The sequence below is a fragment of the Vogesella aquatica genome, from assembly GCF_028548455.1.
GTDB lineage: Bacteria > Pseudomonadota > Gammaproteobacteria > Burkholderiales > Chromobacteriaceae > Vogesella > Vogesella aquatica.
The window spans coordinates 170,498-226,561 of sequence record NZ_JAQQLF010000005.1 but is presented as its reverse complement, the minus strand read 5'-3'; the positions used below and the strand labels follow the sequence as shown (position 1 = coordinate 226,561).

Annotated in this window: 52 protein-coding genes, 5 tRNA genes, 4 pseudogenes and 1 riboswitch (2 of these 62 only partly in view); of the genes and pseudogenes, 37 read left to right on the top strand and 24 right to left on the bottom strand. The window is 58.5% G+C overall.

Annotation, left to right across the window (positions count from 1 at the left end):
- The 3 genes from PQU95_RS05205 to PQU95_RS18515 all read right to left on the bottom strand — a co-directional run.
- Positions 1 to 647, bottom strand: partial view of a TnsA endonuclease N-terminal domain-containing protein gene (locus tag PQU95_RS05205; RefSeq protein ID WP_272751006.1) — the 5' portion only. Its footprint begins 250 nt before the window's first position; the window shows 647 of its 897 coding nt (coding positions 1-647); its start codon is at positions 645 to 647; its stop codon lies off the left edge, out of view.
- Positions 648 to 975: 328 nt separating this feature from the next.
- Complete coding sequence (locus PQU95_RS05200) at positions 976 to 1,395, bottom strand: TnsA endonuclease N-terminal domain-containing protein (protein WP_272751004.1); 420 nt, start codon at positions 1,393 to 1,395, stop codon at positions 976 to 978.
- 395 nt (positions 1,396 to 1,790) lie between these two features.
- Positions 1,791 to 1,976, bottom strand: a complete 186-nt coding sequence (locus PQU95_RS18515) for an Arc family DNA-binding protein (protein WP_373321375.1) — start codon at positions 1,974 to 1,976, stop codon at positions 1,791 to 1,793.
- Positions 1,977 to 2,108: 132 nt separating this feature from the next.
- On the opposite strand from PQU95_RS18515, the gene PQU95_RS05195 reads away from it, so the two are divergent.
- Both PQU95_RS05195 and PQU95_RS05190 read left to right on the top strand, forming a co-directional pair.
- Positions 2,109 to 2,873, top strand: a complete 765-nt coding sequence (locus PQU95_RS05195; RefSeq protein WP_272751003.1) for an Arc family DNA-binding protein — start codon at positions 2,109 to 2,111, stop codon at positions 2,871 to 2,873.
- Between the two features lie 298 nt (positions 2,874 to 3,171).
- Positions 3,172 to 4,428, top strand: coding sequence for a Fic family protein (locus tag PQU95_RS05190; protein ID WP_272751002.1), 1,257 nt, complete (start codon positions 3,172 to 3,174; stop codon positions 4,426 to 4,428).
- A 68-nt stretch (positions 4,429 to 4,496) separates the two neighbouring features.
- Here PQU95_RS05190 and PQU95_RS05185 read toward each other — a convergent pair.
- A protein-coding gene (locus PQU95_RS05185; protein ID WP_272751000.1) for an IS3 family transposase occupies positions 4,497 to 5,632 on the bottom strand; the annotation gives its coding sequence in 2 pieces (ribosomal slippage) (positions 4,497 to 5,380 and positions 5,380 to 5,632; 1,137 coding nt in all).
- Positions 5,633 to 5,914: 282 nt separating this feature from the next.
- Positions 5,915 to 7,522: a methyl-accepting chemotaxis protein gene (locus tag PQU95_RS05180; RefSeq protein WP_272750998.1), complete on the bottom strand. Its 1,608-nt coding sequence runs from the start codon at positions 7,520 to 7,522 to the stop codon at positions 5,915 to 5,917.
- Positions 7,523 to 7,805: 283 nt separating this feature from the next.
- On the opposite strand from PQU95_RS05180, the gene PQU95_RS05175 reads away from it, so the two are divergent.
- The 8 genes from PQU95_RS05175 to PQU95_RS05140 all read left to right on the top strand — a co-directional run bounded on the left by PQU95_RS05175 (position 7,806) and on the right by PQU95_RS05140 (position 12,046).
- On the top strand, positions 7,806 to 8,231 hold the full coding sequence (locus tag PQU95_RS05175) for a LexA family protein (protein WP_272750996.1): 426 nt from the start codon (positions 7,806 to 7,808) through the stop codon (positions 8,229 to 8,231).
- Positions 8,232 to 8,233: 2 nt separating this feature from the next.
- Positions 8,234 to 9,496, top strand: a complete 1,263-nt coding sequence (locus PQU95_RS05170) for a Y-family DNA polymerase (protein ID WP_272750995.1) — start codon at positions 8,234 to 8,236, stop codon at positions 9,494 to 9,496.
- Between the two features lie 123 nt (positions 9,497 to 9,619).
- On the top strand, positions 9,620 to 9,898 hold the full coding sequence (locus PQU95_RS05165) for a transposase (RefSeq protein ID WP_272751010.1): 279 nt from the start codon (positions 9,620 to 9,622) through the stop codon (positions 9,896 to 9,898).
- A 74-nt stretch (positions 9,899 to 9,972) separates the two neighbouring features.
- A complete protein-coding gene (locus tag PQU95_RS05160) occupies positions 9,973 to 10,194 on the top strand; it encodes a hypothetical protein (protein WP_272750993.1) in 222 nt (73 codons plus the stop codon).
- Between the two features lie 12 nt (positions 10,195 to 10,206).
- Positions 10,207 to 10,659 (top strand): integrase core domain-containing protein, encoded by a 453-nt coding sequence (locus PQU95_RS05155; RefSeq protein ID WP_272750992.1) that lies wholly within the window; start codon positions 10,207 to 10,209, stop codon positions 10,657 to 10,659.
- 75 nt (positions 10,660 to 10,734) lie between these two features.
- Positions 10,735 to 10,857 (top strand): hypothetical protein, encoded by a 123-nt coding sequence (locus PQU95_RS05150; RefSeq protein ID WP_272750991.1) that lies wholly within the window; start codon positions 10,735 to 10,737, stop codon positions 10,855 to 10,857.
- Positions 10,858 to 10,875: 18 nt separating this feature from the next.
- On the top strand, positions 10,876 to 11,139 hold the full coding sequence (locus PQU95_RS05145; protein ID WP_308446605.1) for an AraC family transcriptional regulator: 264 nt from the start codon (positions 10,876 to 10,878) through the stop codon (positions 11,137 to 11,139).
- Positions 11,140 to 11,314: 175 nt separating this feature from the next.
- A complete protein-coding gene (locus PQU95_RS05140; protein ID WP_272750990.1) occupies positions 11,315 to 12,046 on the top strand; it encodes a substrate-binding periplasmic protein in 732 nt (243 codons plus the stop codon).
- Between the two features lie 213 nt (positions 12,047 to 12,259).
- Here the strand turns inward: PQU95_RS05140 and PQU95_RS05135 are convergent, their stop codons facing one another.
- Positions 12,260 to 13,192, bottom strand: coding sequence for an IS5 family transposase (locus PQU95_RS05135; RefSeq protein ID WP_272750989.1), 933 nt, complete (start codon positions 13,190 to 13,192; stop codon positions 12,260 to 12,262).
- 291 nt (positions 13,193 to 13,483) lie between these two features.
- Entirely contained in the window at positions 13,484 to 17,374 is a 3,891-nt protein-coding gene (locus PQU95_RS05130; RefSeq protein ID WP_272750988.1) for an nSTAND3 domain-containing NTPase, read from the bottom strand.
- 62 nt (positions 17,375 to 17,436) lie between these two features.
- Between PQU95_RS05130 and PQU95_RS05125 the strand changes: the two genes are divergently transcribed.
- The 5 genes from PQU95_RS05125 (at position 17,437) to PQU95_RS05105 (ending at position 20,220) form a co-directional block, all read left to right on the top strand.
- Complete coding sequence (locus PQU95_RS05125; protein WP_272750987.1) at positions 17,437 to 17,802, top strand: hypothetical protein; 366 nt, start codon at positions 17,437 to 17,439, stop codon at positions 17,800 to 17,802.
- Positions 17,803 to 17,889: 87 nt separating this feature from the next.
- Positions 17,890 to 18,270 (top strand): hypothetical protein, encoded by a 381-nt coding sequence (locus PQU95_RS05120; protein WP_272750986.1) that lies wholly within the window; start codon positions 17,890 to 17,892, stop codon positions 18,268 to 18,270.
- Positions 18,267 to 18,518 carry a hypothetical protein gene (locus tag PQU95_RS05115; protein ID WP_272750985.1) on the top strand — a complete coding sequence of 84 codons (252 nt, stop codon included), beginning with the start codon at positions 18,267 to 18,269 and terminating at the stop codon, positions 18,516 to 18,518. The genes PQU95_RS05120 and PQU95_RS05115 overlap by 4 nt, the downstream gene beginning before the upstream one ends.
- 480 nt (positions 18,519 to 18,998) lie before the next feature.
- On the top strand, positions 18,999 to 19,760 hold the full coding sequence (locus tag PQU95_RS05110; protein WP_272750984.1) for a hypothetical protein: 762 nt from the start codon (positions 18,999 to 19,001) through the stop codon (positions 19,758 to 19,760).
- Positions 19,761 to 19,872: 112 nt separating this feature from the next.
- A complete protein-coding gene (locus PQU95_RS05105) occupies positions 19,873 to 20,220 on the top strand; it encodes a hypothetical protein (RefSeq protein ID WP_272750983.1) in 348 nt (115 codons plus the stop codon).
- 112 nt (positions 20,221 to 20,332) lie between these two features.
- Here the strand turns inward: PQU95_RS05105 and PQU95_RS05100 are convergent.
- Both PQU95_RS05100 and PQU95_RS05095 read right to left on the bottom strand, forming a co-directional pair.
- A protein-coding gene (locus tag PQU95_RS05100) for an IS3 family transposase (RefSeq protein WP_272750982.1) occupies positions 20,333 to 21,483 on the bottom strand; the annotation gives its coding sequence in 2 pieces (ribosomal slippage) (positions 20,333 to 21,237 and positions 21,237 to 21,483; 1,152 coding nt in all).
- A gap of 60 nt (positions 21,484 to 21,543) precedes the next feature.
- A complete protein-coding gene (locus PQU95_RS05095) occupies positions 21,544 to 22,191 on the bottom strand; it encodes a hypothetical protein (RefSeq protein WP_272750981.1) in 648 nt (215 codons plus the stop codon).
- A gap of 38 nt (positions 22,192 to 22,229) precedes the next feature.
- On the opposite strand from PQU95_RS05095, the gene PQU95_RS05090 reads away from it, so the two are divergent.
- The 7 genes and pseudogenes from PQU95_RS05090 to PQU95_RS18570 form a co-directional block, all read left to right on the top strand.
- Positions 22,230 to 22,418, top strand: a complete 189-nt coding sequence (locus tag PQU95_RS05090) for a hypothetical protein (RefSeq protein ID WP_272750980.1) — start codon at positions 22,230 to 22,232, stop codon at positions 22,416 to 22,418.
- 1,153 nt (positions 22,419 to 23,571) lie between these two features.
- Positions 23,572 to 23,706: pseudogene (locus PQU95_RS05085) on the top strand (IS5/IS1182 family transposase); the annotation flags it as partial.
- Positions 23,707 to 24,220: 514 nt separating this feature from the next.
- Entirely contained in the window at positions 24,221 to 24,403 is a 183-nt protein-coding gene (locus tag PQU95_RS05080) for a hypothetical protein (protein WP_272750979.1), read from the top strand.
- A gap of 230 nt (positions 24,404 to 24,633) precedes the next feature.
- Entirely contained in the window at positions 24,634 to 25,881 is a 1,248-nt protein-coding gene (locus PQU95_RS05075) for an ATP-grasp domain-containing protein (RefSeq protein WP_272750978.1), read from the top strand.
- Complete coding sequence (locus tag PQU95_RS05070) at positions 25,871 to 27,004, top strand: MFS transporter (protein ID WP_272750977.1); 1,134 nt, start codon at positions 25,871 to 25,873, stop codon at positions 27,002 to 27,004. Before PQU95_RS05075 ends, PQU95_RS05070 begins: the two co-directional genes overlap by 11 nt.
- A gap of 122 nt (positions 27,005 to 27,126) precedes the next feature.
- Positions 27,127 to 27,359, top strand: a pseudogene (locus tag PQU95_RS05065) (transposase); the annotation flags it as partial.
- A gap of 114 nt (positions 27,360 to 27,473) precedes the next feature.
- A pseudogene (locus tag PQU95_RS18570) lies at positions 27,474 to 27,601 on the top strand (IS5/IS1182 family transposase); the annotation flags it as partial.
- A 435-nt stretch (positions 27,602 to 28,036) separates the two neighbouring features.
- Here the strand turns inward: PQU95_RS18570 and PQU95_RS05060 are convergent.
- Genes PQU95_RS05060 through PQU95_RS05050 form a run of 3 tightly spaced genes read right to left on the bottom strand, consistent with a single transcriptional unit; the run spans position 28,037 to position 31,128 of the window.
- Positions 28,037 to 29,050, bottom strand: coding sequence for a hypothetical protein (locus tag PQU95_RS05060; RefSeq protein WP_272750976.1), 1,014 nt, complete (start codon positions 29,048 to 29,050; stop codon positions 28,037 to 28,039).
- Between the two features lie 18 nt (positions 29,051 to 29,068).
- Positions 29,069 to 30,064, bottom strand: coding sequence for a 4-hydroxythreonine-4-phosphate dehydrogenase PdxA (pdxA, locus tag PQU95_RS05055; protein WP_272750975.1), 996 nt, complete (start codon positions 30,062 to 30,064; stop codon positions 29,069 to 29,071).
- Entirely contained in the window at positions 30,061 to 31,128 is a 1,068-nt protein-coding gene (locus PQU95_RS05050) for a four-carbon acid sugar kinase family protein (protein WP_272750974.1), read from the bottom strand. The genes pdxA and PQU95_RS05050 overlap by 4 nt, the downstream gene beginning before the upstream one ends.
- Positions 31,129 to 31,203: 75 nt before the next feature.
- Here PQU95_RS05050 and PQU95_RS05045 point away from each other — a divergent pair, with 75 nt between their 5' ends.
- A complete protein-coding gene (locus PQU95_RS05045; RefSeq protein WP_272750973.1) occupies positions 31,204 to 32,088 on the top strand; it encodes a LysR family transcriptional regulator in 885 nt (294 codons plus the stop codon).
- 223 nt (positions 32,089 to 32,311) lie between these two features.
- Here the strand turns inward: PQU95_RS05045 and gntR are convergent, their stop codons facing one another.
- The gene (gntR, locus tag PQU95_RS05040) at positions 32,312 to 33,331 is read right to left on the bottom strand and encodes an HTH-type transcriptional regulator GntR (protein ID WP_272750972.1); all 1,020 of its coding nucleotides are present in this window, start codon (positions 33,329 to 33,331) and stop codon (positions 32,312 to 32,314) included.
- 187 nt (positions 33,332 to 33,518) lie between these two features.
- Here gntR and PQU95_RS05035 point away from each other — a divergent pair, with 187 nt between their 5' ends.
- Genes PQU95_RS05035 through PQU95_RS05020 form a run of 4 tightly spaced genes read left to right on the top strand, consistent with a single transcriptional unit; the run spans position 33,519 to position 36,905 of the window.
- Entirely contained in the window at positions 33,519 to 34,046 is a 528-nt protein-coding gene (locus PQU95_RS05035; RefSeq protein ID WP_272750971.1) for a gluconokinase, read from the top strand.
- The gene (locus tag PQU95_RS05030) at positions 34,039 to 34,554 is read left to right on the top strand and encodes a TRAP transporter small permease (RefSeq protein WP_144372443.1); all 516 of its coding nucleotides are present in this window, start codon (positions 34,039 to 34,041) and stop codon (positions 34,552 to 34,554) included. The genes PQU95_RS05035 and PQU95_RS05030 overlap by 8 nt, the downstream gene beginning before the upstream one ends.
- A 10-nt stretch (positions 34,555 to 34,564) precedes the next feature.
- Positions 34,565 to 35,842 carry a TRAP transporter large permease subunit gene (locus tag PQU95_RS05025; RefSeq protein ID WP_272750970.1) on the top strand — a complete coding sequence of 426 codons (1,278 nt, stop codon included), beginning with the start codon at positions 34,565 to 34,567 and terminating at the stop codon, positions 35,840 to 35,842.
- 49 nt (positions 35,843 to 35,891) lie between these two features.
- Positions 35,892 to 36,905, top strand: coding sequence for a TRAP transporter substrate-binding protein (locus PQU95_RS05020; protein ID WP_272750969.1), 1,014 nt, complete (start codon positions 35,892 to 35,894; stop codon positions 36,903 to 36,905).
- A 264-nt stretch (positions 36,906 to 37,169) separates the two neighbouring features.
- Here the strand turns inward: PQU95_RS05020 and PQU95_RS05015 are convergent, their stop codons facing one another.
- Positions 37,170 to 37,610, bottom strand: coding sequence for a hypothetical protein (locus PQU95_RS05015; RefSeq protein WP_272750968.1), 441 nt, complete (start codon positions 37,608 to 37,610; stop codon positions 37,170 to 37,172).
- A gap of 486 nt (positions 37,611 to 38,096) precedes the next feature.
- Positions 38,097 to 38,615, bottom strand: a complete 519-nt coding sequence (locus PQU95_RS05010; RefSeq protein ID WP_272750967.1) for a hypothetical protein — start codon at positions 38,613 to 38,615, stop codon at positions 38,097 to 38,099.
- A 174-nt stretch (positions 38,616 to 38,789) separates the two neighbouring features.
- Here PQU95_RS05010 and PQU95_RS05005 point away from each other — a divergent pair, with 174 nt between their 5' ends.
- On the top strand, positions 38,790 to 40,379 hold the full coding sequence (locus PQU95_RS05005) for an EAL domain-containing protein (protein ID WP_272750966.1): 1,590 nt from the start codon (positions 38,790 to 38,792) through the stop codon (positions 40,377 to 40,379).
- A gap of 58 nt (positions 40,380 to 40,437) precedes the next feature.
- Positions 40,438 to 41,436, top strand: coding sequence for a 2-hydroxyacid dehydrogenase (locus PQU95_RS05000; RefSeq protein ID WP_272750965.1), 999 nt, complete (start codon positions 40,438 to 40,440; stop codon positions 41,434 to 41,436).
- Between the two features lie 227 nt (positions 41,437 to 41,663).
- On the opposite strand, the gene yaaA is transcribed toward PQU95_RS05000, so the two are convergent.
- Positions 41,664 to 42,443, bottom strand: a complete 780-nt coding sequence (yaaA, locus tag PQU95_RS04995; protein WP_272750964.1) for a peroxide stress protein YaaA — start codon at positions 42,441 to 42,443, stop codon at positions 41,664 to 41,666.
- 83 nt (positions 42,444 to 42,526) lie between these two features.
- Here yaaA and dtd point away from each other — a divergent pair, with 83 nt between their 5' ends.
- Positions 42,527 to 42,979, top strand: a complete 453-nt coding sequence (gene dtd, locus PQU95_RS04990) for a D-aminoacyl-tRNA deacylase (RefSeq protein WP_272750963.1) — start codon at positions 42,527 to 42,529, stop codon at positions 42,977 to 42,979.
- 93 nt (positions 42,980 to 43,072) lie between these two features.
- Here dtd and PQU95_RS04985 read toward each other — a convergent pair.
- From PQU95_RS04985 to PQU95_RS04965, 5 genes are all read right to left on the bottom strand, one after another.
- Positions 43,073 to 43,159 (bottom strand) — tRNA-Leu (locus tag PQU95_RS04985).
- 44 nt (positions 43,160 to 43,203) lie between these two features.
- Positions 43,204 to 43,290, bottom strand: a tRNA-Leu gene (locus PQU95_RS04980).
- A gap of 46 nt (positions 43,291 to 43,336) precedes the next feature.
- Positions 43,337 to 43,423 (bottom strand) — tRNA-Leu (locus tag PQU95_RS04975).
- Between the two features lie 39 nt (positions 43,424 to 43,462).
- Positions 43,463 to 43,549: transfer RNA gene (locus PQU95_RS04970), tRNA-Leu, on the bottom strand.
- Between the two features lie 37 nt (positions 43,550 to 43,586).
- Positions 43,587 to 43,673, bottom strand: a tRNA-Leu gene (locus tag PQU95_RS04965).
- Positions 43,674 to 43,761: 88 nt separating this feature from the next.
- Between PQU95_RS04965 and rnr the strand changes: the two are divergent.
- Together rnr and PQU95_RS04955 are read left to right on the top strand one after the other, a co-directional pair.
- Positions 43,762 to 45,918: pseudogene (gene rnr / locus PQU95_RS04960) on the top strand (ribonuclease R); the annotation flags it as partial.
- An 891-nt stretch (positions 45,919 to 46,809) separates the two neighbouring features.
- Positions 46,810 to 48,660, top strand: coding sequence for a DUF3857 domain-containing protein (locus PQU95_RS04955; RefSeq protein ID WP_272750962.1), 1,851 nt, complete (start codon positions 46,810 to 46,812; stop codon positions 48,658 to 48,660).
- A gap of 112 nt (positions 48,661 to 48,772) precedes the next feature.
- Here the strand turns inward: PQU95_RS04955 and PQU95_RS04950 are convergent, their stop codons facing one another.
- The 3 genes from PQU95_RS04950 to earP form a co-directional block, all read right to left on the bottom strand.
- Positions 48,773 to 49,333 carry a TMEM165/GDT1 family protein gene (locus tag PQU95_RS04950; RefSeq protein ID WP_272750961.1) on the bottom strand — a complete coding sequence of 187 codons (561 nt, stop codon included), beginning with the start codon at positions 49,331 to 49,333 and terminating at the stop codon, positions 48,773 to 48,775.
- Between the two features lie 2 nt (positions 49,334 to 49,335).
- Positions 49,336 to 49,501: riboswitch (yybP-ykoY riboswitch) on the bottom strand.
- A 117-nt stretch (positions 49,502 to 49,618) separates the two neighbouring features.
- Complete coding sequence (efp, locus tag PQU95_RS04945) at positions 49,619 to 50,182, bottom strand: elongation factor P (RefSeq protein ID WP_147692769.1); 564 nt, start codon at positions 50,180 to 50,182, stop codon at positions 49,619 to 49,621.
- 56 nt (positions 50,183 to 50,238) lie between these two features.
- Positions 50,239 to 51,381, bottom strand: a complete 1,143-nt coding sequence (gene earP, locus PQU95_RS04940) for an elongation factor P maturation arginine rhamnosyltransferase EarP (RefSeq protein ID WP_272750960.1) — start codon at positions 51,379 to 51,381, stop codon at positions 50,239 to 50,241.
- A gap of 96 nt (positions 51,382 to 51,477) precedes the next feature.
- Here earP and PQU95_RS04935 point away from each other — a divergent pair, with 96 nt between their 5' ends.
- The 5 genes from PQU95_RS04935 to PQU95_RS04915 form a co-directional block, all read left to right on the top strand.
- Positions 51,478 to 52,860, top strand: coding sequence for an ATP-binding protein (locus PQU95_RS04935; protein ID WP_272750959.1), 1,383 nt, complete (start codon positions 51,478 to 51,480; stop codon positions 52,858 to 52,860).
- Positions 52,857 to 53,501 carry a response regulator transcription factor gene (locus PQU95_RS04930; protein WP_272750958.1) on the top strand — a complete coding sequence of 215 codons (645 nt, stop codon included), beginning with the start codon at positions 52,857 to 52,859 and terminating at the stop codon, positions 53,499 to 53,501. The genes PQU95_RS04935 and PQU95_RS04930 overlap by 4 nt, the downstream gene beginning before the upstream one ends.
- A complete protein-coding gene (locus PQU95_RS04925) occupies positions 53,498 to 54,271 on the top strand; it encodes a DUF2861 family protein (protein ID WP_272750957.1) in 774 nt (257 codons plus the stop codon). Before PQU95_RS04930 ends, PQU95_RS04925 begins: the two co-directional genes overlap by 4 nt.
- Before the next feature lie 132 nt (positions 54,272 to 54,403).
- Positions 54,404 to 55,384 (top strand): transporter, encoded by a 981-nt coding sequence (locus PQU95_RS04920; RefSeq protein ID WP_272750956.1) that lies wholly within the window; start codon positions 54,404 to 54,406, stop codon positions 55,382 to 55,384.
- Positions 55,385 to 55,450: 66 nt separating this feature from the next.
- Positions 55,451 to 56,064: the 5' portion of a glycoside hydrolase family 5 protein gene (locus PQU95_RS04915; protein ID WP_272750955.1), read on the top strand. 574 nt of this gene lie beyond the right edge of the window; 614 of the gene's 1,188 nt are visible here — the first part of the coding sequence; it begins with the start codon at positions 55,451 to 55,453; the stop codon falls past the right edge of the window.

Here is a 56,064-nt window from a genome sequence, read left to right as displayed (position 1 = left end):
ATATTGACGGGTACGGGAGTGCCGAGAGCCCAGGGAGCAACTCTTCGTAGAGTCAAACCGACCCGTTTATCGAATTGTTTTGGGGTGATCAGCAGCCACTGAACATTCCGTGCCTGCCAGTAGGCCTGTTCAATCTCGAGCAGTTGTTTTGTCCGGCGCTTTTTGATCTCTTCGGCCGTCTTGTAAGCGACGGCCAGTAGTTCCTGTCTGCCATTGGCTCGCTTCAAGACCACTAGCAGATCAGTGGACATGATCCACGGGGTGACTTTGCCTTTCCCCGTGGTCATTGGGTGCTTGTACCCCAATTTAGCAGCGATATCTTGGGTGCCAGGAAAACGCTGTGGAATTGAGTTCGGGGCGTAGTCGCACATTTCGTGCGGTGCAACTGTTGGCGACAACGGAAACTGCTCACGTAGGTCGTCAATCCCCGGTAGCATGGTGACAAACAGGGTCATGACTAACTCGCCATCACTGAGCAGCTCTCGTTGACGCCCTTGCCAGTTGAGCAGATGTGAGCGTCCTAGGCTGGCTGGATCTCCCCGAGTGACTTGGTGCCAGGGAATGTACTCCGTATAGATACCAGTACCGCGTCCCTCTCTCAGGAACCGTTCTAAAACATCAGGGGTAAAGCGTTTGGTTGTGCGCATGTAACACCTCCGTTTTCTGAGGGCAGGCGTGGTCCTCGCCCGTCCTCAGACGTTCGAAAAAACGATAACGGGGGGATTGACGGCACACGAATGCGTACCTAGACTGAAGTTGTCGATACCTCAGTGCTGGGTCTCCCCCCCCCCCCAGTGCAAAAAGAGCGTCCGGTTCCCGCCGGGCGCTTTTTTTATGCATTTTTGCCGCGCTAAGTTCTCATTTTTTCCTCACTTTCTTCATCGGGCGTCAGTCGCCGTGGTCTGGTTTAGCATTCGCTGCGTTGCTAACCTCACTGCGACTTCAATCATCAGGGCATACGATCTGCGCCGGCCTTCAATTTCGAAAACCTTCGCGTCCCCCCAGCTTTGCTGCAACCTCTTTGGCTGACGGTAAGTTCTCGGGAGCGTGGCTGTACCAATACAGCAATTGCCTAAGATTGCTGAACTGAGGCTCTTGGCGTATTTCTCGATCGGTCAGAATCAGGAAGTTTTCCCCTTGCTCCTGCAGGTGTTGCGCGATCTGCCGATACTTAGCCTTTACTACAGGACGTTCAAACTCTGGTGATGGCTTCACTTCAACAAGCACTGAAGTCTCGTTGCACAGGCTAACGCGCAGGTCTGGGACATAAGCGCAAATGGCCTGCCCCTCCCAGTAGGAAATTTCTTCAGGCTGTTCTTGATAAGAAAGCACTCCCGGAGAGATCTCCATCAAGAGTAGGGCATCTTGTTCCAGTAGTGACTCCCAGGCCACCATTCGGTTGAGCTTCTTAGAAAGGAAATAGCCCAGGATATGCCTACCCCTACGGGCACGACTTTTGGTACTCGCATCGTATTCTCCTGGTAGCGCAGGCAAGAATTCCCCCTGCGCTACCACGCATCTGTTTGGAAAAAGCCAATCGCAGGACGAGCGAAGCCGCAGTTCAGCTGCTTGCTGACCGTTTTGGGCTTGAAATGGTGAATGTGGCTTGACCGCTAGGATGCGCGAGACGATACTGAGCTTGTTGACGGCAAAGGTTTCGGCTTTTGCATTAAAAGGCTAGCCACCGTGCTAGCTTTTTTACATTTCAGCCTCCTCGTTCTGAGTGGATGAAGAGCCCTCGTATTGAGGGCTTGTCTGTTTTGAGTTTCCGAGCTGGGTGTTACACACCCCTATGCTAGATGTTCTGTGTCGGTGGTGACTTTGCTAGGGGAACGGCGCTGCATGGTCTCATGCAGAATTGCGATCAGTTCGGCGTTTACGCTGCGGAAGTTCGCGGTCGCTTCCATTTTCAGCCAGTTTGCTATAGGTATCGGTAGCCGATATTGCGACCGATAAAATTCGGTTTGGGAGTTCATCAGCTCGGTGCTCCACATGTTTGGCACATGTTTGATATTTGCACGCTTCTATCGCAATGCCAAGTTGACATTTTGTGCACTACTGCTAGTGTCATAGTGACATCAACAGGGCGCCTCTATCGGGTACAACTCATGTCAGACGCTATTTACCGTACACAGCTACGCCTCCCAACTGATACTTACGAGAGGTTAAAGGGCGAATCCGAAATGGCTGGTAGGTCGCTCAATGCTGAAATCGCATTTCGACTAGAGATGTCTCTGTTGTCTCAGGCCCCTGCTACTGTTGCAAAACAGCCAACAGAGCGGCAAAAAGCTGAACTGTTACTGGAGTTTGAGGCTTGGACGAGGAGCGTGGGGACATTGTCTGGGGAGATTGAGGCCTATCGCGAGTTTTGCCGTGTTTACAATGGGGCTGATCCGGATTCAGACTTGGTCGAGCCTGTTTATGGCATCGAGGAGGTTCGCCCACGATTCCTGCGTGATCTGGCATTGGCGTGGCGTCGTTATGCCAGAGAGTCCGCGCATGTACACCAGTTCACTGACCCAACACGCTCACAGCGCCTGGTACCTGAACGTCGCAAACGCCATCTGATCATGTCGTACCTAAGATGGTGCAACGTACCTGAGATGAATCCGTTAGATCCAGCGTCATTGGTTGGATTTTGTGAGTACTACAGTAGTGCTGAGGACAATCAGGTTCTCGACGTGCCGGCGATTTCACCCAGCTACCTCGAAGAACTCGTCAATGAGTGGGTCTACGAGCTACCTGCTCAGTTGGCCGTACATCCGGAAGGCCAGAATTTTCTATTCGTCGCACTGCAGGCTATGCAGAAACAACAGCAGGACAGGCTCAAGGCGATAGAAGTAGCAATGAGCCGTTTTGGTGCTGCGAAGTAGATGATCAGTTTTCTCTCAGAATGGTCTATCGAAAAGGGGAGGGCTAGCCAATTCTGGACACTTCGTTCAGCAAGCACAGTGCCTGTTACCTCATAGCTACCAGTTGGTCGTTTGATACATGTGTGACCGCTACACATGTGCTCGTGCTACCGGAGAGGTGTAGGGCCGCGTTCATTTAAAGAAGAGAATGATCGGCAGAAGGATCGGCAAATTTTCCTAGGTCAATACAGTCTAAAAATTTTAAGTCATTGGTTTTGCTGTATTTGCATCGATGAGATATCGGCAGAAAGATCGGCAAATGGCTGAGAAAAATCTTGAGTCCTATGACCATCCGTCTCAGATAGAACCCTTCCTGATTGAAGAGTCACGGCCAGTGCTCATCGATCTGATGGGATTGGCGCATGAACTGTGCTTAGAGTCAGCTCGTCTTGATGCAAAATTCCATAAGCACACAGCCCAGGGATTGGAGGCGCTGGTTGCTGGGGTGAATTGCTATTACAGCAATCTGATTGAAGGCTATAGAATTTTGCCGATCGATATCGACAAAACGATGCAGGATACCGCACGTTTCGATGCAGACAATGATTACCAGAGCTTAGCAAGCGCCCATATCTTTGCAGATCGCTGGGCGAAAACCCAGCAACTGACACAAGCCAATTTGCCAATCTTCCCGCAAGAGATTCATAGGTTATTTTATCAGCACCTTCCTGTACGAATGCTCACTCTGAAAGATGGCTCGGTGATGACGCCAGGTGCGTTTCGTCAACGGGAAGTCTGCATGGGGGGGGGGCTATCGCCTAAGAGTGAATACCTCCCCATTCTCATGAGCCGTTATGCCGAGGTATATGGCTGGAGGCTTGAGTGTGCAGGAAAGGGGGGTATCTTCCGGTTAACCAGCATTGTTGCTGCCTTTGCGGCACATCATCGTCTCGTTTGGATTCACCCTTTTGCTGATGGTAATGGCCGCGTTGCTCGTATTACGTTGGATGCCATGCTCAGGGCCTGTGGTGTAAGCGGCACTGCACTGTGGTCAATGTCGCGCGGTTTGGCGAAGAGGGCTGATAGTTATAGATCCCTGCTGGTTCAAGCAGACCAACCACGTCCTGGGCATTTGCATGATAGTGGTCGCCTGACCGAGCGCGCATTGGCTGAGTTCTGTCGCTTTGGCCTGCAGGTAGGCATTGATCAAGCTAGACTCATGGCCAATATGTTCGACTTGAGTAGCTTCGGGGAACGGGTACACAACTACTTTCGGCATGTTCGCAAATCCATGCTCCGGCCAGAGTCGGCCTACTTATACATGTACGCCTTGACCATGGGTGAGTTTGAACGTGGTGAGGCTGCGCGACTTACAGGCTTGGGCGAGCGTACAGCACGCACTATTCTTAGCAAGTTGTTGGCAGAGGGGTTTCTTGTTTCAGAGACACCCAAAGGCAAGGTTCGAGTCGGATTTCCAGTCCATGCCATGCCATTTTTGCTACCAGATCTATACCCGCATGGTGACATCGATATTACGGAACAAGCCTTGCGAGCATTGCATACCAGTAACAGTTGAACTAGGGCAGTCTTTTGATTCGAGAGAGGGTGTTGGACTGTCCCGGGTGCAGTAGACAAACTCCCGCCTCACGCCGAGGCCCGCTCAAAGGCCTCGGGACTGATGCCGCCCAGGTGACTGTGGCGGCGGGTTCGATTGTAAAAAGCTTCGATGTAATCGAATACATCTGACTTGGCCAAGTCTCGGGTTTTGTAAATCCGTTTGCGGATACGCTCCTTCTTCAGGCTGCTGAAGAAGGACTCTGCCACGGCGTTATCCCAGCAATTGCCACGGCGACTCATGCTGGGCTCAAGATTGTGGGAGAGACAGAAACGGCGCCAGTCATCACTGCCATATTGCGAGCCCTGATCCGAATGCACCAATACGCGACCAGTAGGTTTGCGCCGCCACAGCGCCATCAGCAGCGCGTTCAACGCCAATTCGCGGCTCAATGTTGGTTTCATTGACCAGCCCACCACCCTGAGTGAGAACAAGTCGATCACCACCGCCAGATAAAGCCAGCCCTGCCAGGTACGGATATAAGTAATGTCCGTCACCCAGGTCTGGTCAGGCTGTGACGTCGTGAACTCGCGATTCAGATGGTTGGGGGCCAACAAGTAAGGGCGCCCCGCAATGGGGCGCAGTGCCTTATAACCGCGCTGGGCCTTGATACTGTGCTGCCGCATGATTCGGGCGACACGGTGTTTGCCGCACACCTCACCAATCTCGCGCAGGTCGCCCAGCACCCGGCGCGACCCATACACGCCGCCACTGGCTCGCCAGGAGTCGCGAATCAGCACCAGCAATCTGGCATCTTCCTTGGCGTGATCAGACTCGGGGCGGTGTAGCCATTGATAGAAGCCGGCACGGGCAACTTGCAGCAAACGGCACATAGTCGTCAGCGGCCAGGTATGTCGATGCTCATTCATGAAGCGGTACCTTACTCGGACTCCCTGGCAAAGTACCGCGCGGCTTTTTTAAGAATATCTCGCTCTTCTTCTGTGCGACGCAGTTGCGCCTTCAGGCGAAGGATTTCGCTCTTGGCCTCGATCAGCTCGGCAGCCTGTTTCTCCGAGTTATCTGGGGTGACGGCTTTCACCCATTTGTACAGGCTATGGCTGGAAACCCCAAGCCGGGCAGAAACCTCGGCCACAGAGTAGCCGCGTTCAGTGACCTGCTGGACGGCTTCTTCTTTGAATTCAGGGGTGAAACGCTGTGTGCTCATGGACATCCTCCTATGCTCAAATCATAGGGCCGGATTGCCTACAGGAGTCGGGTCAGTCTACCCAGCCAAGTGAGTGTCCACAGCTTGCGGGTCGGTTACTGCACTCAAGCAGCCATCGCCGGCTTGCAGCCGTGGCAGATACGAGAGCAGACCGGGCATACCAGCGACCTGATGCTTGCGAGATACATCAGGCCGGTGGCCAAGGGAAAGATACCGAGTTTGTTGTAAGGGACAGACCTCCATGCAAAAAGCGGTACCTGGCTGCCTCTTCTACTCGGAATATCAGGCTTTGTAGGTCTCTAGCTCGCTCTGCATTTGCTTTGCAATCACAAACAAATTTTTGGCGAGATCTGACACGTTGCTTGCTGCAGCAACATTCTGCTCACTCATTTGCGCTACTGCTTCTACTTGCTGAGAAATACTGGTGGCTGCATTGCTTTGCTCCCTCATGGCATTGGCAATTTCGCCAACTAGCTCTTGATTTTGCGAAGCCGTACTGGAGATAGCCTTGATCGTTTCCATTGCTGATTCAGCAGCGGTAACGCCTGCTTTGACACTATCAACTGCCAAAACAACCCCAGACGTCGCCTGGGTTGAGCTCGACTGTATTGCACTGACCATCGTGTTAATTTCGGTAGTGGACTGTGCTGTTCGTTCTGCGAGTTTTCTTACTTCGTCCGCAACCACTGCAAATCCTCGACCTTGCTCCCCAGCTCGAGCCGCTTCAATGGCAGCATTGAGTGCCAGCAGGTTGGTTTGATCAGCAACATCCTTGATGACATTCACGACGGTACTGATGGCAGAGGCTTGGCTGGAGAGGGAGCCCATGTTGCTTGAAACCTTTTCAACCGAGCCGGAAATTTCATTGATGGTTTCGGTGGCTTTTTCGATGACAGTTTGTCCGGTGCTAGCCTCTTCTTCTGTTTGTCTAGCCAAGCGATCGGCATCTGCCGTTCGGCTAGCAACATGGCTCATGCTCACAGTTATTTGCTCTAACGCCGCAGCCATAGAATTAGCTGATTCGCTTTGAGTAACCGAGCTTCTGGAGACACTTGCTGCAGAGTCTGACAGCTCTTCCGATGCACTAATCAAAGCTGCTGAGGACTTTCTAATACTAATAATGCTGCCTTGGAGTTTTTCGGCAAAAAGATTGAACTTCTGTAGCATACTGCCAATTTCATCATTGTGCTTAACTTTGCATCTGATAGATAGATCCATGCTGTCAGTCAAGTGCGTAAAGTCATCGCTTGCTTGTTTAATACTCCCCGCCACTTGGCGGTAAGTATTAAACATTACTGTTCCCATAATGAGCATGCCAATGACAGCAACTGCTAGCAAAAGTGTTGTGGTAGTTTCTGATACTTGTTTAAGATCTTGCTTATTCTGATGTTCCAGGTCTTTGTTGTATTGAATATGTGCCTTTGCAGATTTCTGAACTGCAATGAAATATGGCCTAGCGGTTGTTATTATTTTTTCTGCTTCTTCTTTGTTTTTATCGGAGGTCAATATGGCAGATTCATAGATGGTGGACATCTTCGCCATGCCATTTTTAACAGTGTCCAATAATTCTTTATCTTTGCTATCTGAAACGTACTGTCCATAGTCATTCAATGCTTTTTGTGATGCGCTCTTGGCCTGCTCGTAAGCCGATTTTATATTTGTAGAATTGTTTGCGTCTGTATTGATGAGATACATGAGCGTTGCTGTGCGCTGGCTCAAAAACTCACTGTAAGCATCATTGATCAGCTCGATGCTTGGCACAATGTTGTCTGATGTGTCGTAAGCACTTTTGATGAGCTTGTCTATCTGGATTAAGCTCAGTGCCGCCATCGCAAGGAAGATAATGCAAGTGAAAACGGCTTGCAGTTTCATTCGGGTAGATATCAACATCGTGTGCTCCTCTCACATGCTTCGTTTGTAGAATATAGATGCTGCGAAGTAAATATATCTATCAAGTGGATAGGGTTATTTTTCAGGACTGCAATTTTTGCAAAGAAGAATCGTTTTCATGCATTTAATGCAAAATGAAGGGATGCGTGTGAGACTAGCGTTCTGGATGATCACGTTTGCATGCTACAGCAATCTTTCCTCTCACTTTCAATAAATTTCAATTGGCTACTTGGTGCGCTTTTTGATTTTGTACATAATCAAATCCCCAGCAAGGAGTGCCGTCATGATCCCCATCCCGTACCAGGCCGCCAGTCGGCCGCAGCTGTTGCTGCCCCTGTTCTGTAGCCGCGTGCCGGCCGGTTTCCCGTCGCCGGCCGATGACTATCTGGAAGCCAAGCTCGACCTGGTGGAGCTACTGGTGTCCGACCCGGCCGCCACCTTCATGGTGCGGGTGCGCGGCGACAGCATGAGCGGGGCGGGCATCGGTACCGGCGACATCCTGATCGTGGACCGCAGCATCAACCCGGCGCACGGCATGATCGTGCTGGCCATCGTGGACGGCGAGTTCACCGTCAAACGCCTGTACCGGCGCGGTACCCGCGTGGCGCTGATCCCGGAAAACCCCCATTACCAGCCCATCGAGCTGCACGACGGCCAGGAGCTGCAGATCTGGGGCGTGATCAAGTCCTGCATCAAGCAGTTCTGCTAGCCATGCCGCTGTTTGCCCTGGTGGACGGCAACAGCTTTTACGCCAGCTGCGAGGGCGTGTTCCGCCCCGACCTGATCGGCAAGCCCATCGTGGTGCTCAGCAACAACGATGGCTGCGTGGTGGCGCGCAGCGCCGAGGCCAAGGCGCTGGGCATCAAGGGCTTTGTGCCGTTCTTCGAAATCCGCCACCTGTGCCAAAAACACGACGTGGCGGTGTTCAGCTCCAACTACGCGCTGTACGGCGACATGAGCCAGCGCATGATGCAGGTGATCGGCCGCTGGGGTATCGACCAGGAGGTGTACAGCGTGGACGAGTCCTTCATCACGCTGGACGGCATCCCCGACCTGCGCGAGCACGCTACCCGGCTGCGCGCCGACGTACTGCAACGGGTAGGCATCCCCACCTGTGTCGGTATCGGCCCCAGCAAGACGCTGGCCAAGCTGGCCAACCACGTGGGCAAGGTCTACCCGCGCGCGCAAGGTGTGTTCGCCTGGCACTGGCTGACGCCGGAATGGCAAGATAAGCTGATGGCGCGCATCGCGGTGGGCGAGGTATGGGGAATAGGGCGCCGCATCGCGGAAAGGTTGGCCGCCATGGGCATTCACAGCGCGCTGGACCTGAAGCACGCCGACCCGCGCGACATCAAACGCCAGTTCAACGTGGTAGTCGAGCGCACCGTGGCCGAGCTGAACGGCATCAGCTGCCTGGCGCTGGAAGATGTGGCGCCAGCCAAGCAGCAGATCATCGCCAGCCGCAGCTTTGCCGAGCTGGTGCACGACTTCGACACCCTGGCCAGCGCCATCAGCCACCACGCCTGCCGCGCCGCCGAAAAGCTGCGCCGCCAGCACAGCCACGCCCGGCTGGTGGCGGTCAGCATCCGCACCAACCGCTTTCGCCAACAGGATGCCCAGTACGCCGGCTGGGAAGTCTACCCGCTGATCCACCCCTCATCCGACAGCGCCACCATCACCGCTGCTGCGTTAGCCGGCCTGCGCCGCGTCTACCGCCCAGGCTACAGCTACAAGAAAGCCGGCGTGGTGCTAATGGAAATCGGCCCCGCCGACCGTGTGCAGCCCGACCTGTTCGCCCCCACGCCCGACCCGCGCCGGGGCAGGGTGATGGCGGTAATGGACCACATCAACCGCGAATACGGCCGCGGCACGCTACGCCTGGCCAGCGAGAAGCTGCATAGCGGCTGGGCGATGCGGCAAGAAAAAAGGTCGCCACGATGGACGACCTGTTGGAGGGAGTTGCCAGTGGTGTAGACATGGGCCGGTTGTGGTCTTGTCCGGCGTTATTTGTAAACCTGCCTGTAATGACCCACTCAAAACCTGCACAGGTCATAATTCACACAGGAGCATGTGATTTGTATGACTATGGAATAAGACATCAAACGCTGTACCGCCAAGCGCAAAGCCGCGCTGGTGATGGAGATCATTCAAGGCAAGAGCACGGTGGCCGAAGCCTCCCGCGCCTTCGACCTGGCCCCCTCCGAGATCGAAACCTGGGTCGATGAGGCCAAGCGCGATATGGAAAACGCCCTGCGTGCCAAGCCGATGGACATCCGCGAGCAGTACGAAAAACAGCTCAAAGAACTGCAGGAAGCCATGCTGGAGCTGCGCACCCGAAAAAAGCTGCAGTCTCTGCTGGGCGAGGATGACAAGTAGTTCACCTCGTCCGGCAGGGACTGGCAGACGACGGCATCCAGGTGCCCATCAGCAAGCTGTGCCGCTAGTTCGGTGTGCCACGTCGCACGCTGTACTACCGCCCGCAAAAGACCGCGCCCAAGATGCAGCATCAGCTGGTCGAGCTCATCAAAGAGATGATTGAAGAGAACTCTTCCTTCGGCTACTGCACCGTGTCAGGCCTGTTGGGCATGAACAAAAACACCGTGCAGAGCATCTTCCAGCTCAAAGGCTGGCAGGTGAAGAAGCGGCCAGTCGGCTTCCGCCCGAGCGTGTAAGCCCAGCCATCGGTGGCGGCCGAGCCTAACCAACGCTGGGCCACCGATCTATGCCGCATCTGGGCGGGGAAGGATGGCTGGTGCCATTTGGCCTTGGTGATTGACTGCTGCACCCGCGAGCTACTGGGCTGGCATCTGTCGCGCAGTGGCAAGTCCAAAACGGTCGTATCGGCTCTGGAGCACGCGCTGATCAGCCACTCTGGCTGCTTGGACCGGGTGCCGCAACGCGTCCTTCTGCGCAGTTTGGTATTTATAAACCGCAGCTACACCGCGCTGGTGAAGAGCTACTGTCTGCAGCAGGAGTTCATCACACCGTACACGCCGGAGCAGAACGAGATGGTGGAACGGGTGATCAGCATCTTGAAAAAGCAATGCGCGCATCGGCACCGCTTTGAAAGCCTGGCGCACGCCAGCCGGGTAATTGCAGACTGGATCGGGTTCTACAACCACCGACGCCCGCACTAGGCTTTGGGGATGAAGACGCCGGCGATGGCGTATCAATTAGTAAGCTGACCTGCAGAGAGGGCTGGGTCATTACACATGCGCGTGGGCACGGCCTATGCCCAGGCCTACATGGCCATGCAGACCCAAGGCCTGATGCGGGCAGACACACGCTGGATAGCGGTGTACTACGACGACCCCTATGCCTTGCCCGAAGCGTAACTCCACTGCCGCGCCGGGCTGAACCTGCCGCCGAGCCACCGTGGCCCACAGGCCCCGCCGCTGGAGCCCTTTACGCTGGGTGGCGGCCTGTGCGCGGTGATGCGCTACCGTGGGCCCTATGCCGCCATGTGCGCGACCTACCGTTGGCTCTATGGTCAGTGGCTGGTGCAGTTGGGCCACGAGGCGGCCAACCCGCAGGTGTTTGAGGACTACCTGCACAACCCGCGCGATACGGCGTCGGCTGATTGGCTGCTGGACATCTACCTGCCGCTGGTGGGCTAGCGGTGTCTGGCTGACGTGGGCGCCTATTGACGCCTGCGCTATTGTATCCATACTAGTAGTGAGCAAGCCTACCAATACCCAACGATACCCAACAATGAGATATCTTGCATTCCTGCCATTGCTGTTTGCGCTTGCGGCTGCTGCCCCGGCCTGGGGGCAACAGAAGCTGCGGCTGATGTATTCCGACATTGAGGTCGCGCCCTACCAGATGGGCAATGGGCCCGAGGTGCCGGAGGCGCCCGGCGCCATGGTGGAGATGCTGCAGCAGGCCGGGCGCGATATGGGCTTGGAGGTGGTGCTGCAGCGCGCGCCGCAGCTACGGGGCTTCAAGAGCATGCAAGCGGGCGAGGTGGACGGCGCCTTCATGTTTTCATTTGTGCCAGAGCGGCAGGAGTTCGGCAGCTACCCCTTCAAGGACGGAAAACCCGATGAGTCAGCCCGGCTGCTGAGCTTGTCGTATGTGTTCTACAAGCGCAAGGGCTCGCCGTTTCAGTGGGATGGCAGCACCATGCGCGGGCTGGAGGGGCGGGCCATTGGTTACAACACCACCTTCTCGGTGGGCGCCATGCTGACCAAGGCAGGCCTGCCCACAGAACACGCCAAAACCATGGAGCAGAACTTCCAAAAGCTGCTGCTCGGCCGCATTGCCGCGTTTGCCATGCAGGAAGACGTGGCCGATGGCTACATCGAGCACATGCGTTTGCAAGGCGTGGAAAAAGTGCCAATCCCTTGGCAGAGAAAGCCTTACTACCTGATGCTGAGCCACCAGTTTGTGGAGCGCAACCCGGCTCTGGCCGAAAAGCTGTGGGCACACATCGGCAAGCTGCGCAAGGAGCGCCTGCCCGAGCTGGTGCGCAAATACGCGTCCCAACCCTGGGGGCTTCTCACAGGCCCAACTGCCCCTTAACCACGGCCAGCACCGTGCCACCGGCGGACTTGGCGGCGTCTTTGGCAAAGTCTATGGCAATGCCCTTGAATAGCTGTTTGGTCTGTCCCGCTCCCCATGGACAGCGGGTTAAGCACTAAGCACTGAACGACGGCGTTCGAATTCAACCGGGGTCAAATAGGCTTTGTTGCACAAATCAGCTGCAGGTCGAGCTACCCCAATCCCCGGACAGATCTATCCCATGCGGACCGTTTGCGGCGTGCCCAGTGCTGTGAAGCGATTCAAAATCGCGGCACAGATTTGAAGCTCCGCCACCTGTCGGTCAAAGTCTTGTGACTTGACGTGGTCCGCCAGCAACTTGAAGCAGTGCATCTTCGTTTCGGCCAGGCTACGCCGATGGTAGCCACTCCACTTTTTCCAGAGCGTGCGTCCCAGATACTTCACCGAACGTAGCGACTCGTTGCGAGCCTGATTCCCCGGTGCATTCCCTTTCCAGAACTGGCCGTTTCGACGTGGAGGAATGATGGCCGCAGCACCACGATCCGCAATCGCGGCATGACACAAGCGCGTGTCGTATGCGCCATCCGTGGTCACCGTCATCAACTTCTCGGTCGGTGGTATTTGCGACAGCAGCTCCGGCAGCATCGTGGCATCGCCCGTACGATTGTCGGTCACTTCTATTGCCCGGATTTCCAGCGTTTGTGCATCAATTCCTAGATGCAGTTTGCGCCATTGGCGGCGGTAGTCGGCACCATGCTTCTTCACCTTCCACTCGCCTTCACCCATCATCTTGATACCGGTGCTATCCACCAGCAGATGCAGACAGCCCTGTTTCCTCTGCACCGGAATGCGCACCTGCAGGTCTTTCTGGCGGCGGGAAAGCGTGCTGAAGTCAGGAACGGCCCAGTCAAGTCCAGCCAAACGCAACATGCTTTCGACCATGCCTGTGGCCTGGCGTAATGCCAGACCAAAGAGGCATTTGATGGTGAGACAGAACTGGATGGCAGCATCAGAGAAAGTGGGCTGCCGTCCGCGCTTACCAGTGGACGGAGCCTGCCAGTTCATATCCTTGTCGAGCCAGAGAAGGAACTGCCCTCGCTGCTTGAGGGCGTGGTTGTAGGTCTGCCAGTTGATAGTTTGGTACTTGGGAGGGAGGGGCTTGCTCATGCGGTCATTCTACCGGACAGGCGCAAGCCCTGATTTGTGCAACAAAGCCTGTCCACGGGGAACGGGACAGATCAGAATCGCCCCGCGTCTACATAAGACAAGCGGCCATTTTTTGGGAGGAGGTCACATGGGCCAGGTTGTGGGAACGGATCGAGTGCCTACTTGAAAGTAGAGGTTACAGCGGTGCTATCGCGGGCCGAAGTAACCCAGTTCCCGTTCCATACAGCGAGCTTGCGAAGGTCCGCCACACGCAGCGCGGGTATTGATGCTAGTGGCGCCTTCAGGGTCGATTCAGGAGCGCCCCTCCCAGTTCGTCGGGGTCTGCCATCGCCTTGCTGGACGATCCCACGCCAGCTCGATACCATGTGAGCGAAGCTCCTGCACCTTCTTCTTGAAGACGTCATCGGAGAGCTTGCCCAAGCGCATGAGCTTGAGAACAATATCATATGATTGCCAGTGCTTCGGGGGGTGTCTGTCAATCATGATTTCGATTAGCTTCAGCATTTGGGATTGCACCAACAGGCTTGAGGTGACTGACTTTTCGTCTTCCAGCCCCTCCAGCTCAGCGGAGTCATCTCCGTCTTGAATGGCGTCCAGCACCCGCAGAATGGCCACAGCTAGCTTACGCAGTGTACCGTCGCTTTCGAAGTGCGACAGGAATTCTTTGCGATGCGACTCAGGAATCCAACTCTCGTGCTCCTCTAAGGAACTCAGAGCATTGGGTGCGAGTGCCGCCATCCGGGCAAGCCAATCTGACTTCACGTCTTGGCTCACGGGAAGTCCGAAGAGCGCGTTCCAGACGTCCGCCATGAACTCGCCGGACGTGTGCTGCTTGCGCTCAAGCAACAGGCCGGCCAGGCGCTCTGCATGGGCGACGCCCAGCGCATGCGCTACTTCCGCCAGTACCTCTTCCTCGCCCATGAATGACAGCCATTCCCATGCCACCTCGAACATGCTGTGATCTGGCATGCGTACGATTCTACGAAGCACCGAGTTCCACGCTGTGTTTCTAGATCCGTGGACACCAACGTAGTAGATGACGGGATGGTGGCCAGTGAAGACATGCACACACGCTTCGAGAATCGAGGCCGGCAGCCTAGAGATAATTTCTTCAGGTACCGAAGCTAATGTGAGTCCCGCTGGAAGCAACGCGTTCTGGAGTTCCGATGGAACGTCACGGCGAGTCAGCGCAGCTGCTTGCAGCCATACAACATCAAGGTCTGCTGTCGTCAAATGCTGTAGTATGCGCGCTCGTTCAACGTCTTTCAGGTTATCCCAATTATCAACTAGGTCCGAGACCACACGGATCCGACTTGCTGTGCCAGGAACTGCAAGCAGGCGTTCGATCCGTACTCCCCTCTCGCTGGTCTCGCTCGATACACCCGCGATGAGGATGTTCGTGACGCCGAGCATGTAGTCGCTCGGGACTCTAGAAAGCGCGTACTGGTGGACCAAAGCTATCCAATGGTCAATGATTTCCATCAGGCTCTCGTGAGACATGTTCCCTATGGCATCATTCATCACGTAGTACAGCCGCTCGTCCCTGAATGAGGCACCTAGCGGCAGCTGACGGAGAACCAATGGCATCAGGGCTTCAAGCACTGGCCAAGGGGTCTCACTGCCTCCGTACTCTTTGCGAGTAATCGCCACCAGGCTGTCGATAAGAACAGCTGCCGAGATCGGGGAATCAGCCATCATCTGTAGACCGCTAATGAGGGCGGCGCGGCGCGGCTCACTGCAGACTGGCCACGCTTTCAGCACGCCTTTGTATGCGGCCTTGGTGACGGCAGGGTGCTGCTCATTGAAGATGCGCTGCAACAGGAGTTGGTCGCCGTCTCGAGGGGAGCTGAGCCAGAGGCGAGCAACAGGCGCACGGATCATGGAGATGTCAAAGCTTAGAAGTCGAGATGCCATCTGGAGCGTCAGCCGCCCGGGGGACTCCTGAAGGAACATCACAGCTCTTGCCGCATCCTGTGCGGAAAGGGTTTCCGGCCGTTCACTGTCCAAGAGGACCAACGCATCCTCGACCTCTGCCAGAGGAACAGATGCTGGGAACGGGTCGACTTCCAGGTAGTCCTCGAACGTGGCCGACGGGATGCGTGGCTGACCATCCTCTGTCCACTCTACGTATGAAAGCTCCATGATGGTTACGCAGCGTACCCAGTCAGGCATCTTTGCCTGATGTTCAACAGACAGTGTTTGCAGCCTGCGCACAACAAACTCGAAACACAAGTCACGGACTGCGGGAAAGATCGAATGCAGTCCTCGAACCGCTAGGCTAAAGACACCTTGCCGACCATCCTCAGTGTTTAGATTACGGTACACCCAGCCGAGATTGGTGGCCGCCGCACGGGATACATCAGCATCGAGCGTGAACAGCGCCCGTTCCAAAGTGGATAGCGCCGACTCCATTGATCGGGTGGTCGCGGCATCCACAAGCGACTCGGCACTGGCCCGGTAGAATGGGTGGCTGAAGGTGTAGCGCTTGGATGCTCGGCTTACCATTCTTCGAAGCTCAAGGCGATCCAAGTCATCGCGCTGCTGTGCAGACAAAGCCGGGAGTGGTACGTAGCTTGGCGGCGGTGCCGGCGGCGTGGTCGAAACTTCGCTAGGCCATGAGGACATGGTTCCCTTGACGTTGGACTCACCGGGGCAGTCGCTTCGCTTGTCGTCCAGCACGAATGCTAGCTCCAGCTCAGCGCTTCGCAGGGAAGGTGTCGATGCAATCGCGAGCGCGCTCATTAGAGGTGCGAGTTGCTCCTCGCGTAGCGCGTCGCCCAGAGATCTCGAGTCTTGACGCGCGTGGCTAATAACGTCGGCGAGTTGAGGGTCCGCACCGATACGATCGTGGTTGGCTGCAAGGTAGACGAGGCAGCCAGGTTCCAAGTCAAGTTGCCCAGCCTCGATGGCCTCTGCAACCAACGTTCCTAGAGACGGAGGGACGGAATAGTCGGTGCTCAGTTTATTCCAGAGGTTGCCTAGGAAACCGTTGGTACCAATGCTCATCTCCACCCAGAACAAGTTTCCTGTACGGATGGCGGAGACTGACTGACATCGAGAGATCTGCAGGAGGCGGTCCTGCGCTTGAGAGACGATGAGCCGCCTGCCGTTGGCAAGTTTGGGGATCAGGGTGCCCAGTAGCATCAGCTCGCGTGCCGCGTTGTCCGCCGCATGCGCGCCTCCAAGTGGGTCGTCGACGAGAGCGGCTCGGTTGCCTACCACAGGCTCGGTCAGATAGCGTTCTGCTTCTGAAATGTCGGTACAGATTCGAACGCTGTAGCCTTGCTTTTGTAGCGAGTACGCTAGGTTGCGAGCGCAGAAAGTCTTTCCCACGCGAGGAGGCCCAGTGAGGAGGAGCGCAGAGTCGAGCGACAGGCGGTCCAGTAAGGTCTGCTCCTCCCCTCTGGAAACGTAGGATACCGCTACCAACGGGTCTACCGCCGAGCCCCACGAGATGACTTTGTCCACCTGTGGCAGTATGTTCACGTCGGTCTTTTTTTCACTCAAGACGATGTCTGTGATACGCCTTATCACCTCCTCAACCCGATCTGGAACCACGCGGTGAACAGTTTCAAGGGTGACTCGAATGTGTCTTAGAACCGTGGACTCGTCAATCCGCTCAGCGATGAGGACCCTCTGAAGTGCTGTCTTCAGTGAAGCAGCAGGTGTGACCGCAAGCAGTGCCCCGATGTTCGCTCGACGTCGTTTGACCAAGTTCGAGTCAGTTGATGATGTGCCTGTCGCGTAGTTGTGCAAGCCCTCCCGCATTCCGTGCTCTACGGCGTTTGTTACGCACCCCTTTGGCACTTGCGTTGTGTGGACCGACAGGGGCACTGTATGGGGGGCGACGGCATCGTTGCAACGGCCGCTGGCAACAAACAACACGGATCTGCTGGAATCATTCGAAATCCGCTCTAGCAGCGATCCGCTGTCACTGTGGGCCGGATAGTGAGCAAGCCAGTCCGCCAATACATCATGTGTAATGGCGGTGGTTGCGCCCTTCACCTGCACTTCCACCGTTCTGGTAACGCCATTTTCTGTGGCATGCAGAAGGGCATCTTCGCCGTCTTTGGGCTCGATCTGCAGCGAGGCCCTCGGATTCCCGGACGCAAGTACAGCTAGAAGTACGCATACGTGATCCTGAAAGCGGTACTTTTGTTGGCCGATAATCTCAATTGACATACATCTTCTTCGAAACGAAGTCTCCCTCTTTGCTATCTAGAATAGCGCTGCTCGGCCAAAAAATGGACACCGTTATCATGCCGCTGGGCAGTTCTATATGCCAGTCCACACCCGCCGACTTCGATTTGATGGGCGGTCCCGGCGATGGAGCCATCGCCAGAGTTGTCTGTCTTCGTGGGCGCATTGGCGTCACCGCCTTGGGCCAGCTTGCACCTACGATGAACGACGTTGGCATTAGTGCCATTTGCTATGGCGAACTCGGCGCTCTGCTCCACCACCTGCACCCTCGTCATCGTGTTGTACCGCAGCATCCCCGCCTTCTCGCTTGTCATTGTATCCAGCTGAAACTCGATGCCGTTACTTTGATGACCAAACCAACAGACCTGACCCCAGAACGGTCCATACAGCAAGATCGCTATGAGCTTTGACATCGCGGGAAAGCTACATCTTTTCTGCTACTTTTACATCAGCCGCGCTTAAGTCATAATATATCTTTGTCATTATTTGGCGGTGTGATGATGGGCAGAAGCACAGCAATCCGGCAAGTAGGGGGCATGGTGGCTGCTATGGTAATTTGCGCTATTCAGCTGGCAGGCGCAGCCTCGCTGCTGGGTGGTCCAACCGACAATTCCGTGTGTGATCTCGGCACAGCGCCGCAGAACAGCAGGAAGATTTACCAGGCCAGTGACTTTATCCGCTCACAGTGCAAAAAAGGCCAAGTGTTGGTGGGGAGCGGCATCGTGCCTGCAGGGGGATCTGACGCGGATGTGGTGCGTCTGGCGCGTAGCTTCTGCCGGGTGGCAGACATTCAGATCCGACGCACGCAGGCAGATATGGGCGGCCTCATCATGGAAATCGACGAGGTACGCTGCACCATCGGGAAGCTACCAAAATGAGAAAAACGTTCTTCGCGGGTTTACTGGCCGTTGTGGCAACTAATGCGATGGCCGCTGATGGCGGGACGTTGCGTGGTGGCGTGTGTATTGGTTCGTTCCAGGGCGCTGACTCGCTGATGAGTTGCGAACACCTCGGTAGAGTGACCATCCGCCAGATTTACGAAAAGGGCTTCCGGGTCGTTCACATGCAGGACGACAAGAATACCGCCACTTATGTGATGGTGGTCATCGAGGAACAGAAGCGATGAAGGGAACGATAGTCAAAAAGCTATTTACTGGCCGACGTTGGATGCTCTGGCTTCCCGTGCCAGCATCGGTATGGCTGGCACTGCCCGAATGGCAGCACATTCCCGCCATGTTGATCGGCGGCCTGATCATGTGGATTCCGTTCTGGCTAGCCTGGTGGCTCAGTGATGGCTTCGCCGGTATGTCCAGGTGGCCCGGTGCGGGGGCGCGTGGCCCTTCGGTAGTTGCCGGTGTGAACCCGCGCACAGGAAAGCCATGCACGGTGTTGCGTCATACTTGGGGTGACACTTACTCGGGTGGTGATTAGTTCTGTCAAAGATACTCAGCTGGATAGTGTTCTAGTTTGGTTGATAGCATGAGCGACGAATGGCGTCTGAATGACATAATCACAGGGACAATGCATCACCCGACTGCTACACTCGTAAGTCATATTTCTCAATAAGGCATTGGCTGGTTTTCCCGCCAATTTTTCAGGAGATAGCATGAATTCAGCTGCAAGAATCCTTGCGATCTATGAACAAGTCATAGGCTATCCCGATCGCAGTGGTACCCAGTTTATTCAGCTTTGGATTCATGTTTTCAAGCTAAGTGAAAACGATGAAGATGGAGCTACCGCTGCTCTAATGGCTTTTCGCGCTGAAATCGAGCTTGCAAAGACAAAACTGATCGAGCAGGGGGTCCCTGAACCGCTATTTTATGAGAGCTTTGCTCGTATCAAGGGAATCGCCTCGGCCACGCTCTTAAATCAAGAGTGGGCCTCACACAAACGTAGCTTACCGTCTGATGTTCTCCTTGGTCTCCAATGGGCAGCTTGGGCACTTCCGAAGGAAGAAGACGAGCTCAGTGCCGAGGAATTGGCATCTCTTATCTCTGATCTGGAGTCACTGCAAGAATCCATCGAAGCCAGCAATCTGTCGATGTATGTCAAAGATTTTGTTCTCCGTCAGATTGATCTGATCCGCATGGCCCTACGTCAATATCGTATTAGTGGTATTTCTCCAGTTGAGACTGCGCTTGAAACTACTTATGGTGCCATTCGTCGAAATAGCCCGGCACTGACGAAGCAGGTTGAGAATGCTTCCACCGAAGACAAGATGCTACTCAAACGGTTCGAGACAGTTTTGACAAAGACAGCTGAGACTGCTGAAAAGATTGATAAGGTGCGCAAAGGCGGTGAAGTGCTGGCAAAAATTAGCCACGTGGTTGGAGAGGCCATAGGCGACGTCATAAATTTTCTCACCTAGCATGTAAATATTGTGGAGGTCGGGGATAGTCAGCCTTCCATCAATGAGCGCTGAGGTGACGACTCGGAATGCCAAAGAAGCTGTTCTAGCTTCGTGACCAAAGGAACGTAGTATGGGGCAAGCCAAAAAGCGAGGTTCACGAGAACAGCGCATTGCTGATGCGCTCGGATTAAATCAGCGTACCCTCGTTGACATTAAGAAAGAATATGGTCTGCCAGCAACTGCCGAGTTTCTCGGTTATGGAGTCCATCTACCTGTGCCAGACGAGTTTCTAGCGATGTTCGAAGACACCGCGGTTGCTACAAAAAAAGCATGGTGCAAAAATCCGCAAGCGGCCTTGACGATGGATAGCTTTGCAGACGCTTATGAGACCTCACGTAAATGCCGAGACTCCACTGTTGTTGGTATTTTTGATCTTGGGGATCAAATCTACGTAGCACAAATCGGCGGCGAGAAATGATCAACGTAGGCGAACAGCTCGTTGCTTCTTATTTCCGGTACATCCGTGGTTGCGAGTTCATTCAGACCAACGTGTACACCGTTGATGCGCAGGGTGAATCGCCCCAACTTCTCTAGACACTCTTGAGCCGTTGGAAATATTGCTTCTCAAACTCTACCGGCGATAGCCCGTTTGCGGAACCATGCCGGCGCTTCGGGTTGTAGAACATCTCGATGTAATCGAAGATGTCTCGTCGGGCTTCCTCCCGGTCGTGATAGGTTTTTCGCTTGATGCGCTCCCGCTTCAGCAACTGGAAGAAACTCTCCGCCACGGCATTGTCGTGGCAGTTCCCGCGTCGACTCATGCTGGGCACCAAGCGATGGGCCTTCAGGAAGTCCTGCCAGTCGTAACTACTGAACTGACTCCCCTGATCGGAATGCACCAGCACCTCCTGCTTTGGCTGACGTCGCCATACCGCCATCAACAGGGCATTCAGCACCAGCTCTCTATCGATACGTGACTGCATCGACCAACCAATGACCTGCCGCGAGAACAGGTCGAGCACCACCGCCAGGTACAACCACCCCTCATGTGTGCGGATATACGTGATGTCGGTCACCCAGGATTTATTCGGTGCATCCACGGTGAACTGGCGCTGCAGGTGGTTCGGCGCCACCACTGCGGGCCGGCCACGGTAATGCCCCGGACGTCGGTGGTAGCCCGTCTGCGAACGTAGTCCCTCCTGCTTCATCAGCCGGGCCACTCGGTGTTTGCTGCAACACTCGCCCAGAGCCCGCAGGTCGTCATACACCTTGCGGTAGCCATAGACACCACCACTCTCTAGCCAAGCCTGCTTGATGTGTCCCAGCAAACGCTGGTCTTCGCGAGCGCGGCGTGAATGCGGGGAAGCTTTCCAGGCGTAGTAGCCACTGGGGTGCACAGCCATGACACGACACAAACGTCGAACAGGAAACTGCTGCTCATGAGTCCGGATGAAGGCATACCTTACCCGGACTCCTTGGCAAAGTATGCGGCGGCCTTTTTTAGGATGTCGCGCTCCTCGGTCATCCGTTTCAGCTCTGCCTTGAGACGGCGGATTTCAGCTTGCTGGTCAGCAGATTCGGCCGGTTTCGCGCGCTTGGGGTCGTAGCGTTTCAGCCATTGATACAGGCTGTGTGCCGAAACACCGAGACGGCTGGCGACTTCGGCCACCGGATAGCCACGTTCGGTTACCTGTTTGACGGCTTCAATCTTGAATTCTTCGGGGAAACGCTGCCTGCTCATGACACCTCCTTGTAGGGCCTAGTGTGAGGCTCACGAGGTATCTAGGAAAGGAGGGGCGATTCAGTGATTTGATAACAGGCCGGAGACTAAAATATGACCATGCGAACGTATGTTCACTTTATCTGCCCAAACGGGCATCTTGGGGAGGAGAGAACTTCTGAGAATGATCAGCCCTTCTCCGACATGTGGGAGTCGGTAACGCTCACTGGCATGAGGGCGGTCAAGGTTGGCCAGGAAGACCACTATACCTGTGAAAAATGCGGAGAGCTGATGTCGCAGACGCAACGTCCGAAATAACTCGGGAAATTGGAAATGAGTGATTTCTGCGACGAGTGTCATGACGGCGATGGCGGGACGGTTTACCCGTACCACGGTGTAGGTCCGCACATTTGTTGGCCATTCGGTCGGCGTGTCAGTGTCGAAGTGGCCGCAGAATTTCCAGCCTGACCCTGATTTTGGCAACAAAGACGACGGGCTGCCGCCAGGTGGCATTTGGACGCATTGCGTCGAATGTGGCGCTGCTAAACAGGCAGCGGATAAACCCACGGAATTTAATAGGGAAAAATAGCCATGAAGCGGGAAGTAAAAAATTTTAGTGTGCAGGTTGTTGGAACGGATGTGATTGTAGAGGCGTCGGGGGGACGTCGGGTCAGCCCTATTAGTGTTCGTGGGCGAGTTTGAAGGCGCGCCGTGCTTGAGACTTTTCATTAATCATCTTTGGGATAACAACGGTGAGGGGGTACACCATGCACAATGATAGCTTTGACTTGGAAATTGCCTTGCGCAGGCTACAGCAGCATGCGAATGAAGAGGGGGACTTGGGATATGCCTACTGGAGCAAGGTGCGCGATCTGCTCATTGACGCGGAAAGCATGAAGAGCGAGATAGCTCGGCTGAAACGTGAGCTCGAAGCTTGCCGTTCTGGTAAGGATTGATCCTCCTGCGTTTGCTAGATGCATTGATGGCTGCTTCTAAGTCCATGGCGGCCATTTTTGCTTGTTGTCTGCGTCAATCCTGTCAGAAGGCTAGGCAAGGAGGCCCTGCTGGACGGGTACTCCCTGCTTTGTGCAGTCATCACAATCATCGGTACAGAGATCGGCAAAATTTTCTCAGTTCAATCGACATGGTTTTTATAAGTAATTGTTCTTAATTGGTAATTTACATAATCATATCGGCAGAAAGATCGGCAAATAAATAAGCGGATGCTTGAGTGCGATGACCGGTTATCACAAATGGAACCCATCTATAAGTAGGAGATCGCCCCAAAGCTGTGTGTCTACAGAGTCCAAGCTGTTGCCTGGACGGACTTTTACATGACTGCCCAGGTAAGAGCCTGGACGGGGGCGTGTATGGTGATAAGATCAAAAGTCGGTTGTTTTCGACTTTTATTGATAGTGTGAGGCTCAATTGCTTCATCGCAGACTATTTGTTTTCGACTTTAAAGGAAACACGAACTTAAGCAGCCGCTCTGCAAGCCTTGCTGGGGCGTGTGTTGTGTTTTCGACTCTATTTAGCCGGAACACTGTCTGTTCCGGCTAAATAAAGTCGAAAGCAAACCCAAAGTCTTAGCAAACGTTACATCTATATTGCGGAATTTTTTTATGTTTAATAGAAAACTGGTGTTTTGCTGGCTTATGGATGTTGTGCATGACGCAGAGATACAGGTTGCATCGTCCCCACTTTTACTAGATACGTTTACTGCTGCTTCCTAATTGGAAGGGGCCATCTTTTATCTGAGATATGAAAGTCCGCTATGGCCGACGACCAACCGCTGTCTGGTCTGACCAGGCAGCTGATCGGCCAAAGCGCTCAGTCACAGCCAGGCTCACGACGTCCGCTTCCGTATTGATTGCAGCCGTTCAATTATCTACAGAAGCAAGGGCGATTCAAGCAGCTATGCACAGCACCAGCCAAATACTCCCCCTGGCTTCTGATTCAGTGATGTGTAGTTGGTCTCTTGTTGTTTTTCGATGTAATAATTCAAAAAATACCCCATTGCCATTTATCAATATTTCATAAATTATTGATGTCAGCATGTGGGCATGATTTCATCATCATATGTATTTGGGTTGGGTGCTGCTCAATACAGGGTCGATTCGTCAAGTGGTGGTTTGGGGTTTGGCCAAGGTTGATCAGTTGCTGACACTGGCAATGGTGGCCTACGACTTAATGCGGCTGCGGACGTTGGCCGCATTGCATCCAGCGTTGGAATGGTGGAGGTGAAAAAAGCTGCAAACGAGCCTTGCTAGGCCGGGTTCGTGCTGATTCAGGGTGTTCACCGGGTTGTGATTATGGCACCGCAGAGGATGGCGTATGCCCAGCTGGTGCGTATTTCAACAGCCAGCAAGTAGAAGTTTCGATGGCGAAAATAGCATGTCATCATCACGTAATTTCTCCTTCCGGCGAGCAGGTTTAACTCAGACCAAACGAAGCGCGTAAATTGATAATTCAGTATTAAAACTCTACAAAAGCTTTACATTTTTTGCAGAAATTTTCTGCGCGCAATTTTAGTTGCCAAATAAAACTATGATGCCCTTGTATTACTTTCCCGGCTGGGATGAATTCCTGATTTTATGCACCCACTTGAAAGTGATATAGCCATGGATTGTGATAGTATGTCGATGTGATATTTGGCTAGATGCTTTCAATTTGGTGATTTTGAAAGAATAAGTGAATCAATTATTAGCGCTTTTATATTGGCAACGTGTATGGGATCAGCTTGTTGGGTGAGGCTTTAATGAATAATTTGCTTAATAACGGTTCTGCAATTGGAAAAATTCGTCAACTAGCTAAGCATTTAATTGGTTACTTATATTTTTTGCAATTTGATTACGTGCGTTTGGTTTTGGATGAAAAAAGCTCACCTTGTATTTTGTCTTTGGCATTTTCAGGCGCGTCGATCGGCATTGATGATGAGTGACCTAATACATCGGGTTTCTATATATCGCAGGGCTCTGCTTGCAGCAGCCATGGCATGATGCCTTTGCGAATAATAAGTACAATGCGTTTACCTAATAAGCTAATTAAATCTACCATACGTATTTTATTTTCTTGTAAAAATACATTGGCGCAAATCGAATAACTTGCTGATCACCTTGTTATTTTCAGCAAGGTTGAGGCTGAAATATAAAATGCCAAAGAGAGGTACTTATGAAAGTCTTGGTGATTGAACCTTGCTATTTTGGTTTGGGCTACCTTCGAGCGTTAAAGGAAATGTCAATTTCCTGTATTGTAGCCACAAGCGATATAAATTTTCCTGATATGCATGGCTATCGCGATTTAGTTGAGCACGTGGTTGTCTGTGATGTGAGTAATCCAAATAAAATTCAATCTGCTATAAAAGAGATTAATCAGCTGGATTTTATTTCGGCAGTTGTGCCTGGCAATCAGTTTGTTACAGAGTCTGCAGCCGGATTCGCAGTCAAGCATGATTTGCTCGGTCTGACGGTATCTTCTGCAAACCTTGGGGTGCACAAGGATAAGGCGCGTGTTGCATACCAGCGTAGCGCGGCCCCGTCTTTACAATTTTTATTGGTAAAGTCTGTCCAGCAAGCCTTACTAGAGTCAGAACGTATCGGTTATCCACTAATTGTAAAGCCGACAAGCTCCGCCTCGAGTAAAGGCGTTTCCCTGGTCTACGATGATGCTGAACTACGAGCCGCCTTTGCTGTGCTTTCTGAAATGAGTTTTGGTGTCTTTGGTTTTCAACATCGAAACGAAGTATTATTGGAAGAATTTGCAGATGGAAATGAATTTAGTGTTGAACTTGCATTGGAGAAGAAACAACTTCGTTTTGCTGGTGTTACAGAAAAATGGGTCACTGCGCCACCATATTTTGTAGAGTTGGGCCATGTGCATCCTGCTCGCATTTCAAACGCACAAGCTGATGCACTCATCAGTGCCGCATACCAAGCTGCCGAGGCGCTTGAATTGGAGACCGGCGTATTCCATGTCGAACTCAAATTGGGCAAAGATGGTCCTAAGATCATAGAGTGCAATCCGAGACCCGGAGGCGATCACATTACGACGGATCTGGTCCCGCTTGCGACAGGCGTTAATCTCTTTGAGATGCATCTCGATATTCTTCTTATGAAGCCAGTTAAGTCCAGTGCAAAAAATATTCGTGGTGCTGCAGTTGGATTTGTTGTGGCTACTGAGGCTGGTGAGTTTCAAGAGCTAATAGGCATGGAAGAGCTTTCTTTACTGCCTTTTTTAGTACGTTGTGTTGTGGAAAAGAAATCAGGTGCTAAGATTCGACCACCGCAAAGCTCTGTAGATCGTGTTGCCTATATTATTGTGACCGGTGATGACAATGAGCAGGCCGTGCAAAATCTAAAAACAGCAATGTCCATGGTGAAGATTCATTCTATTCCTTTGAAAGCATCGAATGAATTCTAAGTTGCTGCCATTGTTATTTTTTCATGGTTTGGATAAGTTAATTTTCTTTTCTATCACACCCAATGCACCATATTCCGCATTGAGAGACAGATGGCTTAGCGAATCGGATCTCGCTTTGTATTTTGTTATTCAAATATTTTGTTACAGGCTATTCCCCTTGGTAGGTGGTTTTTTGGCTGATCGGTTTGATAAGTATTGCGTTATATTATTTGGCTCTGTGTTGCAAGCAATAGGTTTTGCCTTGCTCTGCGTCACGACATCGTCAATTCAACTATTAATTGCGGGTGGTATAGTTGGCATTGGCGGTGGCATTCTCAATCCCGCTATTTATGCAAGTATCAGTCAGTTTGCAGGCACGAAGAGTGAGTATGCATTTTCTATTCACTATTTGCTGATAAATTTGGGTGCAATGTTAGGGCCGATGGTTATTTGGCCTCTCTTTGCTAGTCAATCTTTATACCTATTGATTTTCCTGACTGTTGCTTTTGGCTGGATGGCCGTGACTACATCTTCGGAATTCCATGCCGTAAAACTAACAGGCACTAGCGGTTTGATGGAACCTTTGCGTGACCATGTGTTTCTTCAGGTGCTACTTGTATTTTCTGGTATTTGGGCTTGCTATACAATGATCTTTTCTAGCGTACCATTGATATCATCCCAATTGGGCACCCAGTTTGAAGGCAATGTCTGGCTAGGTCTAAACTCCTTTACTGTGCTTTGTGCATTCATTTGGGGTGCTTTGCGCAGTAAGAGTCCACAAAGAAATATCAATGCTTGGAATAAAATATTCATCGGTCTATGGCTTACAATTATTGGCATTTTATGCGCTGGTGCTGCTACTCATATATCAACTGTTGTGTTGGGTGTTGTCTTGCTTAGTATTGGTGAATTGATGGCCATTCCGTTGCTGTATAGCTTTGTCTCTAATTATGCACCTGCTAATTTTAAAAGTCGCTATTTTGGTTTTGTATGGGTAGCTGGCGCGGTTGGAGAGGCGGGGGCGCAATATATATTATGGGTTGTCGCTAATCCTCGCATTGTGTGTTTTGTTTCGGCCATGTTTTTAATTCTCTTAACACTGAGTAATCGATCTTTGCGACGGCAAGTACAAGCCATGGTCTGATTAATCAAGCTCGCATTAACCCCGTCGCTGAGATGCATCGGCTAGCAGGCTGTTGAAATACTGGCATCTAGCGCACCGATCAGCGACGATGCGGACAAGTGCTCAAGATGGAAGGATGTGCGATGCGTGGAGCGGACGGTTATAACGAAGCGTTGTTCACCACCATTCGGCTTGAGGAATTCGTTCCGGCCAACCTCCCGCTGCGTCCCATCCGTTCCTGGCTCAACGAAGCCCTCATCAAAATGGATGCCCGCTTCTCGGCAATGTACGAAGCCGATGACAAAGGAGGACGACCGAGCTTGCGCCGGCGAGACTGGTGCTGGCAATGTTGCTTCCGGTGTTGTACCGCCGACGTCCCCCAGAAAACTGGCATGGAGAGAAGCACAGTAATGCCAGTCATGCTTCGGTCACTGATCCAGACGGCAAGCTGTACCGCAAAAGTAGAGTCGCACCGGCGCAGCTGAGCTAGCGTCGGCGCAAATGCATCGGGCAGTGTTTCGGCTGGGGCAAAACCACGGTCCGAGCCGTCAGGTGATGGTGCGGGGTTTGGCCAAGGTGGATCAGTTACAGACATTGACGATGGCGGCTTACACATGACACTGCTACGTTCATGGGTGGCATTGTGTCCAGAAGTGACGTGATAGGAAGCGTATCGGGGAAATTCTCGCCCCAGGCACTGTCCGATTACCGATTCTGGCTAGAGTTGGCAGGATATGGGGCTGCTGGAGGTAATCCAAAGCTGCGTCATGCGCAAGAAAAGACAGGACTGCGCTAGGCTGACGGGTATTTCAACAGCCTGCTAGTGGGTCATTACATGCACAAACGCTACCCGCTGCGCTGACAAAAGTTGTGGCCGCCCTATATTAAGGAGCGGCCACGTTTAGCTGCCAATTGAAGGTTGTTTTGCCGATAAGTGCTCGGTCATCACGATGGCCAGCAAGAGGCTGCCCGCTATATGCAACAGAAAAGGCCTGTTTTCACAGAGGTAGCAGCCCCCATTACGGTTTTGGCGGAGATTTCGCCTGGGACGATTCAAGCAGCTTGGTTCATAACGGAGTCAATCTTCAGCACCTCGCATCGAGCGCCATCCAGTGCGACAGGGCAATACTCTACCCCGTGCGGCACCATGATGAATTCACTCTCTTCCACCACTTCTTCCCTGTCGCGCAATTTCATCAGCAAGCGGCCACGATGGACGAAGAACAATTCATCCACACTCTTGCGGAATGACCAGCTTGCCTGATTTTCGATCGTATTCAACGAAACTTTCATCTGGCTGATCTGGCCTTTCACTTTGTCGGGCTGCTCTTGCGGCATGCTGTCTTCTGTGTGTGGCAGCTTGTTTTTGTGCAGCGGCGACAGGTGCTGATTGAGTGCCGCGACATCACGAATGATGGCCGCCAGTTGGCTGGCTTCATCTTTACCGTCTGCGGGATACTGTCCATCCAGCGCAGCAGTGCCGATGGTGAAGCCTGCCGCTCCGGCAGCCTTGACGATGGCAATCCTGTCCGGGCTGCTGATCGACCCTGCAACATAAACCGGCTTGCTAACGGCAGAGCAAACAGCAGCCATCAAGGCAGGTACATTTTCTTTGGATCGATAGGCCAGCAGATCCAGCCCATGTACACCATCATGCGCACAGATCTCCCTTGCACTGGCTACGATTTCATCGATACTGCCTTCCAGCACGCTGGGATGTCCGGTAATCCTGCCCGGAAAGGGAAAATACTGGATGTGGCTGCCCGCGATGATAGGCAGAACATCGTCTACCCGAGTGCCGCCCAGCAGCATGTCTACGCCGATGCTAACGGCAGCTCGAGCTGAAGTGATTTCACTTTCCCTGTCCAGTGATACTACTTCCAGATAGGAAGTAGCGCCCCCGGCCTTTATGGCGGCATTCAGACGCTGCAGTTGCTCAAGTGGCAAGCCGATATCCTTGAAGCCGATGTGGCGGATTCCCAGGCTAAGTGCAGTTTGCAGCTGCTGTTCTGCGTCGGCCACTGTGCGGTCATTGCGAGTCAGCATAAAAATGAAGCGGAGTCCCATGGTATTACCCTTTCACAATTATTCGGATTTGGTTTGTACAGCGACCAGCTGCTTTGCATAATCCAGCGCCGTCACCAGGCTGGCGTGGTCAGCAATGCCTTTCCCTGCGATATCGAATGCTGTGCCATGGTCGGGGCTGGTGCGGACAAAGGGCAGCCCCAGCGTGATGTTTACCCCCCTGTCCAGCCCCAGGTATTTCACCGGAATCAGACCCTGATCGTGGTACTGGGCGACGACGATATCGAACTTCCCCTGGCGGGCATGCATATAGACCGTGTCGCCGGCATAGGGCCCGCTGACATTGATTCCTTCCGCACACGCTGCCGCAATAGCCGGGCGGATGATGCGAATTTCTTCATCACCGAACAGGCCTCCTTCACCAGCATGCGGATTCAGCCCAGCCACGGCGATACGTGGTTTGGCGATACCTAATGCCTTGCATCCCTCACATGCGAGGCGGATTGCAGCAAGCTGGGCATTGAAATCGGCTTGCTCGATGGCTTTGCGTAAAGACATGTGAATTGTTACTAGCACCGTACGAATGTCATCGTTGGCCAGCATCATCGCGACACGCTTGGCTCCGCTGTAATCCGCCAGGATTTCTGTATGTCCGGGATAGCGGATATTTGCGAGGCTCATTGCCTCCTTATTGATGGGTGCCGTAACAATGCCACTGACGGCACCACGTTTTGCCGCTGCAATGGCTGCAATCAGTGCATCAAAAGCAGCTTGTCCCGCCGCAGCATGGATCTGGCCAATAGGCAGAACTGGCAGACGCTGCGAGGTTTCGATGACTTCGATGGTGTTTTCATGAAAGCGGGCCTCCTCCGGTGTACTGATTTCCTGTATCGAGTTATCAATGCCCAGGCGCTGAACGATATTTCGCATGACAGCGACGCTGCCGTAAACGATGGCCCGCTCTTGCCGCTGGGTTAGCGTCTTGGCCACGATTTCCGGGCCAATGCCGCAGGGGTCACCCATGGTTAAAGCTAATGGAGCGGTCTGTGTGCTCATGAATGGTCCTTTCGGGAGCTGGATGTAAGGCATTGCAGTTGCTTAAGTGCGTGTTCCAGAGCGTCGTCACCACCAAAACCACCTGCTTTCATGGCTAGTAGCAGCGTCCTTCCTTGCGGCAGCATGGCGTGACCAAGCGGGAAGCCCGGCGCTAGCTCCTGCAAGACTTCGAACTCCTGTATGTCGAGGTGGTCCAGAATCGCCGCCATGGTGTCGCCACCAGAGACCATCAGTGCACCGAAGCGCGGGTCGCTCAGTGTTTGTGCCGCAGCCTGCGCAAGGTGCTGTAGAACCTCGATGGGATTACTCAAGCGAAGTCCTGGTGCGCGTAGTAGTGCTACCCCGGTACGCTGCTGTAAATAATCTGCCTGTTGCTGACTGCGAGGGTTGGCACTCCCTATGACCACCAGCGGGTCACCCGGTATGAAAGGCGTTACCTGAGGCGTGGCTTGTTTCGGCGCAAAGCGCTTTGCCAGGGCGATGGCCATGCCAGGCGAGCCTACCCACAGTACCGACTCGGGGTCTGCCACGGCAGCGACTTGTGCGTCCAGCTCGTCCTGTGTGCAGGCATCAAGCAAAATGGCATGAGGGATACAGTCAGGAAGTAGTGCGGCAAGAGCAGAATGCTGTGCCGGGTGTACCGGATCGCAGCCATAAACACTTTCGGCTACCGGTACGCCGTCCACGTACTGTATGCCACCGATTGTTGTCCTGCCGGCAGCGGGAAATGCCGGTGCAAAAACCACGGTTTTGCGGCCACTGGCTTTGAAACAGGCTTCCAGTTCTACTGTCACATGACCGCGTAGCGTGGAATCTACCGTTTTGTACAGTAGGGGGCGTGGAGCCAGTTGTCGGGTAAGGTGGGCAACCATCGCGGCAGCATCCTGCGGGCTGGCCGAGCGTGCGCCGCTATCTACGGTAACCACGCTGGCAAGTCTGGAGGGTAGTTGTCCGCGGCCCAAAGTGGCGCGAAACCCGGCCTCGACAAATGGCGCAGCACCGTCTGCTGCACTGGTGAGGTCATCGGCCAGAACCGATATCTGAAGATTTTGTTTGGTGTCCATGCGTCAATTATCGAGACGTGAACACAATATAAAAAGCGATAGTTTTTGCCATTAATTGGTGATAAATTATCACCAATGAACCGCTCAGACATTCCCTCCCTCGATGACCTGCGGGCCTTTGAAGCTACTGCCAGGCTTGGCTCTGTCCGATTGGCGGCAGACTCGCTCGCACTCACGCATGGCGCAATCAGCCGCCGTATCAACAAACTGGCCGAGGACATCGGTGTTCCCTTGTTTGAGAAGTCCGGGCGCGGACTGCGGCTAACCTCTGCCGGGGAAACACTCAACCTTACCCTGGGTCGCTTCTTTGGCGAGTTGGAAGCCACCGTGCAAAGCTTGCGTGCTATGCATAGTGAGCAGCGTGCCTTGGTACTATCCTGCGAGCCCTCGGTAGCCATGCGCTGGTTGATACCCCGGTTGGGCAACTTTCAGCTGCTGCATCCTGATATTGCCCTGCACCTGGCGGTAGGCGGTGGTCTGGTCGATTTTCATAAAGATCGCGTCAACCTGGCGATCCGCCGTTTGGACTTTGCCCGTCCCGAGTCCTGGCGGGTGCTGCGCTTGTTCCCCGAGCAGGTTGGCCCCGTGATGCAACCTGATCTGGTGTCGATGTTTGAACAAGGCAACTATCTGGCACTAGGCTCCAAGACACGCCCGGAAGCCTGGGCGCAGTGGCTTAAAAAGCATCCATCCGTACCCCGTCCTAGCGAAATTCGCTATTACGACCATCACGCACTGATTATCGAGGCCGCTGTTGCCGGGCTTGGTGTCGCTCTTAGCCCGTACATCCTGGCCATTGACGATGTACAACGAGGGCGTTTGCGCGCTCCTGCGGGTTTTGAGCCAGATGGCAGCCACTATGGCTTGATCTGGCTAGGGCCTGACGAATTGAGCGGTGCGGAGTTGAAATTGGCCGAGTGGTTAAGGGCAGCGCTTTCCGATTTCGGGGCAGTCCAGTGAGGCTCACGGGGTATCCAGGAAAGCAGGGGGCGACTCAGCGTTTTCGACTTTTTCAGGCCGGCACAGAAGCTGAAGCAGTCCGGGCTTTTGCCGTGGTGCAGTGCAGCCCACTCATGTCTGCACTCACAGGCTGGCTACGGCCGGGCTGCCATCCAGGCGTGGGCGTTTCTGTCCGTGCTGGCGTGATGTCTGCCTTACTGTCTGGCCATGCGGGTTGGCGCGCTCAGGTGCTATCGCGTACCAGCAGTTTGTAGCCCAGGTCTACCGTTGTGCTGTCGGGCTGCCGGCCTGCCATCAGCTCCAGCAGCATGTTTGCCGCTACCTGGCCAATGGCATAGCGCGGGGTAGCCACCGTGGTCAGCGCCGGGTTGGTCCACGCCGACATCTCCAGGTTGTTGAAACCGGCGATGGCCAGCTGTTGCGGCACGGCAATGTGGCGGCGCTGGCACTCGAACATCACCCCCAGCGCCAGGTCGTCGTTGTTGCAGAAGATGGCGTCGCAGTCCGGCGCCTGGCGTAGCAGCTCGTCCAGCAGCCGCGCCCCTTGGCCCACCGACGAGGGCTGTGCCTCGGCAATTTCGCGGTGCGGCTGGTACAGGCCGGCTTCGCGCAGTGCGGCGCGGTAGCCTTCGCCGCGCTTGATGGTGCGCGGGTCCAGCTGTGCAGCCAGAAAACCGATGCGGCGGTAGCCTTTGTCCAGTAGCTGGCGGGTCAGCGCGTAGCCGCTGTCGAACTGCGAAAAGCCCACGCAGTAACGGCCGCTGTCGTCCAGCTCCATCATGTGCACGGTGGGAATGTCGGCACTGCGTAACAGGGTGCTGGCGGCGTCGTTCTGGTCGAAGCCGGTGAGCAGGATGCCGTCCGGGTTGTATTCCAGATAGGTGCGCAGCAGCGTTTCTTCGTCTTGCGGCGCGTAGCGGGTATCGCCGATCAGCGTCTGGTAGCCGCGCGGGTACAGGGTGTCGTGGATGGCGGCCAGGGTATCGACAAACACCGCGTTGGACAGCGACGGCACCAGTACCACCACGCTGTGCGAGCGGGCCGATGCCAGCGAGCGGGCGGCGCGGTTGGGCACGTAGCCGAGCTGGCGCACGGCGTCGTCGATGCGCTGGCGCAGGCTGTCGGTAACCAGTGCCGGCTTGTTCAGCGCGCGGGAGATGGTGATAGCGCTGACGCCGACATGGGCGGCAACATCGTTCAGGGTGACGCGGCTCTGGCCGGCGCGGGGTTTGCGGTCTGTCATGGCGCTCATTCTAGCGGGAGGTGGTGGATGTCGGGAGCGCAGAGTTTGCTGCGCTGCACGATCAAATCTGCTTTACAGGGGGTTATGTTAGCGCTAACTTTGCATCCGGCCAAACGCCAGCCAGCGGCTGTCGTGCGGCAGGGCCACTGCGGTGGCATTTTTATGATCTCGAAATGTTAACGCTAACATGATAAGGCAAACGATGCTGGTAGTGATGGGCGTATGTGGCAGCGGCAAGAGCGAGGTTGGCCGCAGGCTAGCCGCCGAGCTGGGCGCGCGCTTTGTGGAGGGGGACGACTTTCACCCGCCGGCCAATGTGGCGCGGATGGAAGCCGGTATCCCGCTGACCGATGACGATCGCGGCCAGTGGCTGCAGGCGCTACGCAGCCAGTTACAGCAGGCGCAGGTTGCCGGGGAGGGCGTGGTGTTGTCCTGTTCGGCGCTGAAGCGCCGCTACCGCGACCTGCTGCGCGACGGCTGCCCCGGCCTGGCCTTTGTGTACCTGAAGGGCGAGCGCGCGCTGATCGAGGCGCGCATGCGTGCCCGCCAGGGCCATTTCATGCCGCTGGCGCTGATCGACAGCCAGCTGGCCGACCTGGAGCCGCCGCAGGCGGAAGAGGGCGCCATCGAGGTCGATATCCGCCTGCCGGTGGCCGAGCTGGTGGCCGGCGTGGTAGCGCGCCTGACGGCGCAGACAAGGAGTTCCCATGCATAAGCTGCTGTCCCGCTGCGAGCGGGTGATCGAATGGCTGCTGGCACTGGCGCTGGCGGTGATGGTGCTGTTGGTGTTCGGCAATGTGGTGCTGCGCTACGTGTTCGACTCGGGCATTGCCTCGGCCGAAGAGGTGTCGCGGCTGATGTTCGTGTGGCTGGTGTTTCTGGGCGCCATCCTGGCCACGCGCCAGCACGCGCACCTGGGCGTGGAAATGGTGCAGGCCAGGCTGGCCCCGCGCTGGCGCCGCCTGTGCGCGCTGCTCAGCCACGGCCTGATGCTGTACGTGCTGGTGCTTTTCCTGCAAGGCAGCTGGCAGCAAACGCTGATCGGCCTGCAAACCTATTCCACGGTGCTGGGCTTCCCGATGGCGCTGTTTTCCGGCGCCGGCCTGCTGTGCGCGGTAGCCATGCTGCTGCTCTTGGGCCTGAACCTGCTGCGCATCCTGCTGGGCCACCCGCAGGCGCATATTCCGGGCAACCCCGACGCCGCCGGCGGCCAGGATCTGTAAAGGACACCCGATGACCATCGCAATCTTTCTGTCTGTACTGTTTGCCGGCATGGCCCTGGGCATGCCGGTGGCTTTCGCGCTGATCCTGACCGGGGTAGCGCTGATGTTCCACCTGGATTTTTTCGACGCGCAGCTGATCGCGCAGAACCTGCTGTCCGGGGCCGACAGCTTTCCGCTGATGGCGGTGCCGTTCTTTATATTGGCCGGCGAGCTGATGAACGCCGGCGGCATTTCGCGCCGCATCATCAACCTGGCGGTGGCTTTTGTCGGCCATATCCAGGGTGGGCTGGGCTTTGTGGCCATTGCCGCCTCGGTATTGCTGGCCAGCCTGTCCGGCTCGGCTATTGCCGATACCGCCGCGCTGGCCACCTTGCTGATTCCGATGATGCGTGACAACGGTTACCCGGTTGGCCGCGCCTCCGGCCTGATTGCCTCCGGCGGCATCATCGCGCCCATCATTCCACCCAGCATGCCGTTCATCATTTTCGGCGTCACCACCAATACCTCGATTACCGCGCTGTTCCTGGCTGGTATCGTGCCCGGCCTGCTGATGGGCGCGGGGCTGATCCTTACCTGGCTGTGGGTGTCGCGCGGCATGCAGGTGAAACCGCAGCCGCGCCAGAGCTGGGCGCAGCGCCGCCACGCGCTGCTGGACGGCATCTGGGCGCTGATGCTGCCGGTGATCATCATCGGCGGCTTGAAATTCGGCGTGTTCACGCCGACCGAGGCAGCGGTGGTGGCCGCGGTGTATTCGCTGCTGGTGAGTCTGCTGGTGTACCGCGAGCTGAAGCTGCCGGCGCTGCAGCCGGTGTTTGTGCACGCCGCCCGCACCACCGCCACCGTGATGTTCCTGTGCGCCGCGGCCATGGTGTCGTCGTACATGATCACGCTGGCCGACCTGCCGGCGCAGATCGGCCAGATGCTGGGGCCGTTGATGGAGCAACCGCGCCTGCTGATGGCCGCCATGATGCTGCTGCTGTTGCTGGTGGGCATCGTGATGGACCTGACCCCCACCATCCTGGTGCTGGGCCCGGTGATGATGCCGCTGGTGGTGCAAGCCGGCATCGACCCGACCTACTTCGGCGTGATGTTCATCCTGGTGGGCTCCATCGGCCTGATTACCCCGCCGGTGTGCACGGTGCTGAACGTGGTGTGCGGCATTGCCCGCATTTCGCTGGAAACCGCCACCCGCGGCGTGCTGCCCTTCCTGGGCGTTTACCTGGCGCTGCTGGCCTTGCTGGTGGCGGTGCCCGAGCTGGTTACCGTACCGGCCAAGTTCTTCCGTTAGCCTGTGGGCCAACGTTGCTGTCGTGACAATACAAATCAAGGAGAGACCCATGACAACCCTGCTGTTCAAACCCGTACTGGCCGGCCTGCTGGCCGCCGGTTTCCTCGCCGCACCGCTGGTGCAGGCGGCCGACATCAAGCCGCGCCTGATCCGCTTTGGCTACGGCCTGGCCGAAGACAGCAACCAGGGCCGCGCGGTGAAGGTATTTGCCGACGAAGTGACCAAGCGCTCTGGCGGCAAGCTGAAGGTGAAAGGCTTTGCCTCGGCCACGCTGGGCAACGATGTGCAAATGCAGAACGCGCTGATCGGCGGAGCGCAGGAGATGATGGTGGGCTCCACCGCTACCCTGGTGGGCGTGGAGAAGGATTTCGGCGTCTACGACCTGCCGTTCCTGTTTAGCAACGAGCAGGAAGCCGACAAGGTGCTGGACGGCGCCTTCGGCCAGTCGCTGCTCACGCGGCTGCCGGCCAAGGGCATGGTGGGGCTGGCGTACTGGGAAAACGGCTTTCGCAACGTGACCAATACCAAGCGCCCGATTACCCGCTTCGAGGATTTCCAGGGTATCAAGCTGCGCGTGATGCAAAACCCGGTATACATCGAAATGTTCAACAGCTTTGGTGCCAACGCGGTGCCGCTGGCCTTTGCCGAGCTGTTTACCGCGCTGGAAACGCGGGCGGTGGACGGCCAGGAAAACCCGGTGAACACCATCCAGTCCAGCAAGTTCTACGAGGTGCAGAAGTACCTGTCTATTACCAAGCACGTCTACAGCCCGTGGGTGGTGACGGTCAGCAAGAAATGGTGGGATGGCCTGTCGCGTGACGAGCAGAAGATCCTGCAGGATGCCGCCGTGGTGTCACGCGCCTTCGAGCGCAAGGATACCCGTGCCGAGGCCATGCGCAGCGTCAGCTTCCTGACGCAGCAGGGCATGCAGATCAACAAGGTGAGTGACGCCGAGCTCAAGCGCATGCGCGACAAGGCCAAGCCGGCGTTTGACCGCTTTGCGGCCAACGGTGGCGGCGAGGTACTGAAAGCGCTGCAAGGCGCGCTGGCGCAGGCGCGCTAAACCCGCCAGAAGCCTGGCCACGGCACCCCCCGTTCTGCTGGCAGACGGGGGGTGTTTGCCTGCTGGCGGCCACGCCCGCAGGCGGCGTGGCTGACTGGCCGGCGATGCGCGCCACCATCTGCACCAGTTCGTCCCGCGTGACCTTGCCCATGCCGTTGCGGCGGCTGCCCGGTGCCGCCAGCAACCCGGCCGCTACCACCTGTGCGGCCGCTTCGCCGTAGCCTGCGGGCAGCTCGCCGGCGTCTTGCCGCATGGCGCGTTCATTCAGTTCCTGGTGCCGGACGCCTTCGTACATGGCGCGTCCGGCCAGAAATAGTCGCTGCCGCTCATCCAGCCGGGCGTTTTCTTTGCGTGCAACTCGCCGCCCGGCAACATCTGCAGCGTATTGGCCAGTTTGGCGCGCGTTACAGGCTGCTGCAGCCAGAAACGGCCTTGCTCGTCGCTAGTCATCAGGCCGTGGAACACTGCTGCTTTCACGGCTTGCCGCTGGTGACTGCGGGCGACGTCGGTGGGGGTGGCGCGCGCCGGGTCGCCCAGGCGGGTGCCTGCCGGTTCGATATCCAGCCGGGTGTTGCGTACGGTGTAGTCGGTTTGCGAATCGACCAAGCTGCTCCAGGCGGTAAAGCGCTCGCCCTTGCTGAAACTGAAGCAGTAGCCGTAGTGGTAACCGTTGGCCGGGTCGTAGCGGTCGCCGCTGCCCAGCATGCGGAGGCGTACATTGCCGATACGGCTGCCGTGCAGCGTTTTCCGTTAGCTGGCCGCGCGGGCATCCATCACCGTCAGGTAGCCTTTGCCCAGCACTTGCAGCGTACCGTCCGGCTTCACCCACATCGCGGTACTGGTGTCCAGCCCGTAGCCGCGGGCCAGGCCGCGCGCGCTGATAGGCGGCCATGCGGCCAGCCTCGTCCTGTTCCAGCGGCTGGCGCAATTTGGCTACCGGCGAAACCGCGGCCTGCAAGGTGGCGGTGAGCTCGGCACGCAGCGCGGTAGAAACCGGGTAGCCCAGCACGTTGGCCAGGCGGTTGGCGGCGGCGGGCGAGCTATCGGCGGCCCCGGTCAACGCTTCCATACGCTGGGGGGGGGGGGGGGGCAAGCATTGCCTGCCGGCGCTGCCCGCCATGGCGCAATGCCGTCGTGACAAACCCATACCGGCCACGGTGGCGGGTGTGGGTATGGGCGTAGGCGAGATGCTTAGCGCGGCGCTTGCGGCGGACGCTCTTCGCCTTGCTGCGCGTCGCCCGGGTGGCCGTACGGTTTGCCCGGCGGTGGTGTCAGCAGCGCCTGGCGCACGAGTTTGCCTTGCTCGGCGTTCAGGCTGTCAAAGAAAGCCAGCCAGGCCGGGGACGGCTGCGGCGGCACCTTGCGGGCGCTTTCCAGGCTGCGGAAGGCATCGGACAGGCTGGTCTTGCCGTCAGCCAGTTTGTCACGCAGCGTCATCTGCGCGCGCATCATGGCATGGCCGGCTTCGATCTGGTTGCTGGCGTCGGCCTGTTCGGCTTTTACCCACAGCGCGTCTTGCTTGCTGTCCAGCTTCAGCGCCGGCAGTACGCGTTTGAGCAGCATGCCCAGCGACGGCGGCAGCGGTTTTTCGGCACCCGGTGGCGGTGGCGATGGCTGCTGGCCATCGAGATCGTTCAGGGCCGGGGCAGTGGCCATAGCCACGCTGGAGAGCAGGGCTGCGCAGCTGGCAGCGATCAGGGCGAAACGCATGATGTTGACCTTATCGGGTGTGGCAATGGTGTCATCATGCGGCGTGCGCTTGTCGGCAGCTTGTCGGGGCTGTATCGCTGGCGGTACATGATGCAGACAGTAGCAGTACGGCGGATTGTCACTTATCGTTAAAAGTGCGACACAATAGGGCGCCGCAGCCGACTAGGAGACGATGTGACCGACGATGCATGGGTAGCCGCCTTGCGGCACGGCCTGTCTGCCGGCGAGTTTTGGCCGGCGTTCCAGCCGCAGCTGAACCTGGCCAGCGGGCACGTATGCGGCTTCGAGGTGCTGGCACGCTGGGATTCGCCGCAGTATGGCCGTGTTTCGCCGGCTACCTTCATTCCGCTGGCAGAGCGCTGTGGCGTGCTGCATACCTTGCTGCTGACGCTGATGGCCGACGCCTGCCGGCAGGCCGCCTGCTGGCCCGGCCGCTTTTCGCTGGCCTTCAACCTGGCGCCGTCGCAGTTCTTGCTGCCCTCGCTGGTGGACGATCTGATCAATACCGTGCGCAACAGCGGTTTTCCGCTGGCGCGGGTGGTGATCGAGATTACCGAAAACGAGCTGTTCCACGATAACGCCGCGGTGCAGCAGGTGCTGGACGACCTGAAGCAGCACGGCATGGCGCTGTCGCTGGACGACTTCGGCACCGGCTATTCCAGTCTGACGCGGCTGCACTCGCTGCCGTTTGACGAAATCAAGATCGACGCCAGCTTCGTGGCTGCCTTGCAGGGGGATGCACAGTCCTTGCGTATCGTGACGGCGGTACTGGGGCTGGGGCAGAGCCTGGGGCTGACCGTGGTGGCGGAGGGGGTGGAAACCGCCGGCCAGGCAGCGCTATTGCACAAGCTGGGCTGCGATGTCGGTCAGGGTTTTCTGTGGTCGCCAGCGGTGCCCGCCGCCCAGGCCTGGCAGCTGTTGCAGCAGTGGGGCGAGGAGGCGGCGCAAACGTCGATGGACCTGTCGCCGTTCCAGCGCCTGCACCAGCTGGAGGCGCTGTACCAGGATTCGCCGGTTGGCCTGTGCTTCATCGATTGCCAGATGCGTGTGGTCAGTGCCAATCCGCGTCTGGCCAGCTATCTGGGGGTAGGCCTGGACTTCATGCTGCGCAAACCTGCCAGCCAGCTGTTCGGCCACGAAATGACCCCCGATCTGATGGCAGCGCTGCTGCGGGTAATGGCAGGCGAAGCCTGCGAGCCGGCCGAGTACCGCCACCAGCCCAGCGGCACCACGTTCCTGATTGCGCATCAGCGCATTGCCGATGCGCAGCAGCAACCGCTGGGGGTGTCGCTGGTGGTCATCGATATCACCAGCCGGGTGGAAGCCGAAGCCCGGCTGCGACAAAGCGAAACCCACTTCCGCACCGTGCTGGAGCTAGGCCCTAACGTGACGTGGCGTACTGGCCCGGACGGGCTGGTGGACTATATGGGCGAGTACGTGGATTGCCCGTCCGATGCCAGCCATCACGAGCGCCATGCCTGCTGGCTGGCACGCATGCACCCGGACGACCGGCTGCAGGTGCGCGAGACCTGGCTGGCGCATCTGCCCAGTAAGCAGCCGTTCCGCATCGAGTTCCGCATTTTGTGGCCGGACGGCAGCTGGCGCTGGATGCTCAGCCGGGCATTTCCGGCGCTGGACGCCAGCGGCCAGGTGCAGGCCTGGTACGGTATCATTTCCGATGTGACCACCGAGCACGAGCTGAAGCTGCGCGTCGCCGCGCTGGAGCAGCAGCTGCGCGAGTGGCAGCCCAGCCCCTTGTGCTAGCCAGCGGCCAGCCGCTGCGGCATGATGCCGCTTTGCCGGATGACACGCGGGAGCCTGCATGAAAATTGCCGTATTCGACACCAAACACTACGACCGCCAGGCGCTGACGCTGGCCAATGCCCGCTTCGGCCACGAGCTGGGCTTCTTCGAGCCTCGCCTCAATACCGCCACCGTGGAGCTGGCGGCCGGTTTTGACGCTGTTTGCCCCTTTGTTAACGACCGGCTGGACGCCGCAGTGGTGGCCAGGTTGGCCGCACTGGGCGTGCAGCTGGTGGTATTGCGCTGCGCCGGCTTTAACGGTGTGGACCTGGCCGCCTGCCGCCAGCACGGTATTCGCGTGGCGCGGGTGCCGGCCTATTCGCCGCACGCGGTGGCCGAGCACGCTTTTGCGCTGCTGCTGGCGGTGAATCGCCGCATCCACAAGGCCTACGTGCGCGTGCGCGAGATGGATTTCTCGCTGGACGGGCTGGTAGGTTTCGACCTGCACGGCAAAACCTTCGGCGTGATCGGTACCGGCCGCATCGGCGAGGCGGCCATCGCCATTGCCCGTGGTTTCGGCATGCGCGTGCTGGCCTGCGACCCGCAGCAGAATGCGGCGCTGGCGGCACGGCTGGGCTTCGACTACGCGCCGCTGGCCGAGGTGCTGGCGCACAGCGATGTGCTGAGCCTGCACGTGCCGCTGCTGCCGGCCACGCGCCACATCATCGACGCGGTGGCCATTGCCGCCATTAAGCCGGGCGCCATCCTGATCAATACCAGCCGTGGCGCGCTGGTGGATACGCCGGCGGTGATCGATGCGCTCAAGAGCGGCCAGCTGGCCGGTGTGGGGCTGGATGTGTACGAAATGGAGGAGGGCGTGTTCTTCGAGGACTTGTCCGATACCGGCCTGCAGGATGACCAGCTGGCGCGGCTGCTGACCTTCCCCAATGTGCTGGTCACCTCGCACCAAGGCTTTCTCACGCGCGAGGCGCTGGCCAATATCGCCGACACCACGCTGGGCAACGCCACGGCCTTTGCCGCCGGCGAAGCGCTGGCCAACGAGGTATTGCCGCAGTAGCGCTTGGCGTTGCGCAAGAAAAAAGGTTGGCCGCGGCCAACCTTTTTTCTTGCAGAGACCCCTGCTTGCTGGGCAAGCAGGGGTCTCTTGTCAATGGGAGGGCTGCGGGTGCCGGTACTGGTGTGGAGTGGCCCGGCTTTGCCGGGTCCGGTAGTGCCTGAGCCGGTACATGGTGTGCAGCCCGGAAGGTTGGCCGCGGCCAACCTTTTTGTTTGCGACTGACGGGTTTATTGCGCCAGCGGGTCGCGACGGAATACCCAGTGCGTGGCGTCGGAGGCGTTGGCATCGAAAGCGTAGCCTTCGCTGTTAAAGCCCTTTAGTGCCTCGGCATCGCTCACTGCGTGTTCTACCGCCCAGCGCGCCATCAGGCCGCGTGCGCGTTTGGCGTAGAAACTGATGATCTTGTACTGGCCGTTTTTCAGGTCCTGGAACACCGGGGTGATCACGGTGGCCTGCAGTTTTTTCGGCTTCACCGACTTGAAGTACTCGTCGGATGCCAGGTTCACCAGCTGCGGCTGCGCCTGCTTGGCCAGCTCGGCGTTCAGTGCGTCGGTGATGATCTCGCCCCAGAACTGGTACAGGTTGGCGCCGCGCGGGTTGGCCAGGCGGGTGCCCATTTCCAGGCGGTAGGCTTGCATCAGGTCCAGCGGGCGCAGCAGTCCGTACAGGCCGGACAGAATGCGCAGGTGTTGCTGCAGCCAGGCCAGCTGCGGCTCGCTCAGGCTGGCGGCGTCCAGCCCTTCGTACACATCGCCCATGAAAGCCAGCACTGCCTGTTTGGCGTTTTCTGGTGTAAATTCACCGCCCCAGTCGTGAAAGCGCCCGGCGTTCAGCGTGGCCAGTGCATCGCTGATGCTCATCAGCTGGCCGATATCGGCCGGGCTGAGCTGGCGCAGCGTGGCGATCAGCTCGGCGCTGTGCGCCAGGAAGTCTGGCTGCGTGTAGCGGGCGGTGTGGGCAGGGGTGTCGTAGTCCAGCGTTTTGGCTGGCGAAATAACCATCAACATGTCACGTCCTTAGGCGGTGGGCGGCGGCCATTCTAATGCATGGCGGCGCAGCCGGTGAATGGTACGCGGCAGGAAAGGCAGGCATGCGGGTATTGGTACAGCGCGTTACCCAGGCGTCGGTAACGGTAGAGGGCAGCATCACGGGGCAGATCGGCGCCGGCTTGCTGTTGCTGGTGGGGGTGGAGGAGGCCGATACGGCCGCCGACATCGACTGGCTGGTACGCAAGGTCAGCCAGTTGCGCATTTTTAACGACGAGCAGGGTGTGATGAACCGCTCGGTGCTGGACGCAGGGGGCGAAGTGCTGGCGGTGAGCCAGTTCACGCTGTTTGCCAGCTGCAAGAAGGGCAACCGCCCCGGCTACAGCCGCGCCGCGCGGGGCGAGATTTCGCAGCCGATGTTCGACAGCTTTGTGATGGCGATGGCCGCCGCGCTAGGCAAGCCGGTGCCCACTGGCGTGTTTGGCGCCGACATGCAGGTGGCGCTGGTGAACGATGGCCCGGTGACCATCTGGCTGGACAGCAAGGCGCCGGAATAAGCCGGCAGGGCAAGGTTGGCCGCATGCGGCCAACCTATGGATGGGGCGTACAAACGCAAAAAAGCCGCTGACTGTGTCAACGGCTTTTTTAACTGGTGCCCAAGAGAAGACTCGAACTTCCACACCCTTGCGGGCGCTAGGACCTGAACCTAGTGCGTCTACCAATTCCGCCACCTGGGCTAAACCTGATTGTGTGCTGCCGACTGCTATCTGACAAAAAGTGATGGTGCCCAAGAGAAGACTCGAACTTCCACACCCTTGCGGGCGCTAGGACCTGAACCTAGTGCGTCTACCAATTCCGCCACCTGGGCCAAAACCTTGATTGTCAGTTGTCGTGTCAACAGCAAGATAACTTGCTGGTGCCCAAGAGAAGACTCGAACTTCCACACCCTTGCGGGCGCTAGGACCTGAACCTAGTGCGTCTACCAATTCCGCCACCTGGGCACGACAAATTTTTTACCGGTTGAATATCAGCATTGCTGCTGGTGCCCAAGAGAAGACTCGAACTTCCACACCCTTGCGGGCGCTAGGACCTGAACCTAGTGCGTCTACCAATTCCGCCACCTGGGCCAACCGGGTTTTCTACAACAAAGAAGCGAGCATTTGCTGGTGCCCAAGAGAAGACTCGAACTTCCACACCCTTGCGGGCGCTAGGACCTGAACCTAGTGCGTCTACCAATTCCGCCACCTGGGCGCTGCTTTGCTGTATCATCGCTGCTGCTGCTTGTTTAGGGCAGTGCACCGAAGAAGCACGCATTATAATGATCATTTTGAGAGTGTCAATGGCCTCCAATAGAAAAAACAGCAAGAACCAGCCTTTGCGCCTGCAGGACCCGCACCTGAGTCGCGAAAAAACCAAATACGACAATCCCTTACCTAGCCGCGAATTTGTCCTGGAAATCCTCGAAAAAAATGGCGTGCCGATGCACGCAGAGGAACTGGCGGCCGTTTTCCCCATTTACGATCACGAGCTGGACCTGTTCGAGCGCCGCCTGCGCGCCATGGAACGTGCCGGCCAGATCCTGATTAACCGCAAGGGCGAGATCTGCGTGGCGCAGAAGCTCGACCTGATCCCCTGCCGTATCTCCGGCCATCGTGATGGCTACGGTTTTGCCGTGCGCGAAGACGGCGAAGGCGACGATATCTATCTTTCCGAACGCGAAATGCACAAGGTGATGCACGGTGACCGCGTGATGGTCCGTCCGGCCGGTACCGACCGCCGTGGCCGCCCGGAAGGCCGTATTGCCGATGTGATCGAGCGCGCCACCACCCGCCTGATTGCCCGTATCTATAACGAGCGCGGCGTGTGGTTTGCCGTGGCCGAAGACCGCCGCGTGCGCCAGGAGATGATGGTGGAAGCCGGCGGCGACGGCGGCGCCAAGCACGGCCAGGTGGTAATGGTCGATATCGTGGAATACGCCGATGCCCACCGTCAGGCCATCGTGAAGGTCTGTGAAGTACTGGGCGATTACGCCGACCCAGGCATGGAAATCGAAATCGCGCTGCGCAAGCACGACCTGCCGCATATTTTCAGCGATGAAGCCGTGGCCCAGGCCGTGGCTACCTCGCAAAAAGTTGGCAAGAAAGACAGCAAGGACCGCGTAGACCTGCGCGACCTGCCGCTGGTGACCATCGACGGTGAAACCGCGCGCGACTTTGACGACGCGGTATACGCGGAGAAGAGCGGCAAAGGTTTCCGCCTGATCGTGGCCATTGCCGACGTCAGCCACTACGTGCGCCCCGGCGACGCGCTGGACGTGGATGCGCGCACCCGTAGCACCTCGGTGTACTTCCCGCGCCGCGTGATCCCCATGCTGCCGGAAGAGCTGTCCAACGGCATCTGCTCGCTGAACCCGGATGTGGACCGCCTGTGCATGGTGTGCGATATGCAGATCTCGGCGCGCGGCAAGGTGAAAAAGTACCAGTTTTACCCGGCAGTAATGCGCTCGCAAACGCGCTTTACCTATACCCAGGTATGGCAGCTGCTGTCCGAAGGCGGCGAGCACCCGCGCAAACCGCAGCTGGAAACCCTGTACGCCCTGTTCCAGCAGCTGCTGGCGCAGCGCAAGAAACGCGGCGCGGTGGATTTCGATACCGTCGAGACGCAGATGCTGTTCAACGAGCAGGGCAAGATCGACAAGATCGTACCGGTAGTGCGCAACGACGCCCACCGCCTGATCGAAGAATGCATGCTGGCGGCCAACGTGTGCTCGGCCGAGTTCATTCTCAAGCACGAACACAAATGCCTGTTCCGCGTGCACGAAGGCCCGACGCCAGAGAAGCTGGAAAACCTGCGCCGCTTCCTGAATGTCAGCGGCCTGACCCTGGGTGGCGGCGACAAGCCCACCACCAAAGACTACGCCGAGCTGGCCGACCGCGTGCGCGAGCGCCCGGACGCCAGCATGATCCAGACCATGCTGCTGCGCTCCATGCAGCAGGCGGTGTACCAGCCGGAAAACCTGGGCCACTTCGGCCTGTCGTACGAGGCATACACCCACTTTACCTCGCCGATCCGCCGCTACCCCGACCTGCTGGTGCACCGTACCATCAAGGCTATCCTGGCTGGCAAGAAGTACAAGCCGGGCAAGTGGGAAGCCATCGGCGAGCACTGCTCCATGGCCGAGCGCCGCGCCGATGACGCCAGCCGCGACGTGCAATCGTGGCTGAAAACCTACTTCATGCGCGACAAGGTGGGCGAAGTGTTCACCGGCAAGATCAGCGCCGTGGCCGGTTTCGGCATCTTCGTGCTGCTGGATGGCCTGTACGTGGAAGGCATGATCCATATCTCCGAGCTGGGCAAGGATTACTTCCACTTCCACAAAGACCTGCAAGCCATCATCGGCGAGAAGAGCGGCCTGCGTTACCAGCTGGGCGATGCCGTTACCATCAAGGTGATGCGTGCCGACCTGGAAACCGCGCAGGTTGATTTTGCGCTGCTCGATGTTGGCCGCGGCAAGGGCGATGGCGGGCGTGACGGTGGCCGGGATGGTGGTCGCGAACACGATCGCGGCTCGCGTCATCAGAAAAACCGTCGCGACAAGCGTCGCCAGGGTGGTTTCGAGCCGCCACAGAAGGCGCCAGCCAAGCCTGCAGCCGAAGTCAGCGTCAAGCTGGTGCCGGCGGTATTGCCGGTGGCCAGCGAGCCGGCACCGGCCGCCAAACCGTCGTCCCGCAAGCGCAACCGTGGCAAGGGCAATGCGGCCAACAAGCCGGCAGAAGCAGCAGCTGCCAAACCTGTGGTTGCCAAACCGGTAGAAAGCAAGCCAGTTGCAGCCAAGCAGGTAGAGCCTAAGCAGGTAGAGCCCAAGCAGGTTGAAACCAAACCGGTTGCAGCCAAACAGCTTGAAGCCAAGCCGGTCGCGCCGAAGCAGGTCGAGACCACGCCGGCAGCCGCCGACGCGCCGGTCCCGGCCAAGCCACCGCGTGCACCGCGCAAAGCGGCCGCCACCAAGGCACCGGCTAGCAAAGCCGCTACAGCGCAACCTGCGGAGCCGAAGCCGGCTGCCAGCCAGCCGGCAGCGCAAACTGCCGCTCCGGCAGCCGATGCGGCCCCCGCCAAGGCGCCGCGCCGCCGCAAGCCGGCGGCCACTGCTGCGGCCAACCCTGCGCCAGCCAGTGAGGCGCCGGCCAGCCCGGCACCGGCAGCGCCGGCGGCCGATGGCGCGGCACCAAAGCCGCGCAGCCGCCGCAGCCCGCGCCGTTAAGCCTGGCGTAGCAAGCGAAAACAAAACCGCAGCCAGGTGCTGCGGTTTTGTTTTATCCATGGCAATGACTTGTGCATAATGTGGCGTTTGTCATGACGCGCAGACGATGAGCCAAAGGAAAACCGTATGAAAAAACCGTATCTGGCGCTGCTGCTGGCTGCCATGTTCAGTCAACCCGGTTATGCCGCGCTGAAGCCGGACAGCGAAGCAATTGTGGCCATCAAGCTGGACAAGCAGTGCCGCTGGCAGGTGAAAAAGGGGATTGATTGCACCATCACCCAGCAAACCACCGTTCTGAAAGACGCAGGTCGCGAGTTGGGCACTTACACCCTATGGGTAAATGAGGGTGACAAGGTAGATATGCTGGAGGCGTACACTTTGCAGCCGGATGGCCGCAAGCTGGCTGTGCCAAGCCGCGATATCCAGCGCGGCGATGTGCCTGGGCAGAATGGTTTTCAAGGATACCGCTTCATCAAACTGGCGTACCCCGAGGTGGCGGTAGGCAGCACGCTGGTCATCCGTCAGCGCCGGCAAGAAGCCCGGGTGGCGCCTTATACCGATCTGTCGGAACGTTTTGTGGCCACGGCAGATGCCGCCAGGGTCGATCAGTTAAATCTGCGTATCGAGTCGGACAAGCCTTTGCACTGGCGTAGCAAATACACGGAAGGTTTGCTGCAAGTAGCGCAGCAGGATGAGGGCCGCGTGTTTACGGCCAGCCTCACCCAACCTTTGTTTCTGGATACCACCGAAAGTGGCCGCCGCTTCCGCCTCCGGTTGGGGCCGCAGCTGGAAATCAGTACCGAGCCGGATGCTTTGCGTTATCTGGCACCGGTAGCGCAGGCTTTCGATCAGCGCTTGCGCGATGCTTTGCCATCACGCGCACAGTCAACAGTCGATAGCGTCAAGGGGCTGCCGTGGCAGCAGCAGGTGGCTGCCATCCTGCGCGATATCAACGAGCGTATCCGCTACATGGGCGACTGGCGTCTCAACGAGAACGGTCACATCCCGTTTACGCTGGCGCAGATCGAGCAGCGCGGCTTTGGCGACTGCAAAGACATGGCGCTGACACTGGCCGCCATGCTGCGTGCTGCCGGCTTGCAGGCCGAGGTGGCGCTGGTGCGGTCCGATGTGGATAACGCGCCACCGCTGCTGACGCCGTACGGTTATCTGAACCACGCCATCGTACATTTGCAGGTAGACGGCCGCGATTACTGGCTGGACGGCACACAAAAGCTGAATGCGCTGGGTGGGGTCGTGTCGCAGCTGGAGGACCGCCCGGCTTATCTGCTGCGTGATGGCAGCGTGCAGGCAGCCACGATTGCGGCCAACGATCCGGCACTTAACCGCGAGCAGCAGCAGATCGATTACACGCTGGGCGCGGATGGCGAGTGGCGGGTAGGGGGCACGAATGCACTCAGTGGTGTTGTTGCCGGCAAGCAGCTGCTTGCCGGGCTGGAAGATAGCCCGCAGGCGCTGGATCGCGAACTGGCCGATACCTTTACCTATGGCAGCATGAAGCTAAAGGATGCCAAAGTTGTGCGCCCCGAATTGGTGAGGTTGATTGATACCCCGTTCCGATTCAGTGTGAATGCCTCGATGCAGAACTTCTCGCGGCCGCTTGGCCGTTTCAGGCTGGTGGATATGCGCCTGCTGGATCAACGCTTGGCGGCGCTGCGCGAGTACCAGGCCAAGGCTGGCGTCAGCGATTATCTGCTGGAAACCGGTGGCTGGGATGTTACGGTACGTTTGCATGGCGTGCGTGTGGTCGCCGAGCCGGAGCGCTGCAAGGTCGACTCGCCATGGCTGGATTTTTACATCGAGCCGGTGAAGGTTGCCGACGGCGTGGGGCTGCGTCAGCAGGGGCTGCGCAAACGGCTGTGGGTGACGGCAGAGGAGCTGGCCAGCCCGGCGTTTGCCCGGGTGCTGGACGAGCTGGAGCAGTGCGACGCGCAGTCGCAAATCCTGCTGCAGAAATAAGCCGGCCTGCAAGACACGCGGCCAAGCTGTTGCCAGCTTGGCCGCTGTTTTATGTCCGTCAGCAAGCGCCACTGCTTGTTGTGTTACCGCGCTTGCTGGCTGCGGCCAACGCTTAGAAGCTCACCAGCGTCAGCACACCTACCACGGCAAAGATACCGGCAGCGATCTTGTGCACCAGTTCCACCGGCAACTTGCGCGCGGCGACCTCGCCCAGCAGCACTGCCGGTACGTTGGCAATCATCATGCCCATGGTGGTGCCCATCACCACGCCGATGGTGGCGTCCATATAGCGCGCCGACAGCGCCACGGTAGCGATCTGGGTCTTGTCGCCCATCTCGGCCAGGAAGAAGGCGATACAGGTAGCGCCGAACACGCCAAAGCGCTCGAACAGATTGGTTTCGTCGTCCAGCTTGTCCGGGATCAGCATCCATGCGGCCATGGCGATGAACGAGATGCCCAGTACCCAGCGCAGAATGTTCATGTCGACAAAACCGGTGGCCACGTGGCCCAGCCAGGCGGCAGCGGCGTGGTTGAATACGGTAGCGACAAAAATGCCCAGAATGATGGGGACGGGTTTCTTGAAGCGGGCGGCCAGTAGCAGGGCCAGTAGCTGGGTTTTATCGCCGATTTCGGCCAGGGCAACAATGCCGGTAGACAGGAAAAACGCTTCCATGAAGACTCCGAGGGGGCTGCGCACGAAACATGACCCACCATGGCGCAGCCCCCGCTGTGCATGGCGAATCATGAGTCTTGCCAAACGCGTGTCGCTGGCGCCATGGCCGAACGGCCAAGTGTGTTGACGCAAGCCCCTGCTGTCTCGCAGGGCGGCTACTCCCTCAGGAAGCCGGCATGATACCCAGCACGCGCTTTTTCGGCAAGCTTGCCTGTGGCGGCCGGGGCGGGCAGGCGTAAAAAAACCGGCAGCGCAGGCTGCCGGTTTTCATGAAAGCGCGGTAAATCAGGCGCGTTTCTTGAATTCGTTGGTGCGGGTGTCGATCTCGATCAGGTTGCCGATTTCCACGAAGGCCGGAACCGGGATCTCCATGGTGGTGCCTTTGATACGTGCCGGCTTCAGTACTTTACCGGAGGTGTCGCCACGTACGGCTGGCTCGGTGTATTCCACTTCGCGTACCACGGTGGTCGGCAGCTCTACGGAGATGGCCTTGCCGTTGTAGAAGGTCACTTCGCACTTGTCTTCCATGCCATCGATGATGTAGCCGATGGTGTCGCCCAGGTTTTCGGATTCAACTTCGTACTGGTTGAATTCTTCGTCCATGAACACGTACATCGGGTCGGCAAAGTAGGAGTAGGTGCACTCGCGCTTTTCCAGAACAACTACGTCGAACTTGTCGTCGGCTTTGTACACGGTTTCGGTACCGGCGCCGGTCAGCAGGTTCTTCATCTTCATTTTTACAACGGAAGCGTTACGGCCGGATTTGGAGAATTCGGCTTTCTGCACCACCATCGGGTCGTTGCCAACCATGAATACGTTACCAGCGCGGAGTTCCTGTGCGGTTTTCATGCTTATAAAGTCCTAATGTCTTGAATTGGAATGGAAACGGATTTCCAGAAAACCCGCTATTGTAGCCTGATTTCGGCAAATTGCACTAGCCGCTGCGCCAGGCTGCCGCCGGCCAGAATTTGCCCCGGCCAGGCGGCGGCATGCAGCTGCCATGCTGGCCACTGCGCCTGCAAGGCTGGCCAGGCGGTGCCGCTTAGCCGGTTATGGTTCCATTGCAGCATGAAATCTTGCACAGCCGTAGCCAGCGCGGGCGGCATGGCGTGGCAGTAGTGCTGCAAAAAGGCATTCAGCTTGTCGATATGCGCGTCGTCGTCCTGGCGGTAGATGTGCCAGGCAAACGGACGGCCGGCCCATTGCGCGCGCAGGAAGCTGTCTTCGCCGCGCACAATATTGAAATCGCAGCTCCACAGCAGGCGGTCGTAGCCGCGCTGGTCGCTCATCGGCAGCAGGTACAGCGCCAGTTGGCCGCACTGATGGTGCTGGCCGGCGGCGGCATCTGCTGGCAAGTCCAGCGCGTGCAGCACGTCCGGCACCACCTTGCCCATCGGTAGCAGCAGCTGCACCGGCTGGCTGCCGGCGGCCAGCTGCTGCACCCACTGCGCTGCCGCCGGGCTGTCGTAGGCAAACAGGCTGTAGCGCACGCCACCTGGCGGGCAGGGCGGTACGCCGCGCGCTAGCCAGTAGGCGCGTTGTGCCGCGGTGTCTGCTTGCCACGCGTCGCGCTCGGCCAGCAAGGCTTGCTCGCACAACAGGCCGCCGGTACGCGCGGTAAAGCCGGGGAAGAAAAAGTACTTTTGCAGCGGCAGGCGCGGGTGCGGCGACGGCAGACCGTGGCAGCCTTCCACCCAGTCTTCGGCGGACAGGTATTCCAGGTTCAGCCACAGCGGCGGCTTGGCTTTTGCCGCCATCGCGTGCTGATAGCTGTCCGGCAGCTCGCAGGCAAACGCTTCGATTACCACCTCGCCGACGGCGGCGTCAGCCGGCAGGGTGTCCGCCCAGTGCCGCACCTCGATGCCGTCCAGCCACTGGCGGGCCAGCGCCACGTCCAGCGCCGGCGCGATGCGGGCAAAGCTGGCCAGGTCGTCCACCCACAGCGTCAGCTGCCAGCCGTGTTCGTGCACCAGTTGGCGCGCCAGACGCCAGCACACGCCGATATCGCCGTAGTTATCGATGACGCGACAGAACAGGGAGCAATGCATGGCAGGTACCGGCTGGGTGACAGGGCGCCAGTATAGCGGGCTGCTGCCGGCGTTGCAGCGCGCAGCAGCCTGGCTGCGCCGCCATATAATGAGCAGATGAAACGCCTGCTTATCCTGTGGCTGCTTGGCCACGCCGCCCATGCCGCACCGCCGGTCGCCGCGCTTGCCGAGGCGCTGGCCGCGCGCCTGCTGCCGGTGGCCCCGGTGGCGTCGGTACCGCTGGCTGCCTTGCAGGCCTTGCCGGAGGCGCTGCTGCAGCCGCGCAGCCTGCAGCCGGCGTGGGGCGATTATCCGCTAATGGCCTTACGCCAGCTGGCGCACTACCAGCAGCAGTGCCAGGGTAGCCTGGGCGCGGTGCCGGCGGCGTGGCAGCAGTTCGCCCGTGCCTATTGCCGCGGCCAACCTTTAGCTGCTGCCTGGTGGGTAGCGCACCCGGTCCATCCCTTGGGCGGCAGTAGTGCCGGCGTGTGGCGCCAGCGTTGGCCGCAAGGCGCACCGGCTGCCGGCCTGCATCTACGCGAGCGTAGCGACGCGCTGGCGCCGTTGGCCGCGCTGCCCGACGATAAGCTTGACGCGCTGCTGGCCGGCGAGCGCTGGCTGCGGCAAGACGACAGCCTGTGGTGGCTGCACGATGGCCACTGGCGGCAGTACCGTGCCGTGCAGTGGCAGCCGCTGCTGGCCGAGCTGGGCTGGCAGTGGGCGCCCGAGGGCAGCGCCGTGTGCCAGGCGCGGCTGGGGCGCGATTGCCTGCAGCCGCTGCCAGCCAGCCCGTGGCCGTGGCGCTTGCTGGCCGGGCTGCTGGTGTTGGCCGCAGCGGGTAGCCTGCTGTGGCTGGCTTGGCAGCGCCGCCGCCTGGAGCGCGAACGCCGCCGCGCCTTGCAATTGCTGACCCACGAGCTGCGCACGCCCATCACCGGCCTGGCCGGTGTGGTAGAGCAGCTGCGCAGCCAGTTCGACCTGCTACCGCCTGCCGCACAGCACAGCTTCGGCCAGCTGGCTGGCGGTGTGGCACGTTTGCGCCAGCTGGCAGAGGCCAGCCGCCACTATCTGGGTGCCGGCCATTTCGCACAGGCACTGCAGCCGGTGCCGCTGGCCGACTGGCTGGACGGCGTGGCCGAGCGCCACCAGTGCCACTACTGCCTGCAGCAGGATGTGACCCTGCTGCTCACCCCGTACTGGCTGACGCTGTGCCTGGACAACCTGCTGGCCAACGCCCGCCGCCACGGCCGCGCGCCATGGCGGCTGCACGCCGCCTGGGATGGCCGCGTGCTGAGCTTGCACGTTACCGACGCCGGCCGCCTGCCGCATTACCGCCTGCACCGCCTGCTGCGGCGCGGCAGCGCCGGCGACGGCATGGGCCTGGGGCTGGGCATCGTCGCCGACGCCATGCGCCGCATGGGCGGCCGGCTGCGGCTGTCCGGCCCGCCCACCACCTTCACCCTTTGCCTGCCGGCGCGGCAGGCCGAAAGCGCACCATGAGTACCCTGTTGTTGATCGAGGACGACCCGCTGCTGGGCGACAGCCTGCAGCGCTACCTGCAAGCCGAAGGCTACACCTGCCTGTGGCAGGCCGCTGTCGACGGCGTGGCCGCCTGCTGGCACCAGGCCGACCTGGTGATTCTGGATCGCAGCCTGCCTGATGGCGACAGCCTGCGCCACCTGCCGGGCTGGCTGGCGCGCAAGGCGTTGCCGGTGATCGTGCTGACCGCCCGTGTCGAGGTGGCCGACCGCATAGCCGGCCTGGACGCCGGCGCCCGCGACTACCTGAGCAAACCGTTTGCCCATCAGGAGTTGCTGGCGCGCATTCGTGCCCAGCTGCGCCAGCTGGGCGACGGCAGCCTGCAGGTAGGCGCCTTGCAGCTGTACCCCGCGCGGCAGGCCGCCAGCTGGCAGGGGCAGGCGGTGGCGCTGTCGCCTACCGAGTTTGCGCTGCTGGCCACGCTGGCGCGCATGGTGGGCCGCGTGATGAGCCGCGACGAGCTGCTGAACCAGGTGTGGGGCTACGACCACTTTCCCAGCACGCGCACCGTGGACACCCACATCCTGCAGCTGCGGCAGAAGCTGCCCGGCATCACCATCGAGACGCTGCGCGGCGTCGGTTACCGGCTGCACGCGGCATGAAGCGCCTGCTGCTGATCATGCTGGCCGCGCCATGCCTGGCGGCCACGCCGCTGGACGCCGTCAACCGTGCACTGCTTGGCGGTGATGCCGCGGCGGCGTGGCAGGCGTTGGCCGCCAGTTGGCCGCAGCTGGCCAGCCAGGCGCAGCGCGATAGCTGGCAGGCCGCACTCGCAGCGCTGGCCGCCGAGCACTGCGGCAAGGACGCGCCCGTGCAGCTGCCGCCGTGGCAGCCGGCGCTGACGCTGGAGCTGGCGCAGCGCGACATGCCGCTGGCGCGCAGCTATCGCGTGACCGTTAGCGGCGAAGGCGACGCCCGCAGCGCGCAGCTGCTGGACGATAGCGGCAGCAATCTGCTGGCCGGCGCCCGTTACGAGGCCGAAGGCGGCCGCCGCTTCCGACTCACCGGGCCCGACCTGGCCGCGCCGCTGGCCGGCGGCCGCTACCGCCTGCTGCTGCAGGCGGGCCAGCGGCAGTGGCAGGCGCAGCTATTGTTGCCGCCTGCGGCCAACCTGGGCTGGTTGGCGCGGCAGCCGCTGGGTGTGGCCCGCGTACCGCCGCCACGCGCCGCCTGCCCGGCGCCGTGGCTGGAGCAGTCGCTGCTGCGGCGCAGCGATTTTGCGCTGCAGTGGTGGCAGCGGCGCGAGCCCGGCCAGGCGCTACGCTGGCCCGCGGCCAACGGCGAGCAATGGCAAAGCCTGGCGCTGGTGCAGGCAGAGGCGCGTGGTGCGCTGGTGTTGCGCGTGGTGCAGCGCCAGGTGGGGCCACGCTAGGCGGCTGCTATCAGCCCGTCACGGTGTTGTCACGTGTTTGTCGCACACTGGCCGCTGCCGCGGTGGGCGCGGTCAGGCGAGGGCAGCAGCATGGGGGCGGTAGCGGCAACAGCAGGTTTTGATGCAGAACAGGTGGGCTTGATTTGTGCCTACCGCTTTGCCCCGCAGCAGGCCGGCTGCGCGCTGGACGTGGCCGCCTTGCAGCAGCAGTTGGCCGCCGGCCTGCCCGCGGGCCACTTTGTCTGGCTACACCTGAACCTGTCGCACAGCGGCTGCCAGCGCTGGCTGCGTACCAGCCTGCCGGCCCTGCCGCAGGCCTTTTACGAGCAGCTGGGCGCAGGCACCGGCTCCACACGGCTGGAGCACGTGGACGAAGCGCTGCTGGCGGTGATCAACGATGTCACCTTCGAGTTCGACCGCAGCGTCACCGACGTGGCCTCCATGTGGGCCTGCGCCACGCCACAGGTGCTGGTGAGCGCGCGGCTCAAACCGCTGCGTGCCATCGACCAGCTGCGCGCGTCGGTCAAGCGGGGGGCGGCTTTTGCCTCGCCGCTGGGCCTTCTGGTGCACCTGCTGCAAGACCAGGCCGATATCCTGATCCGCATCGTGCGCGACACCACCGCCAGCGTGGACGCGCTGGAAGACAGCCTGCTGGCGCACCGCCTGGGCGACCGCCGTGCCGAGCTGGCCGCGCTGCGCCGCATGCTGGTGCGGCTGCAACGACTGCTGGCGCCGGAGCCGGGCTCGGTGTTCCGCCTGCTGAACAAGCCGCCGGCCTGGGTAAACGACGACGATCTGCAAGACCTGCGCGAATCCACCGAAGAATTTTCGCTGGTGCTGGGCGACCTGGTGTCGCTGGTAGAGCGCATCAAGCTGCTGCAGGAAGAGCTGGCCGCCATGCTGAACGAGCAGACCAACCGCACGCTGTTCACGCTGACGCTGGTCACCGTGCTGGCGCTGCCCATCAATATGGTGGCTGGTTTCTTTGGCATGAACGTCGGCGGCATTCCGTTTGCGGCCAACCCGCACGGCTTCTGGCTGCTGGTGGCGCTGGTGGCCGGCTTTACGCTGCTGGTGGGGCGCTGGGCGTTCCGCTGGCGCGAGCGGTTCTGACATTCGCCTGACACAGTAGCCCCGCCGCTGCGCTGTAATGACGCCATCTGATACACGGAGTAAACGATGGCTTTTCCTCTTCGCCTGTGCCTGGCTGGCGCACTGCTGGCGGCCAACCTGGCCCACGCCGCCGACCTGATTACTTTCTGGGACGCGCGCCCGCGCCACGGCGTCAACATCATGAACCGGCAAGTGCCCGACGCCGCGCTGTACCGCGCCGCCCGTACCCAGGGCGTGGAGTGGGTGCGGCTGGCCTACGACAAATGGCAGCCGGCGCAGCGCGACTTCCTGATCGGCAACGCCGACCGCTACCAGGGCCTGGTGGCCGCCGACCTCGCCACCCTGCGCGCCACCCTGGACGCCGCCCACGCTGCCGGCATCAAGGTGGTGATCGCCCCGCTGAGCCTGCCCGGCATGCGCTGGCGGCAGAACAACGACAACCGTTTTGACGGCCGCCTGTGGCAAGACAAGCGCTACTGGCAGCAAAGCGCCGACTTCTGGCGTGACCTGGCGCAGCAGCTGAAAGACCACCCGGCGGTAGCCGCCTACAACCTGGTGAACGAGCCGGCGCCGGAAAAAGGCAGCGACGTGGCCGAGGACGCCAGCCTGCCGGCGCTGCAAGCCTGGTACCGCCGCGAGCAAGGCGGCGCGCGCGACTTGCCGGCGTTCTACCGCCAGCT

Coding starts and splice junctions, on each gene's coding strand:
- PQU95_RS05200 (WP_272751004.1), bottom strand. CDS start 1,395: ATGGTGGCCTGGGAGTCACTACTGGAACAAGATGCCCTACTCTTGATG.
- PQU95_RS18515 (WP_373321375.1), bottom strand. CDS start 1,976: ATGAACTCCCAAACCGAATTTTATCGGTCGCAATATCGGCTACCGATA.
- PQU95_RS05195 (WP_272751003.1), top strand. CDS start 2,109: ATGTCAGACGCTATTTACCGTACACAGCTACGCCTCCCAACTGATACT.
- PQU95_RS05190 (WP_272751002.1), top strand. CDS start 3,172: ATGGCTGAGAAAAATCTTGAGTCCTATGACCATCCGTCTCAGATAGAA.
- PQU95_RS05180 (WP_272750998.1), bottom strand. CDS start 7,522: ATGTTGATATCTACCCGAATGAAACTGCAAGCCGTTTTCACTTGCATT.
- PQU95_RS05175 (WP_272750996.1), top strand. CDS start 7,806: ATGATCCCCATCCCGTACCAGGCCGCCAGTCGGCCGCAGCTGTTGCTG.
- PQU95_RS05170 (WP_272750995.1), top strand. CDS start 8,234: ATGCCGCTGTTTGCCCTGGTGGACGGCAACAGCTTTTACGCCAGCTGC.
- PQU95_RS05150 (WP_272750991.1), top strand. CDS start 10,735: ATGCGCGTGGGCACGGCCTATGCCCAGGCCTACATGGCCATGCAGACC.
- PQU95_RS05140 (WP_272750990.1), top strand. CDS start 11,315: ATGTATTCCGACATTGAGGTCGCGCCCTACCAGATGGGCAATGGGCCC.
- PQU95_RS05135 (WP_272750989.1), bottom strand. CDS start 13,192: ATGAGCAAGCCCCTCCCTCCCAAGTACCAAACTATCAACTGGCAGACC.
- PQU95_RS05130 (WP_272750988.1), bottom strand. CDS start 17,374: ATGTCAATTGAGATTATCGGCCAACAAAAGTACCGCTTTCAGGATCAC.
- PQU95_RS05125 (WP_272750987.1), top strand. CDS start 17,437: ATGGACACCGTTATCATGCCGCTGGGCAGTTCTATATGCCAGTCCACA.
- PQU95_RS05120 (WP_272750986.1), top strand. CDS start 17,890: ATGATGGGCAGAAGCACAGCAATCCGGCAAGTAGGGGGCATGGTGGCT.
- PQU95_RS05115 (WP_272750985.1), top strand. CDS start 18,267: ATGAGAAAAACGTTCTTCGCGGGTTTACTGGCCGTTGTGGCAACTAAT.
- PQU95_RS05110 (WP_272750984.1), top strand. CDS start 18,999: ATGAATTCAGCTGCAAGAATCCTTGCGATCTATGAACAAGTCATAGGC.
- PQU95_RS05105 (WP_272750983.1), top strand. CDS start 19,873: ATGGGGCAAGCCAAAAAGCGAGGTTCACGAGAACAGCGCATTGCTGAT.
- PQU95_RS05095 (WP_272750981.1), bottom strand. CDS start 22,191: ATGAAAAGTCTCAAGCACGGCGCGCCTTCAAACTCGCCCACGAACACT.
- PQU95_RS05090 (WP_272750980.1), top strand. CDS start 22,230: ATGCACAATGATAGCTTTGACTTGGAAATTGCCTTGCGCAGGCTACAG.
- PQU95_RS05080 (WP_272750979.1), top strand. CDS start 24,221: ATGAATAATTTGCTTAATAACGGTTCTGCAATTGGAAAAATTCGTCAA.
- PQU95_RS05075 (WP_272750978.1), top strand. CDS start 24,634: ATGAAAGTCTTGGTGATTGAACCTTGCTATTTTGGTTTGGGCTACCTT.
- PQU95_RS05070 (WP_272750977.1), top strand. CDS start 25,871: ATGAATTCTAAGTTGCTGCCATTGTTATTTTTTCATGGTTTGGATAAG.
- PQU95_RS05060 (WP_272750976.1), bottom strand. CDS start 29,050: ATGGGACTCCGCTTCATTTTTATGCTGACTCGCAATGACCGCACAGTG.
- pdxA (WP_272750975.1), bottom strand. CDS start 30,064: ATGAGCACACAGACCGCTCCATTAGCTTTAACCATGGGTGACCCCTGC.
- PQU95_RS05050 (WP_272750974.1), bottom strand. CDS start 31,128: ATGGACACCAAACAAAATCTTCAGATATCGGTTCTGGCCGATGACCTC.
- PQU95_RS05045 (WP_272750973.1), top strand. CDS start 31,204: ATGAACCGCTCAGACATTCCCTCCCTCGATGACCTGCGGGCCTTTGAA.
- gntR (WP_272750972.1), bottom strand. CDS start 33,331: ATGACAGACCGCAAACCCCGCGCCGGCCAGAGCCGCGTCACCCTGAAC.
- PQU95_RS05035 (WP_272750971.1), top strand. CDS start 33,519: ATGATAAGGCAAACGATGCTGGTAGTGATGGGCGTATGTGGCAGCGGC.
- PQU95_RS05030 (WP_144372443.1), top strand. CDS start 34,039: ATGCATAAGCTGCTGTCCCGCTGCGAGCGGGTGATCGAATGGCTGCTG.
- PQU95_RS05025 (WP_272750970.1), top strand. CDS start 34,565: ATGACCATCGCAATCTTTCTGTCTGTACTGTTTGCCGGCATGGCCCTG.
- PQU95_RS05020 (WP_272750969.1), top strand. CDS start 35,892: ATGACAACCCTGCTGTTCAAACCCGTACTGGCCGGCCTGCTGGCCGCC.
- PQU95_RS05015 (WP_272750968.1), bottom strand. CDS start 37,610: ATGCTGGGCAGCGGCGACCGCTACGACCCGGCCAACGGTTACCACTAC.
- PQU95_RS05010 (WP_272750967.1), bottom strand. CDS start 38,615: ATGCGTTTCGCCCTGATCGCTGCCAGCTGCGCAGCCCTGCTCTCCAGC.
- PQU95_RS05000 (WP_272750965.1), top strand. CDS start 40,438: ATGAAAATTGCCGTATTCGACACCAAACACTACGACCGCCAGGCGCTG.
- yaaA (WP_272750964.1), bottom strand. CDS start 42,443: ATGTTGATGGTTATTTCGCCAGCCAAAACGCTGGACTACGACACCCCT.
- dtd (WP_272750963.1), top strand. CDS start 42,527: ATGCGGGTATTGGTACAGCGCGTTACCCAGGCGTCGGTAACGGTAGAG.
- PQU95_RS04955 (WP_272750962.1), top strand. CDS start 46,810: ATGAAAAAACCGTATCTGGCGCTGCTGCTGGCTGCCATGTTCAGTCAA.
- PQU95_RS04950 (WP_272750961.1), bottom strand. CDS start 49,333: ATGGAAGCGTTTTTCCTGTCTACCGGCATTGTTGCCCTGGCCGAAATC.
- efp (WP_147692769.1), bottom strand. CDS start 50,182: ATGAAAACCGCACAGGAACTCCGCGCTGGTAACGTATTCATGGTTGGC.
- earP (WP_272750960.1), bottom strand. CDS start 51,381: ATGCATTGCTCCCTGTTCTGTCGCGTCATCGATAACTACGGCGATATC.
- PQU95_RS04935 (WP_272750959.1), top strand. CDS start 51,478: ATGAAACGCCTGCTTATCCTGTGGCTGCTTGGCCACGCCGCCCATGCC.
- PQU95_RS04930 (WP_272750958.1), top strand. CDS start 52,857: ATGAGTACCCTGTTGTTGATCGAGGACGACCCGCTGCTGGGCGACAGC.
- PQU95_RS04925 (WP_272750957.1), top strand. CDS start 53,498: ATGAAGCGCCTGCTGCTGATCATGCTGGCCGCGCCATGCCTGGCGGCC.